Origin of the sequence: Bizionia myxarmorum (genome assembly GCF_008086205.1) — a bacterium.
Lineage (GTDB): Bacteria > Bacteroidota > Bacteroidia > Flavobacteriales > Flavobacteriaceae > Algorimicrobium > Algorimicrobium myxarmorum.
The window spans coordinates 865,071-922,741 of the sequence record NZ_VSKK01000001.1 but is presented as its reverse complement, the minus strand read 5'-3'; the positions used below and the strand labels follow the sequence as shown (position 1 = coordinate 922,741).

43 protein-coding genes (2 of these 43 cut by a window edge) are annotated in these 57,671 nt (G+C 34.8%); 25 read left to right on the top strand and 18 right to left on the bottom strand.

Annotated elements, in window-relative coordinates:
- The 5 genes from ES674_RS04095 to ES674_RS04075 all read right to left on the bottom strand — a co-directional run.
- On the bottom strand, positions 1-93 hold the 5' end (the start) of the coding sequence (locus ES674_RS04095) for a PorP/SprF family type IX secretion system membrane protein (RefSeq protein WP_317132032.1). The gene continues 825 nt to the left of window position 1, outside the view; only the first 93 of its 918 coding nucleotides appear in the window; it begins with the start codon at positions 91-93; the stop codon falls past the left edge of the window.
- 20 nt (positions 94-113) lie between these two features.
- Positions 114-6,314 carry a T9SS type B sorting domain-containing protein gene (locus tag ES674_RS04090; protein ID WP_148402701.1) on the bottom strand — a complete coding sequence of 2,067 codons (6,201 nt, stop codon included), beginning with the start codon at positions 6,312-6,314 and terminating at the stop codon, positions 114-116.
- 264 nt (positions 6,315-6,578) lie between these two features.
- A complete protein-coding gene (locus tag ES674_RS04085; RefSeq protein ID WP_148402700.1) occupies positions 6,579-7,616 on the bottom strand; it encodes an aldo/keto reductase in 1,038 nt (345 codons plus the stop codon).
- Positions 7,617-7,673: 57 nt separating this feature from the next.
- Complete coding sequence (locus ES674_RS04080) at positions 7,674-8,633, bottom strand: OmpA/MotB family protein (protein WP_148402699.1); 960 nt, start codon at positions 8,631-8,633, stop codon at positions 7,674-7,676.
- A 25-nt stretch (positions 8,634-8,658) separates the two neighbouring features.
- Positions 8,659-9,420: an exodeoxyribonuclease III gene (locus tag ES674_RS04075; protein WP_148402698.1), complete on the bottom strand. Its 762-nt coding sequence runs from the start codon at positions 9,418-9,420 to the stop codon at positions 8,659-8,661.
- Between the two features lie 168 nt (positions 9,421-9,588).
- On the opposite strand from ES674_RS04075, the gene ES674_RS04070 reads away from it, so the two are divergent.
- From ES674_RS04070 to ES674_RS04045, 6 genes are all read left to right on the top strand, one after another.
- Positions 9,589-13,047 carry a hypothetical protein gene (locus ES674_RS04070; protein ID WP_148402697.1) on the top strand — a complete coding sequence of 1,153 codons (3,459 nt, stop codon included), beginning with the start codon at positions 9,589-9,591 and terminating at the stop codon, positions 13,045-13,047.
- A 54-nt stretch (positions 13,048-13,101) separates the two neighbouring features.
- A complete protein-coding gene (locus ES674_RS04065; RefSeq protein WP_148402696.1) occupies positions 13,102-13,491 on the top strand; it encodes a hypothetical protein in 390 nt (129 codons plus the stop codon).
- A gap of 72 nt (positions 13,492-13,563) precedes the next feature.
- On the top strand, positions 13,564-17,868 hold the full coding sequence (locus tag ES674_RS04060) for a CusA/CzcA family heavy metal efflux RND transporter (RefSeq protein ID WP_148402695.1): 4,305 nt from the start codon (positions 13,564-13,566) through the stop codon (positions 17,866-17,868).
- Positions 17,869-17,879: 11 nt separating this feature from the next.
- Positions 17,880-19,025, top strand: coding sequence for an efflux RND transporter periplasmic adaptor subunit (locus tag ES674_RS04055; RefSeq protein ID WP_148402694.1), 1,146 nt, complete (start codon positions 17,880-17,882; stop codon positions 19,023-19,025).
- Between the two features lie 11 nt (positions 19,026-19,036).
- Entirely contained in the window at positions 19,037-20,995 is a 1,959-nt protein-coding gene (locus ES674_RS04050; protein ID WP_148402693.1) for a heavy metal translocating P-type ATPase, read from the top strand.
- Positions 20,996-21,115: 120 nt separating this feature from the next.
- Complete coding sequence (locus ES674_RS04045) at positions 21,116-21,772, top strand: hypothetical protein (RefSeq protein ID WP_148402692.1); 657 nt, start codon at positions 21,116-21,118, stop codon at positions 21,770-21,772.
- 107 nt (positions 21,773-21,879) lie between these two features.
- On the opposite strand, the gene ES674_RS04040 is transcribed toward ES674_RS04045, so the two are convergent.
- Both ES674_RS04040 and ES674_RS04035 read right to left on the bottom strand, forming a co-directional pair.
- On the bottom strand, positions 21,880-23,421 hold the full coding sequence (locus ES674_RS04040) for a glycine--tRNA ligase (RefSeq protein ID WP_148402691.1): 1,542 nt from the start codon (positions 23,419-23,421) through the stop codon (positions 21,880-21,882).
- Between the two features lie 63 nt (positions 23,422-23,484).
- Positions 23,485-24,369: a hypothetical protein gene (locus ES674_RS04035; protein WP_148402690.1), complete on the bottom strand. Its 885-nt coding sequence runs from the start codon at positions 24,367-24,369 to the stop codon at positions 23,485-23,487.
- A 154-nt stretch (positions 24,370-24,523) separates the two neighbouring features.
- Here ES674_RS04035 and ES674_RS04030 point away from each other — a divergent pair, with 154 nt between their 5' ends.
- Both ES674_RS04030 and ES674_RS04025 read left to right on the top strand, forming a co-directional pair.
- Positions 24,524-25,201 carry a ComF family protein gene (locus ES674_RS04030; RefSeq protein WP_148402689.1) on the top strand — a complete coding sequence of 226 codons (678 nt, stop codon included), beginning with the start codon at positions 24,524-24,526 and terminating at the stop codon, positions 25,199-25,201.
- Between the two features lie 56 nt (positions 25,202-25,257).
- Complete coding sequence (locus ES674_RS04025) at positions 25,258-26,868, top strand: Ig-like domain-containing protein (protein ID WP_148402688.1); 1,611 nt, start codon at positions 25,258-25,260, stop codon at positions 26,866-26,868.
- On the opposite strand, the gene ES674_RS04020 is transcribed toward ES674_RS04025, so the two are convergent.
- From ES674_RS04020 to ES674_RS04010, 3 genes are all read right to left on the bottom strand, one after another.
- Positions 26,855-27,634, bottom strand: coding sequence for a nitrilase family protein (locus ES674_RS04020; RefSeq protein WP_148402687.1), 780 nt, complete (start codon positions 27,632-27,634; stop codon positions 26,855-26,857). The two genes, ES674_RS04025 and ES674_RS04020, sit on opposite strands and share 14 nt — an antisense overlap.
- A 4-nt stretch (positions 27,635-27,638) precedes the next feature.
- Entirely contained in the window at positions 27,639-28,160 is a 522-nt protein-coding gene (locus tag ES674_RS04015; RefSeq protein WP_148402686.1) for a hypothetical protein, read from the bottom strand.
- Between the two features lie 77 nt (positions 28,161-28,237).
- On the bottom strand, positions 28,238-29,383 hold the full coding sequence (locus tag ES674_RS04010; RefSeq protein WP_148402685.1) for a methionine aminotransferase: 1,146 nt from the start codon (positions 29,381-29,383) through the stop codon (positions 28,238-28,240).
- A 79-nt stretch (positions 29,384-29,462) separates the two neighbouring features.
- Here ES674_RS04010 and ES674_RS04005 point away from each other — a divergent pair, with 79 nt between their 5' ends.
- Positions 29,463-31,598, top strand: coding sequence for a S46 family peptidase (locus ES674_RS04005; protein WP_148402684.1), 2,136 nt, complete (start codon positions 29,463-29,465; stop codon positions 31,596-31,598).
- A 77-nt stretch (positions 31,599-31,675) separates the two neighbouring features.
- On the opposite strand, the gene ES674_RS04000 is transcribed toward ES674_RS04005, so the two are convergent.
- Positions 31,676-32,239, bottom strand: a complete 564-nt coding sequence (locus ES674_RS04000; RefSeq protein ID WP_148402683.1) for a hypothetical protein — start codon at positions 32,237-32,239, stop codon at positions 31,676-31,678.
- Positions 32,240-32,503: 264 nt separating this feature from the next.
- Here ES674_RS04000 and ES674_RS03995 point away from each other — a divergent pair, with 264 nt between their 5' ends.
- A complete protein-coding gene (locus ES674_RS03995) occupies positions 32,504-34,261 on the top strand; it encodes a hypothetical protein (protein WP_148402682.1) in 1,758 nt (585 codons plus the stop codon).
- 301 nt (positions 34,262-34,562) lie between these two features.
- Here the strand turns inward: ES674_RS03995 and ES674_RS03990 are convergent, their stop codons facing one another.
- From ES674_RS03990 to ES674_RS03970, 5 genes are all read right to left on the bottom strand, one after another.
- Entirely contained in the window at positions 34,563-36,335 is a 1,773-nt protein-coding gene (locus tag ES674_RS03990) for a MutS-related protein (RefSeq protein ID WP_148402681.1), read from the bottom strand.
- Between the two features lie 15 nt (positions 36,336-36,350).
- Positions 36,351-37,265 carry a M28 family peptidase gene (locus ES674_RS03985; RefSeq protein WP_148402680.1) on the bottom strand — a complete coding sequence of 305 codons (915 nt, stop codon included), beginning with the start codon at positions 37,263-37,265 and terminating at the stop codon, positions 36,351-36,353.
- A 77-nt stretch (positions 37,266-37,342) separates the two neighbouring features.
- Positions 37,343-38,089 (bottom strand): succinate dehydrogenase/fumarate reductase iron-sulfur subunit, encoded by a 747-nt coding sequence (locus ES674_RS03980; RefSeq protein WP_148402679.1) that lies wholly within the window; start codon positions 38,087-38,089, stop codon positions 37,343-37,345.
- Positions 38,090-38,098: 9 nt separating this feature from the next.
- Positions 38,099-40,096: a fumarate reductase/succinate dehydrogenase flavoprotein subunit gene (locus tag ES674_RS03975; RefSeq protein ID WP_148402678.1), complete on the bottom strand. Its 1,998-nt coding sequence runs from the start codon at positions 40,094-40,096 to the stop codon at positions 38,099-38,101.
- Positions 40,097-40,110: 14 nt separating this feature from the next.
- Positions 40,111-40,788 carry a succinate dehydrogenase cytochrome b subunit gene (locus ES674_RS03970; protein WP_148402677.1) on the bottom strand — a complete coding sequence of 226 codons (678 nt, stop codon included), beginning with the start codon at positions 40,786-40,788 and terminating at the stop codon, positions 40,111-40,113.
- A gap of 441 nt (positions 40,789-41,229) precedes the next feature.
- Here ES674_RS03970 and ES674_RS03965 point away from each other — a divergent pair, with 441 nt between their 5' ends.
- Positions 41,230-42,522, top strand: a complete 1,293-nt coding sequence (locus ES674_RS03965; protein ID WP_148402676.1) for an aminopeptidase P family protein — start codon at positions 41,230-41,232, stop codon at positions 42,520-42,522.
- A 43-nt stretch (positions 42,523-42,565) separates the two neighbouring features.
- Here the strand turns inward: ES674_RS03965 and ES674_RS03960 are convergent, their stop codons facing one another.
- On the bottom strand, positions 42,566-43,849 hold the full coding sequence (locus ES674_RS03960) for a branched-chain amino acid transport system II carrier protein (RefSeq protein WP_148402675.1): 1,284 nt from the start codon (positions 43,847-43,849) through the stop codon (positions 42,566-42,568).
- A 75-nt stretch (positions 43,850-43,924) separates the two neighbouring features.
- Here ES674_RS03960 and ES674_RS03955 point away from each other — a divergent pair, with 75 nt between their 5' ends.
- Complete coding sequence (locus ES674_RS03955) at positions 43,925-44,698, top strand: alpha/beta fold hydrolase (RefSeq protein WP_148402674.1); 774 nt, start codon at positions 43,925-43,927, stop codon at positions 44,696-44,698.
- A gap of 62 nt (positions 44,699-44,760) precedes the next feature.
- Positions 44,761-45,042, top strand: a complete 282-nt coding sequence (locus ES674_RS03950) for a hypothetical protein (protein ID WP_148402673.1) — start codon at positions 44,761-44,763, stop codon at positions 45,040-45,042.
- Here ES674_RS03950 and thiL read toward each other — a convergent pair.
- Positions 45,039-46,085 (bottom strand): thiamine-phosphate kinase, encoded by a 1,047-nt coding sequence (gene thiL / locus ES674_RS03945; RefSeq protein WP_148402672.1) that lies wholly within the window; start codon positions 46,083-46,085, stop codon positions 45,039-45,041. The genes ES674_RS03950 and thiL overlap by 4 nt on opposite strands.
- Positions 46,086-46,392: 307 nt before the next feature.
- Here thiL and ES674_RS03940 point away from each other — a divergent pair, with 307 nt between their 5' ends.
- From ES674_RS03940 to ES674_RS03885, 12 genes are all read left to right on the top strand, one after another.
- Positions 46,393-47,766, top strand: coding sequence for a choice-of-anchor B family protein (locus ES674_RS03940; protein ID WP_148402671.1), 1,374 nt, complete (start codon positions 46,393-46,395; stop codon positions 47,764-47,766).
- 7 nt (positions 47,767-47,773) lie between these two features.
- Positions 47,774-49,102: a hypothetical protein gene (locus ES674_RS03935; RefSeq protein WP_246125970.1), complete on the top strand. Its 1,329-nt coding sequence runs from the start codon at positions 47,774-47,776 to the stop codon at positions 49,100-49,102.
- On the top strand, positions 49,099-49,869 hold the full coding sequence (locus ES674_RS03930) for an MbnP family protein (protein ID WP_148402670.1): 771 nt from the start codon (positions 49,099-49,101) through the stop codon (positions 49,867-49,869). The genes ES674_RS03935 and ES674_RS03930 overlap by 4 nt, the downstream gene beginning before the upstream one ends.
- Before the next feature lie 7 nt (positions 49,870-49,876).
- Positions 49,877-50,947 carry a cytochrome-c peroxidase gene (locus tag ES674_RS03925; RefSeq protein ID WP_148402669.1) on the top strand — a complete coding sequence of 357 codons (1,071 nt, stop codon included), beginning with the start codon at positions 49,877-49,879 and terminating at the stop codon, positions 50,945-50,947.
- A gap of 193 nt (positions 50,948-51,140) precedes the next feature.
- Positions 51,141-51,470: a HesB/IscA family protein gene (locus ES674_RS03920; RefSeq protein WP_148402668.1), complete on the top strand. Its 330-nt coding sequence runs from the start codon at positions 51,141-51,143 to the stop codon at positions 51,468-51,470.
- A gap of 38 nt (positions 51,471-51,508) precedes the next feature.
- Entirely contained in the window at positions 51,509-51,901 is a 393-nt protein-coding gene (locus ES674_RS03915; RefSeq protein WP_148402667.1) for a four helix bundle protein, read from the top strand.
- A gap of 39 nt (positions 51,902-51,940) precedes the next feature.
- Positions 51,941-53,386 carry a Fe-S cluster assembly protein SufB gene (sufB, locus tag ES674_RS03910; RefSeq protein WP_148402666.1) on the top strand — a complete coding sequence of 482 codons (1,446 nt, stop codon included), beginning with the start codon at positions 51,941-51,943 and terminating at the stop codon, positions 53,384-53,386.
- Positions 53,387-53,417: 31 nt separating this feature from the next.
- Positions 53,418-53,849: a hypothetical protein gene (locus ES674_RS03905; RefSeq protein WP_148402665.1), complete on the top strand. Its 432-nt coding sequence runs from the start codon at positions 53,418-53,420 to the stop codon at positions 53,847-53,849.
- A gap of 1 nt (position 53,850) precedes the next feature.
- Positions 53,851-54,603 (top strand): Fe-S cluster assembly ATPase SufC, encoded by a 753-nt coding sequence (gene sufC, locus ES674_RS03900; RefSeq protein WP_148402664.1) that lies wholly within the window; start codon positions 53,851-53,853, stop codon positions 54,601-54,603.
- Between the two features lie 79 nt (positions 54,604-54,682).
- Positions 54,683-55,996, top strand: coding sequence for a Fe-S cluster assembly protein SufD (gene sufD / locus ES674_RS03895; protein ID WP_148402663.1), 1,314 nt, complete (start codon positions 54,683-54,685; stop codon positions 55,994-55,996).
- 143 nt (positions 55,997-56,139) lie between these two features.
- The gene (locus ES674_RS03890) at positions 56,140-57,354 is read left to right on the top strand and encodes an aminotransferase class V-fold PLP-dependent enzyme (RefSeq protein WP_148402662.1); all 1,215 of its coding nucleotides are present in this window, start codon (positions 56,140-56,142) and stop codon (positions 57,352-57,354) included.
- Between the two features lie 69 nt (positions 57,355-57,423).
- Positions 57,424-57,671, top strand: the beginning of a protein-coding gene (locus tag ES674_RS03885; protein WP_148402661.1) for an META domain-containing protein. It continues 550 nt past the right edge of the window; 248 of the gene's 798 nt are visible here — the first part of the coding sequence; it begins with the start codon at positions 57,424-57,426; the stop codon falls past the right edge of the window.

The following is a 57,671-nucleotide window of genomic DNA, read 5'->3' as shown; positions in this document are numbered from 1 at the left end:
ATACATATACTGCGTGTACTGCGGATCTTGTTGTGCCTGCACAAAGGATGCCGACAACACGAATGCGAAAATTATATATAGTTTTTTCATCATTAAATTTTGGTTGTTTTCGTTTACTTGTTGATATATACCCATGCCGTTCTCACTTTACCTCCTTGATATTTCATAACATAGAAATAAGTTCCTACAGGCAATTCATCACCATTGTCGGCAATACCTTTAAACTCATTTGTATAACCATTTGTTTTACTAAATACTTTTACACCATGGCGGTTAAATACTTCGAAACTCGACACATCATAACCATCTAAATCAAATGAGTCGTTATAACCATCATCATTAGGGGTAATTACTTCTGGAATAATTTTAAGAATACATTCGTCAGTTGTAAACGTTTTACTTGACATTTCTGAACAAGGTCCTGAAGTATTATATTCTATAGTATACGTTGTATTTGGTACAGCATTAGCAACGACTCCTGAAGTAGGATTAATTGTAGCGCCATCTGTTGGTACAGGATTAAAAGTAAATGTTCCACCAGTATCTCCAGTTATAGTAACTGTAGTTCCGTAGCATGAAATGGTTGCTACATCAAATGAAGCATCTTCTTCTGCTGGAATATTAACTGTTTGGGCAGTTGTGTTAGAGCAAACGCCAACCGTTGTGTATTCAACTGTGTAGGCCGTTCCTGAAACAACGTTCATAACTTCACCTGTAATAGGGTCTATTGTTGCACCATCTGCAGGAACCGGATTGAAACTAAACGCGCCACCAGTGTCTCCTGTAATAGTTGCTAAAGCACCATCACAATTTGCTGTCATAGTAAATGAAGCATTTCCTCCTGAAAGTACTGTTACTGTTTGTGTATCTGATTCGGCACAAACTCCTGAAGTTGTATAAACAACAGTATACATAGTTCCACCGACACCATTTGTAATTTCTCCAGTTGTAGCATCAATTGTTGCACCATCTGTAGGAATTGGGTTCAATGTGAAAACACCACCAGTATCACCATCTATGGTTGCTACTGCACCGTCGCAATTGGCTGTCAACGTAAACGAGGCATCACCAACAGTTGGTAACGTAATTGATACTGTAGTTACACCTACACAATTAGAAGGTCCAACAGTATATTCAACTGTGTATGTAGCTCCTGGAACACCATTGGTGATTTCTCCAGTAGCAGCATCTATAACCGCTCCATCTGAGGGAACAGGGTTAAATGTAAATACACCTCCCATATCTCCAGTTATAGTTGCAGTTGCACCTGTACAAGACGTTGTCATTGTAAATGTTGCATCTGATTGACTTGGAATAGTTATAGTTTCAGAGGTAGTTTCAGGACAAGGACCTACCGTGGTATATTCTACCGTATAAGTTGAACCTTGAACGAAATTAATTATTTCACCCGTTGCCGGATTAATAGTAGCACCATCTGTTGGTAAAGGATTTAAAGTAAATACACCACCAATATCTCCTGTAATAGTTGCAACAGCACCATTACAGTCTGCAGTAATAGTAAATGAAGCATCGCTTCCAGCTAAAACAATTACCGTTTGCGTCTCCGTTATTGGACAGGTACCATCAATTGAATATTCCACTGTATAGGATGTTCCACCTATTCCATTAGATATTTCACCAGTTGTAGCATCTATTGTTGCTCCATCAGTTGGCACTGGGTTTAGCGTAAATACGCCACCAGCATCTCCAGTTAGGTCAGCCGTAGCGCCGTCACAAGTAGCAATCAAGCTAAAAGAAGGATTTCCAGCTGCAGGTATGGTTATATCTTGTGTTACAATGGCAGGACAAGTACCTGAACCAACCGTATACTGAACGCTATACTCTGTGCCAGCAATGGCATTTGTAATATCTCCAGTTACCGGGTCAATAATGGCGCCATCAGCAGGATCTGGACTAAAAGCAAATACACCGCCAGTATCTCCATCAATTACTGTTGTTATGTTTACACAATCCACAACTGTCATGGTAAATGAACCATCGAAAGTAGATGTATTTATATACTCAACATTTACTACATCTGAAACAGTAGCTTGACCACCTGTACATAAATCATAAGTTACAGAGAAGGTATAATCTGTTGTTTGGGTTGGTGATACGGTTACCGTATCATCTGTTCCAATAACGTTACCTTGATCATCTGTCCATTCTAAAGCATAGTTTGGTGCTCCAGCAGGCGAAAATCTATAAGATTCAGGACTACCTGGCGCTACACTCCAAACGCCTGTATTGCGTCCAACAGGTGTAGTTGCAAATTGGTCATTCACACTTTGAATACCAATAACTGCAAGACCGTCATTCCAGTTAGAACACGTTGGCTTGCTTAATACATGAACATCAATATTGTTTGAAGACTCATGAAGTATTATTTGACTTGTAGTTCTTAAACTGTTACAGCTAAAGTGACAAACATCATTAAAGTTAACTACAAATTGTCTATAAGGTGCAGAACCAAGAACTACATAATCTATACTTCCACAAACGGAAGGATCGATATCATGACCAACTCCAAAAATATTGGCTTCGGTAATAGTTGTATTTGTAGAGTTAGGTAGAGTTGATACCCCACCACTAAAAGGAAATAAATCCCATTCGTTATAGGTTCCGGCATGTTGGGTTTCAAAACTTACAACCCCATTAGAACCAATAATTACTTTATCATAAACTCCACCGTAAAAACAAAATTCGAATCCAAGGTCTAAAACGCTAGACCATCTATCATCAATATCCACACTTGTAGGTGTTGCTCCATCTACTGGAGGTGTTGGACACGTATCAATTGAATTAACCAAGTAGCTTGTTGTGTCTTGACCGTAAATATGGAAATTACCTGAAAGCGTTGTATCAGGCGTAATACAATCTACAGAATTATCCGCACCAGCGTACACAATAGAACATGGGTTTGGTGGTGGTGGACATAAGAATGCCAACGGGTTACTTATAACAATACAGTTAGGATCGTTTGTATTCGCAACAGTCACTATAATATTTGAATTCGCAGTATAAGGACCTAAAATTACTGGACCAACAACACTTACTTCAACTGGTGCACTTCCTTGGTTATCTGTAATTGTTAAACTTGTTGCATCTCCAAGATCTGCAATATCCACTTCAACATTAAAAACTGGGTTATCTGGATCTGTAGTACAGTCTCCATTAACAATGTCAAAACTTACAGATTGTGGCATACAAGTTTGGCAATACACATCAAAATCCCAAGGTGTATAGTTACTATTAGAACAACTTGTAACACCATCTGATTGGATAATAACTGTAATAGTTGAACCAGAACTAGTAAATGTTAAACCTGCCAAGTTTCCGTTATTACCGTAACCATTGTATAATTCAGCACCATTAGAATCTAAAACAATTAATTCATCCCAGTTATTTTCAACCTGACCTGCATTAAACTCTAATACTAACGGGAAACCTGTTGAACTTACAAAGTTAAATTGTGTGTTATCGTTATTTGTGTAACAGTAGGTTGTATTTAATGCTCCCCCACTACAATCAACTATTTGATTTGGATCTGCTTTGGTTGTAAAATTATATTCTGTACATCCTGTTGCTGCACCGTTATCATTATAAGGCACAATAGTTACATAAAATGTAGTACCGTAAGCTAAAGTTCCAGGGTCGTAAGTTAAAACGTTTCCAACGTCAACACCATTTAATACATCTGTTCCTCCAGGTGTGGTTCCCATATAAAGTGTGTAGCCAGTAACTAATACTGAAGCAGAGCTCCATGTTAGATCCACGTTTTCACTCATATCAACAGAACCGTTTACTGGTGTAGTTAATACGGCATTACAATTAGGTATTGCTGTAGTATCAATACAGGATACATCAAAGTTCCATGGTGTTCTAGAACCACTTTCACAACTTATTGATCCATCGGATTCATAAAACATAACTAATGAATCTCCTGTGGAGTTAATTGATAATCCGGCTAAATCGCCGCCGTTATTTCCTTCAAAAATGATAGTCCCATCTGCCTCTTCTATTCTAATGTTATCACAACAAGATTCAAGAGTTCCAGAATTAAAGAACATATTTAATGGATTTCCATTAGAGCTTTGGAAACTATATAATTCTATAAATGTATTGTTTCCATTTTCATAACAAAAAACGGTATTAATTATTTGATTTGTATCACAATCAACAATTTGAAAAGGATCATTTTTAACGGTAAAGCTTTCTTCTGTACAACCTATTGCTGGACCGTTATCATTATAAGGTATGATAGTAACGTAGTAAGTTGTCTCATATGTTAGTGTGCCAGGTTCGTAAGTTAAAACATTTCCAACATCCACACCATCCAAAACATCTGTTCCTCCTGGCGTAATTCCCATATTTATGGTGTATCCCGTAACAAAAATAGAGGCTGCACTCCAAAATAAATCCTGATCTTCATCTACACCAACTGCGCCATTTAATGGAGCTGTAAGTAATGCGTTACAGTTTGGAACTACCGTTGTATCAACGCAGGACACATCAAAATCCCATGGTGTTCTACTACCGCTTGAACAACTTAAAGAGCCATCAGCTTCATAAAACATGACTAATCTATCTGTAATAGAAACAATAGATAAACCAGCTAAATCACCTCCATTATTACCTTGATAAAGAACAGTTCCATTGCCATCTTCTATTCTAATATTGTCACAACACGTTTCAATAGTTCCAGAATTAAAGAACATATTTAGTGGACTTCCATCTGAACTTTGGAAACTATAAATTTCTTGAAAGGCATTATTTCCATTTTCATAACAGAAAACGGTATTTAATATTTGATTAGCTGCACAATCAATGATTTGATTTGGATCGGATCTTACTGTAAAGCTAGCTTCGTTACAATTTTCCGCGGGACCATTATCGTTATAAGGAATGATTGTTACATAATAGGTTTGATCATAGATTAGTGTACCTGGATCCAATGTTCTCACGTTGCCAACATCTATACCATTTGCAATATCTGTTCCACCAGGTGTAGTACCCATATTTACGGTATAACCTGTAACAAAAATAGTGGCTGCGCTCCATGTTAAATCAACATTTTCGCTCACATCAACTTCACCATTTGTTGGAGTTGTTAGTACAGAATTACAATTTGGAATGGCTGTAGTATCTACACATGCCACATCAAAATTCCAAGGATTAGCCGTACAGCTATTTCCTGAACCATCTGAAGTCACACCAATAGTAATAGTATCACCTGTTGATGTAAAAATTAATCCCGCTAAATTACCGGCATTTCCGTAACCCGTATAAAGGTTGCTTCCGTCTGAATCTGTAACAATTAGTTCATCCCAGTTATTTTCGGTGCTTCCCGAATTAAAAACCACCACTAATGGCGAGCCATCGCTACTTACAAAACTAAATGTTGTATTATCATTAGCGCCATAACAGAAAATAGTATTAATAGGAACTCCTGAACCACAATCTACTGGTGCATTTGGATCTGCTCCTGTAGTAAATGAAAACTCTGGACAATCAAGTGCCGGACCATTAGTATTGTATGGCGTAATGTTTACATAATACGTTGTAGCATAATCTAAATTTGGCAAATCATAAGTTGTAGAAAGACCTACATCTAAATTATCAACTAATTCAGTTCCACCTGAAGTTGTACCCACTGAAAGCGTGTAGCCTTGCGGGATTCCAGTAGCTGCTTGCCAGCTTAAATTTTGTGTTATTGGAACACCTGTTGCGCCATTTAGTGGCGCTATAATTGGAGAACAAGAAGGTGGATCAACAACCACTTGATATGCTCTTACATTATCTATGTAAAAATAGTAATTACCCGAGTAATAGGTGTTTTCAAACTTTAACTTAACGTTAGACGCAGTGGGAACATCTGCAGCAGGCACCACGAAACTCATGGTTGCACAGGTATTAGATGCTTGATGATTAATATCATTAACCGCACCCATAGATACCCAAGTAGCACCATTATTTGTAGAATATTGCACATTGAGTTCTCCCCAACCCGGACCTGTAGGATCTACAGCTGCCGACCAGTCAACAATTTTATAATCGAAAGTAACCGTCAAATCTGTTCCGTTTGATTGGCCAACAATATTTGGCGAAATCAAATCATCCGACATATTGGAATTACTTAAATTGGCTCTTAACGAAACAACGCTACAAGGTTGGAATACGGATCCTGAATAACCATTTCCAGTCCATCCTGGAGGTAAAGTTAAGCCCGCGTCGAAGTTTTCAACTAATCCAATTTGGGAAAATCCCAAAAAGGATATAATTCCAAAAAGAATTGAAAGGGTAATTTTTTTCATTGTTTAAATCTAAGTTAGTTAATACCGACTATCAACATAATGATTAAAAATGGTTAATTTTCTTAAAAGAAACCTGAACAGAATGTCCAAAAACCATGTTTTAAAAGTTGAATACTATTTAATTAATCCCTAAAACTATAAAAAAACTATGTTAAGAAACATTTAACATAAGCTTAATAGATTAAATACTTATTTTATCGATGAATTGAAAAAAGATTCGATGAAAGGCCTATCCTTTTTGTGGATTTTGGGGAAATTTAGATTTTAAGGCGCAGGATTCGGGAAAACTTGATGCACGTTATTCAATGAATCTAATAAAGCGTCATTTATTTCCAAATTGATACTTGAAATGTTTTCTTTAAGCTGTTCCAAGTTGGTTGCTCCAATAATGGTACTTGTAACAAATGGCTGCTGCGTTACAAACGCTAAAGATAATTGTGCTAAACTAACGTTGTTTTCCTCTGCTATTTTCAAATACAGTTTTGTAGCTTCTGTAGCTTGATCATTACTATAACGTGAAAATCTTGAAAAGAGGTTTAATCGGGAATTTTTGGCATCTAGTTTTTTTAAGTATTTTCCTGAAAGCACGCCAAATGCCATTGGTGAATAGGCCAATAAACCTATATTTTCGCGAATGGCTATTTCCGCCATATCACCTTCAAATACGCGGTTTAATAAGGAGTAAGCATTTTGAATAGTGCTTATACGAGGTAAATTATGCGCTCTAGATTCTTCCAAAAAGCGCATGGTTCCCCAAGCTTTTTCATTGGAAATACCAATGTGTCTTATTTTACCCGATTTAATAAGGCTCTGAAATGTATGAAGTATCTCTTGAAAATTATCTTCCCATTTATCATCTAAATGTTGCTTATAATCTCGAATACCAAAGGTGTTAGTTTGGCGTTCTGGCCAATGTAATTGGTATAAATCAATATAGTCTGTTTGAAGACGTTTTAAACTTTGATTGACGCCATCCACTAATGCGGCTGGACTGAACCCATTAGTTCTAATATGGGCGGTATAGTCCCCTGGGCCGGCAATTTTTGATGCCAAAATGACTTTATCCCGATTACCTGTTTTTTGAAACCAATTTCCAATAATCCGTTCTGTTTCAGCATAGGTTTTTTCTTCGGCAGGAACAGGATATAATTCGGCTGTATCAAAAAAATTAATGCCTTGATCCAAGGCGTAATCCATTTGTTCATGCCCTTCCGATTCCGTATTTTGATTACCCCAAGTCATGGTGCCTAAACAATGTTTACTCACTTTAATATCAGTTTGTGGTAATATGGTGTATTTCATAATTAGCGAACTATTTAAAGTCTATTTTCAAAAATAAAGTAATCAAAAGATAATCAGTTAAATATCATTTAAAAGTTTTGAAATTTCATCTAATTTAGGCGTTAAAATAACTTCAATACGTCTGTTTTTAGCTTTTCCTTCTGCTGATTCATTTGTAGCAACTGGCGCAAATTCACCACGTCCTGCAGCCGTTAAATTTTCAGGCTTGATAGCGGCGTTTTCACGAAGAATATTAACAATTGCCGTAGAACGTTTGGTGGATAAATCCCAGTTTCCACTAATTTGACCACTTCCAGCATAAGGTACTTTATCAGTATGACCTTCAATTAAAATAGCGATTTCAGGATTTACAGCTAATACAGCTCCTAATTGGTTAACCGCTTGCTTCCCTTGGGTTCCGACAGCCCAACTACCCGATTGAAAAAGTAATTTATTTTCCATAGAAACATATACTTTTCCGTTGCGTTGCTCTACAGTTAAACCTTTACCTTCAAAATCCGTTAGCGCGCTGGAAATAGCATCTTTTAAGCGTCTCATATCTGCATCTTTAGCAGCAATCATACTTTCTAATTCTGCAACACGATTGGAACGTTCCTCGAGTTCTTTCTTCAGCTTTTCTAATCGTGCATTTTCAGCGGCAAGCGCTTGTTCTTTAGCTTCTAATCGTGCTAATAGTTCACGGTTTTTATTAGAATTTTTAGCTATTTCAGCTGAACTGTTAGACTCAAGAGCGTTGTATGACGATTTTAATACCTCTAATTTAGATGCCAATCCATCGTAATCTTGTTGCAGTTTATTGCGTTCAGCAAGTGTTTTATCATAGGCATCCTGTAAAGCCTCCAATTCATTCAAAGCTTTGTTTTTGGCTGATGTTAAGTCGTCATTTTCGGAAGATAGTTCGCTGTTTTGTTGTTTCAGCGTATTGTATTTACTTTCTAAATCTTTATACACTTTTGGCGACACGCAAGCTGAAGTGAGCGCTAACAATAATACCGATGCAATTATATAGTGTTTCATTTATATGATTTTTTTTATTTGGGGATTAATTCTCTATTTCTAATAATATCGGACAATGATCACTATGAACTGCGTCCGTAAGTATAACGGCTCTTTGTATCTTTTCTTGCAATGGTTTTGAAACCATAGCATAATCTAAACGCCAACCTTTATTATTTGCTCTAGAATTGGCACGGTAACTCCACCAACTAAATACTTGTTTTTCAGGATGTAAATAACGGAAAGAATCTATAAAACCAGCTTCAATAAACATACCTAGCCATTGGCGTTCTTCAGGTAAAAAACCGGAAACACCTTTCATTTTAGGATTGTGAATATCTATTTCTTCATGACAAATATTATAATCGCCACAAATAACCAAGTTTGGAATTTCAGCACGTAACCTATCAATATAATCATGAAACATATCCATAAAATCAAACTTATGCTGCAAACGCGCATCATTAGTTCCCGATGGCAAGTATAAACTCATTACCGAAACGCCCGGAAAATCAGCGCGAATATTTCGCCCTTCAAAATCCATAGATTCTATTCCCGTTCCATATTCCACATGCAAAGGTTCGGTTTTACTTAAAATAGCTACGCCACTATATCCTTTTTTCTGTGCGGAATACCAATAGTTATATTTATAGCCAGCCTCTTCAAAAAGCTCCAAATTTAATTGTTCTTTCATGGCTTTAATTTCCTGCAGACAAATAACATCTGGATCTGCAGCGATAAGCCAATCAATAAATCCTTTATTTAGTGCGGCACGAATACCATTTACGTTATAAGAAATAATTTTCATGAAGTTTTTTTTCTGCGCTAGAAAACGCGTTAATCGATACTTTTTAGGGCTTACCGAAATAATTTTAGCTAAATTAAATAATGCGTTACTTTTACGCTACTAATTTAATGTCCTTTTAACAAAATCTATTAACAAAATAAATTCTCAATTACACAGTTTTAGAACTACATGAAGTACTGCTTTACTTGTTTCGTATTTTTTATCTGTTTTTGTGCATTTGCGCAAGAGTCAGATTCTAATTATAAATCAAAAAGGGTTGCCGTTTCCGATTCTATTATTATTGATAGTGTTAGTATTAATTCCCGTTTCTTTTCGCTTAAAAACCTAGATGCTACTTTTATTGATGAATCTTATTATGAAGTGAATTTTGCTAAATCCATTTTAAGGTTGAAAAAACCCATTGAAGCCGATTCTGTAGTTATTAACTATTTAGCCTATCCTGAATTTTTAACGAAAACGTATAAGCAACTTGACGAAAAAATTATTCTTGCCAATACCGATAAGCAGCAGCAGCTATATAAATTATCACAACCTAGTGAAAAATCAAATTTCAAACCTTTTGATGGTTTAACCACAACGGGAAGTATTTCTCGTGGTGTGGTAATTGGAAATAATCAAAATTCGGTTTTAAATAGCGAATTGGATTTGCAAATAACCGGGAAATTAAGTGAAACTGTTTCACTTCGCGCGTCCATTCAAGATGCGAATGTGCCTTTGCAAGAAGCAGGATATTCGCAGCGTTTAGATGAATTTGATCAAGTTTTTATTGAATTATTTAGCGATAATTGGAAAATTCGTGCTGGTGATGTGGATTTGGAAAATACCACCTCCTATTTTGGGAATTTTAGTAAACGGGTTCAAGGTTTATCCATGAATGCCAAATTAAATCACGAGGAATCTACTACCAATCTTTTTGCCACTGGCGCTTTGGTGCGTGGGCAATTTACAACCAGTCAGTTTACTGCTCAAGAAGGTAATCAAGGACCTTATAAATTAAAAGGTCCCAATGCGGAATTGTACGTACTTATTGTTTCTGGCAGTGAAACCGTTTATGTAAATGGGATTGCTTTGGAACGCGGTGAAAACAAAGATTATATTATTAATTATAATGCAGGTGAAATTGTGTTCAACCCCACATTTCCTATTACTTCAGAAATGCGCATTACGGTAGATTATCAATACAGCGAACGTAATTATTCACGATTAGTGGTTTTTGGCGGCGGAAATTATGACAGTGAAAAATTAAAACTCGGCATTTCTATTTATAGTGAAAACGATTCAAAAAATAGTCCGCTGCAGCAAAACCTTTCCGAAGATCAAGTTCAAATTTTGGCTAATGCTGGTGATGATAGAAGTTTAATGGTGGCACCGTCCAGTACGCCAGAAGCTTATAATGAAAACAGAATTCTATATAGAAAAGACATAATAAGTGGTGTGGAAGCTTTTGTGTTTTCTAATAACCCGAATGATGAATTGTTTAGCGTTCGTTTTACCCTGGTTGGTACCAATCAAGGAAATTATAGTATTAATGATGAATTTAATGGCGAGCAAATTAATGCTATTTCAACCATATTCAAATACGTAGAACCTATAGCGGGAATACCTCAAGGTAATTACGAACCTATAATTCAATTAATCGCGCCAACTAAATTACAAATGGCCATTGTAAACGGTCGTTATACGCCAACTGAAAAAACAAATGTAGCTTTTGAAGTGGCCGGGAGTAAAAATGACCTCAACTTATTTTCGAATATAGACAATGAAAACAATGACGGTTTTGCCGGGAAAGTAATTGTAGATCAAGCCATCATAAAAAAAGACAGTCTATGGAATTTAAGCGCCATGGTGGATACGGATTTTATTCAGGAGAATTTTCGTTCGGTGCAACGTATTTATAACGCTGAATTTACTAGAGATTGGAATTTAGAGCAACCTATAATTGGAAATCAAACCGCTGTTCCACAATTGGGAAATCAGCTATTTGTAAAAACCGGTTTACGCACATTTCACGCCAAAAAAGGCTTGGCCAGTTATCAATTTGAACATCTTAATTACTCTGAAAACTTCAATGGAAATAGACATATAACTTTTGCCGATTTACATTTAAATAAGTGGCAAATTTTATCCAGCTCCAGTTATTTAACCGCAAACTCCATTAGTTCTACTTCTCAATTTCTACGATCTTATAACCGAGTTACCTACAGTTTAAATAAAGCATGGGTTGGAACCCGATTAGCTTTGGAAGATAATGAACAAAAAGATAAAATAACAAATGATTATACTTTATTAAGCCAGCGCTTTAAATCGTATGAAGTGTTTTCGGGAATTGGAGACAGCACCAAAGTTTTTGCCGAAATAGGTTATAAATATCGCGTGAATGATAGTGTTAGAAATGGAAACTTACAAAAAGTAAATACGTCCAATACCTTTTATATAGATTCGCGAATTATTCAAAACTCAAAAACCAATTTATCTATTTATGCCAATTACCGGACTTTAAAAGATGCCGAAAAAGAAGTCAATGATGAAAATTCTCTTAATTCGCGAATCATTTTTAGTCAACGTTTTTTTGAACAACTTATCTTTTGGAATACCATTTTCGAAACCAATTCTGGAACCTTACCGCAACAAGAATTTACCTATGTAGAAGTAGAATCAGGACAAGGCGTTTACACCTGGATTGATTATAATAGCAATGGTATTCAAGAGTTGGAAGAGTTTGAAATTTCGCAATTCCAGGATCAAGCCGATTATATTCGGGTGCTTTTACCCAATCAAGTTTTTATAAAAACGCATCAAAACCGATTGAGTCAGATACTAACGCTTAATCCACAGCAATGGATTAATAGTGATGCAGGATTTAAAAAAGTACTAGCGCGTTTTAATAATCAAACCTCTTATTTAGTGGACAGAAAGGAAAAACGTTCGGGAAATAATTTCAATTTAAACCCTTTTCAAGGCAATGAAGCAGACCAATTAGCTTTACAACTCAACTTTAGAAATGTCCTTTTTTTTAATCGTGGGAAACAGCATTATACAACGTCATACACGTTTTTAAGTAATAAATCGCAAAACACCTTGTCTTTTGGTTTTATTGAGAATAACCTGCAAAGTCATAAGTTACAATTCACCCATAAATTTGCAACAAGTTGGTTAGCTAATTTAGAATCGAGTTTCAATAATAACATCAGTGTTAGTGAAAATTATTCGAGTAAAAATTTCGATATAGATGAAGCCAATATCAACCCAAAAATTTCTTATTTATTAAATGACAATACCCGCTTTGATGTCTTTTATCAATTCACGAGCAAAGAAAATACCATCAGCAATTTTGAAACCTTAAAACAACAAAAATATGGCGCTGCCTTTACATTTGCCAACTTTCAACAAGCTGCTATTAGTGGTGAATTTAATTATTTTAATAACGATTTTGCGGGAAGCGCCAATACAGCTGTAGCTTACCAAATGATGGAAGGTTTGCAACCCGGAAAAAACTTTACTTGGAGTGTTTTGGCACAAAAAAAACTGACCAGCTTTCTAGATTTAAATTTAACCTATTACGGCAGAAAAAGTGAAACGAGCAAAGTTATTCACACGGGAAACGTCCAATTAAAAGCTTATTTTTAGACTTGGTAACACAAGTTACATTAAAGCTCAAAAAAATGTGTACTTTTGTATAGTATGCCAAAATCAGTATCCATAGCATTCTCTTTCTTGATTCTATTTCAAAGTTTTAATATAACCTTTGAAGATTTTTCACGCTTTGGTGTGCTTTTAGATCATGCCGAATATCACCAAGAACAATATGGCGATTCATTTTTTGAATTTATAGCCGAACATTATGGTGATGCTACTTTTCATCCTTCTAGTGAGCATACTGAACATGAGGATTTACCCTTTAAGGAACATCATCAAACCTGCGCTCACGGCGCTACAGTTTTTACACTAGCAGCTCAAGATTATCACATTTCTTATCAATCTTTTATAGAAATTCCAGTTAATTTCTACTATCAAGATTCTATCTCCTTATTTGAAAAGCAATCCGTTTTTCAACCACCCCAACACGCGTAATTCAAATTTATCTTTATTAATACCTAGTTCTGCAGCTTTTGCATAGCTAGTAATCTTTATTTAAAATGAATTATGTTAGAAAATATCATAAAATTCAGCTTAAAGAATAAGCTAATTATTCTATTGGGCGCAGCTGCCATTGTTGGTTTTGGCGTGATTTCCTTAACTCAAATATCTATTGGAGCCGTTCCAGATATTACCAACAACCAAGTACAAGTTATAACAACATCTCGAAATTTGGCCACCCAAGATGTAGAGCAATTTATTACCTATCCGGTGGAATTGGAAATGGCGAATTTACCCGGCGTTCAAGAAATTCGTTCGGTTTCAAAATTCGGACTTTCTGTGGTTACCATCGTTTTTGATGATGATTTAGGAACCTATTTACCACGACAGCTTATTGCTGAAAAAATAAAATCAGCTTCCGAGAAAATTCCTGAAGGTTTTGGCTCACCCGAAATGGGTCCCATAACAACAGGTTTAGGTGAAATTTATCAATACATTCTGGATGTTAAACCAGAATTTATTGATCAATATACTATTACCGATTTACGAACCATTCAAGATTGGATCGTTAAGCGTCAATTATCTGGAATTCCAGGCGTAGTTGAAGTAAATACCTGGGGCGGTTATTTAAAACAATATGAAGTGGCTATTAATCCACAGAAATTGTCAGCCATGCAAATTTCAATTTCATCTATTTACGAAGCACTCGAAAAAAACAATAGCGTTGCTGGTGGCGGGTATATTGAAAAAACCAATAAAGCCTATTTTATTCGTGGTGAAGGTTTGGTTACCTCCTTGAAAGACATTGAAAACATCGTTGTTAAAAATGATGGTACACCAATTTACATAAAAGACGTGGCCACTGTTGGTTTTGGTCATGCTACACGTTTTGGCGCTATTACTGGAAACGGTGAAGGCGAAAAAGTGCTGGGTCAAATTATGATGCTGAAAGGCGGAAATTCTAAAAAAATTATTGATGCCGTAAAAGAACGTGTTGCAAGCATTGACAAAACATTACCAGAAGGCGTTTACATAAATGGATTTCTAGAACGAAGTGAACTGATTGACAAAACAACTTTTACTGTTGCCGAAAATCTCATCTTAGGATCGTTAATTGTAATTTTTGTGGTGGTTTTATTACTCGGAAATTGGCGTTCTGGATTGGTGGTAGCATCGGTTATTCCCTTGAGTTTACTATTCGCCATTTCATTAATGAATGTTTTTGGTGTAGATGCCAATTTAATGAGTTTAGGTGCTATTGATTTTGGAATTATCATTGACGGTGCGGTAATTATCGTGGAATTTATAGCCTTTCAAATAACAGCCCAAAGTGCCAAATTAAAAACCGTATCCAAAGAAGCCATTGATAGTATTACGTTGAAAAGTGCTTCAAAAATGATGAATTCGGCTATTTTTGGCCAGCTTATTATTTTAATTGTTTTTATTCCAATTCTATCCTTAAGTGGCATTGAGGGCAAAATGTTTAAACCAATGGCCATGACGTTCAGCTTTGCATTAATTGGCGCCATGATTCTTTGTTTAACGTATGTGCCTGTTGTTTCAGCCATGTTTTTGAAACCTTCCAGCCAATCGCCTAAAAATATTTCCGTTAGATTAATGAAACGCTTAACGGCTTGGTATGAACCTGTGATTAATTGGGCTTTGCATAGCAAACGTTTGGTTATTGGTTTAGCTGTGGCGCTTTTGGTTTTCAGTGCTGTTATTTTTAATAGTATGGGTGGCGAATTTGTACCGACTTTAGATGAAGGTGATTTTGTTATCCAACCGGTTTTAAAAACGGGTACGTCTCTTGGAAAAACGATAGAGATAACTACTAAAATTGAAAGTATACTTCTTGAAAATTTCCCAGAAGTAGATCAAGTTGTCAGTCGTATTGGCGCCGCTGAAGTCCCAACGGATCCGATGTCTATGGAAGAAAGTGATGTCATCATTAAACTGCACCCAATAAAAACATGGGTTTCTGCAAGTTCTAAAAATGAATTGGCTGAAAAATTTAAAGAAGCATTAGCTATAATCCCAAATTTGGAAATTGAATTTACCCAACCTATTGAAATGCGTTTCAATGAACTAATTACTGGTGTTCGTGCAGATGTAGCCATCAAAATTTTTGGTGATGATTTATCTGTTTTGGCATCTAAAGGTGAAGAAATAAAAAACAGTATCGCCAACATTAAAGGTGCTTCAGATATTATTGTTGAAAAAGTAGAAGGACTTCCGCAAATGAGTGTGGATTATGATCGAAATAAAATTGCACGCTACGGCATCAATATTTCCGATTTAAACCGTGTGGTGACGATGGGATTTGCTGGTGATGTGGTTGGTCAAGTTTTTGAAGGTGAAAAACGCTTCGATTTAGCCATTCGTCTCGATGAAAAAAACAGAAAAAATATTACCGATTTGCAGAATCTGTATGTGGATTTACCCAATGGCGAAAAAATTCCTTTAAGCGAATTAGCCGATATAACCTATACAACGGGTCCCGCACAAATTTCAAGAGATGACACGAAACGCCGCATTGTTATTGGTGTAAATGTTAGAGATAGAGATTTACAGTCTGTGGTAACTGATATTCAACAACGCATTAAGGCAGATATAAAATTGCCAGTTGGTTACAGTATAACCTATGGCGGTCAATTTGAAAATTTACAAAGCGCTAAAGATCGTTTACTAATTGCCGTTCCGGTAGCGCTTGTACTTATTTTTTTCCTACTCTACTTTGCTTTTAATTCTGTGAAAGATGCCTTAATGGTGTATTCAGCAATTCCGCTTGCCGCTGTTGGTGGTGTTCTATTATTATGGATGCGCGATTTACCTTTTAGTATTTCAGCAGGTGTTGGCTTCATTGCCTTATTTGGTATTGCCGTATTAAATGGTATCGTTCTTATTGAACATTTTAAAGAACTAAAATCTCAAGGTATAATAGACATCGAAACGCGAATTAAACGCGGTACGACGGAACGGTTGCGCCCTGTTTTATTAACAGCTTCAGCAGCAGCGCTCGGATTTTTACCTATGGCTATTTCAACAAATGCGGGTGCCGAGGTTCAAAGACCATTGGCAACTGTAGTAATTGGTGGTTTGGTAACGGCAACTATTTTAACACTTGTAGTGCTTCCCGTGTTATACGCTTGGTTTGAAGAAAGAAAAACATTAAAAATGAAGAAAAATCATATAACCACCTTGGTAATCCTATTGATTTCTTGGTCCGGGTTTTCACAACAAAACCCGATAAATGTTGATGAAACCTTTCAATTAGCATTAAAAAATAATTCGCAATTAAAAGCGTCTGGTTTGCAACTTAATGAAGTTAACACCAGAATTCAAAGTGCTTTCACTTTCGATAAGACCCATATTTTTTACGCTTATGATCAAAGCAATTTAGCCATAAATAACGAGCCATTGGAAATATATGGCGTGTCGCAAGACTTTATGTTTCCCACCCGTTATTTTGCAGAAAAGCGTTTGAATCAAGCTGCTTATAAATTAAAAGCATCGGAAAATACGATTCAAATTTTACAACTCAAACGTGATGTGTATTCAAATTATTACGGATTAAGTTACGCTAAAAACAAAGCTAAAACCTATCAGTATTTAGATAGCTTATATTCCAAATTTGCCGAAAATGCCAAAAGACGCTTTGAATTAGGTGAAAGCAATTATCTGGAAATGATTACGGCCAAGTCTAAAGAAAAACAAATGGAAATGCGTTTTTTACAAGCTCAACAGGAAGTGCTTGTTCAAAAAGAACAATTAAAAAAAATTGTTCAAATGGATTCCTTGGAAACAACTAATGAGCAACTCGAAAAATTGACGTTAACAGGATTAACGGTTTCCGAAGAAAATCCGGGTCTATTGTATTTTGAAGAATCTAAAAATTACTATCAAGCTTTAAAAAACAAAGAAAAACAGGCGTTGTTACCAGATATTTCAGCAGAGTATTTTGTCGGGACCAATAGCACGTTGAATTCCAATATTCAAGGTTATCAAATTGGTTTAAAAATTCCCTTATTTTTCTCTGGAAATGCATCACGCATTAAAGCGTCAAAAATTGCAGAAGATGTGGTAATTATGCAACAATCCGATTACAAAACTAAATTGAAGGGTGAACATCAGAGTCTTTTAGCGCAATTAGAGCAACATCAGGAGGCTATTTCTTATTATGAAACACAAGGCAAAAGCCTTCAGGAAGAAATTTTAAAAACAGCTAATCGGTCTTATCAGGAAGGCGAAATAGATTTCTTTCAATATGTGCAAAGTATTGAAATGGCAAAAGATATGGAACTGGAATATTTAAGCCAATTAAACGATTACAACCAGACAATTATTACATTAAATTATTTAACTTTATAATCATTCACATTATGAAATCATTATATATACTTATATTTTTATCACTTTTCATGTCTTGTGGCAATAGCGAAAGTGATACCACAGAAGTCACCGAATCCGAAACACACAGCGATGAACTTACTTTATCTACGGCACAATTTGAAAGTGAAGGTATGGTTTTAGGAAGCCTATCTGAACATAGTTTTAATGAAACTGTAATTGTAAACGGGATGATAGATGTTCCGCCTCATAACAAATCTCGTGTAAGCACGTATATGGCTGGATATATTACCAAAACGCCATTGCTAATTGGAGATCAAGTTAAAAAAGGTCAATTATTAGTTACACTGGAAAACACGGAATTTATAGAAATTCAGCAGCAATATTTGGAAGTTGCAGAACAATTAAGTTATTTAAAAAATGAATACACGCGTCAAAAAACACTTTTTGATGAAAAAATAACCTCTGAAAAAAATTATTTAAAAGCAGAAAGCACCTATAAAAGTAATTTGGCTTTTTACAAAGGGTTGGAGAAAAAACTGCAAATGCTGAATATTAATCCGAAGTCAGTTTTAGCTGGAAATATGAGCTCTACCATTAATATCTATGCGCCAATAGATGGTTACGTTACCAAGGTAAATGTGAGTAATGGCGCCTATGTTTCCGCAAGCGACGACATCATGGAATTGGTAGATATAGATCATATTCATTTGGAACTTTCCGTATTTGAAAAGGATATAATGAAAATTAAAAAAGGTCAAAAAATAAGTTTTAAAATTCCCGAAGCTTCTCAAAAAACCTTCACAGCAGAAGTACATTTAGTTGGAACTACCATTAATGAAAACACCAGACGCGTTCAAGTTCATGGCCATATTGATGATGTGGAAGATAACTTTATTGTTGGTATGTTTGTAGAAGCGCAAATTGCTATTAGCGAAGTAAAAGGTATGGCTTTGCCACATGAAGCGGTTATTCAATCTGGAGATGAATATTATGTTTTAGTGTTAGACCAAAAAACTCCAGAAAACTATACATTTAGTAGAATTAAAGTCGAAATTGGCAAAGAAACCGAAGATTTTACAGAGATTTTAAATCATGGAAACTTAAGCAACAAACAATTAATAATTAAAGGAACCACCATGCTTCTAAACGAAGGTGAAGGCGGTCACGGTCATTAAAAAAACAAAATATGTCAGAAAATCATAATCATTCTCATGGTATTTTTGGAAAACGGACGGAATTGTATTTTTCATTTTTGTCCGGTCTTTTTCTAGCTCTAGGTTTTGGCCTGGACAAATTGGGAGATTTTGAAAGTTATTATCAGTTAATCCCTTATATAATTTCATATGGTTTTGGCGCTTATTTTATAAGTCAAGAAGCTTTTCAAAAATTGCGTAAGGGATTGTTTGAAATCGATTTTTTAATGATTGCCGCTGCCATTGGCGCAGCTTATATTGGAAGTTGGGCGGAAGGTGCTTTGCTACTATTCTTATTTAGTTTAGGCCATGCTTTAGAACATTACGCCATGAATAAGGCCGAAAAATCTATTAAAGCTTTAGGTAATTTATCACCTAAAACGGCTTTACTTCAAGAGGGAAATACCCTAACAGAAATTCCTATAGCCGATTTAAAAATAGGCGATATTATTGTGGTAAAACCGCACACCAAGATTGCGGCAGATGGTGTTATTATTTCTGGTGAAAGTAGCATAAACCAAGCGCCCATAACTGGCGAAAGTATGCCAGTTGATAAAATTCCTTTTCCTAAAAATCAGGCTATTCCTAGTTTTTCAGATATTGATAAAGATCATACCGTTTTCTCGGGCACCATTAACGGCGACAGTGCTTTAGAAATTCAGGTGCTTAAATTAACAAAAGACTCCACCGTTTCTAGGTTGATTAAATTGGTTAATGACGTGGAAACTCAAAAATCACCCACCCAAAGATTAACTAAAAAATTCGAAATAGTTTACGTTCCCATTGTAATAGCATTAGTCATCTTATTATGTTTTGCCTTTCTTGTTGTTGATGAAGTATTTGACGAAAGTTTATATCGCGCCATAACTGTTTTGGTAGCGGCTAGTCCATGTGCATTAGCTATATCAACCCCAAGTGCCGTATTGAGTGGGATAGCTCGTGCTGCACAACGTGGCGTTTTAATTAAAGGTGGAAAAGCTTTAGAGGATTTGGGCAGTATTACCACCATTGCATTTGATAAAACAGGAACCTTAACCGAAGGGAAACCGAGTTTAAAACAAGTTCTAGCTTTTAATGATTTTAACAAAACAGAACTGTTGCAATTATTATATGAAGTAGAACGCTTAAGCAACCATCCGTTGGCAAGAGCTATTGCCAAATCCATTAAAGAGCAAGAACAATTAGAAGATGCTAATTTGGCTTCCAATGTGCAAGCAATTCAAGGTAAAGGTATTGAAGCGCTTTATAAAAATGAACCGGTTTATATAGGAAATCAAAGATTGATGACAGATAGTAACCTTGTTGTTTCTGATGCCATTGAAACCCAAGTGAATGAACTATTAGGGGTTGGCGAAACGGTTATGCTAGTTGGCTATCAAGGACAGATTATTGGTTTAGTTAGCGTTATGGATATTCCAAGAAAAACGGCCATTGAAACGCTCAAAAAATTAAAAAGTATTGGCGTTAAAAACATGATTATGCTAACCGGCGATCATGAACGTGTTGGTCAAGCTATAGCCAAACAGATTGGTTTAACTGAAAGTCGCGGGAATTTATTACCCGAAGATAAAGTAAATGCTATTCGTTTATTAAAAGAGCGCGATGGTAAAGTAGCCATGGTTGGCGATGGTGTAAATGACGCGCCAGCAATGGCTTTAAGCACGGTAAGCGTTGCTATGGGTGCGGCAGGAAGTGATGTCGCTTTAGAAACTGCTGATGTAGCCTTGATGTCTGATAAATTAGAAATGTTACCTTTTGTTATTGGCTTAAGTCGCGCGTCCAAACGCATTATTAAACAAAATATTTTTATTAGTTTGGGTGTGGTTGCTATTCTCGTTCCAGTCACCATTTTAGGATTGACTAATATTGGTTTGGCTGTACTATTTCATGAAGGTTCTACCATTGTTGTTGTGATAAATGCTTTGAGGTTGTTGGCTTATAAGGAGGAGTAGATAATTCACTTTGATTTTATTGTGATACAAATTAGATTGTTGTAATTTGAATAACTTATATATGCGAAAAATCGATATTCCGGTCTAATTTACACGGAACAACAAATTCCAATTAATTTGATGAAAACAACCATCTATATCTTGTTTTTTATTTTTAATGTGAACGCTTACGGACAGGAAGCATCACATGTAAATCAAAATAATATTATTGAAGAAAAAATGGGAGATTTAGATAATGATGGAATTGATGAAAAAGTGATCATATCGGAAACAAATAGTTTAACTGATTTTGGTAATGTAAGAGAAATTCGAATTCTTAAAAATGAAGAAGGAAAATGGGTCGAATGGGTTAAAACACAAAATGCAATTCTCAAAAGTGAAGAAGGAGGCATGATGGGTGACCCTTTTCAAGGAATTGAAATTTTAGACGGAGTTTTAAATATAAGTTTCTTTGGTGGAAGTAGTTGGAAATGGTCATACACAGATAAATATAGATTCCAAAACAACCAATTTGAATTAATTGGATATACGAGCACGTATTTTAAACTCTGTGAACATTGGAGTTCAGTTGACTTTAATTTAATAACAGGCAAATTGATTTGTAAAAAGGAATATGAAGCCTGTGAAAATCAAGAATCAGAAATCTATAAAAAAGAGAATGAAACCTTTTATAAAAAAGGTGTTTATCTAACTTTAGAAAACAGACAAGAAAAAGAAATTAAAATTGTGACGCCAATATATGGTCGTGAAATATATATTGCAAATGGCATGCAATAGAACCATCCCAAGAAAACACCGATTTTTGGATGCTTGAAATAAAAATCCCAAGTAGTTATACTTGGGATTCTTTTATAAAATAGACACCTGTTTTCACTGGTGTTGGGTTACATTTTCATTAACCACTCTTTCACATCCACTTCTTTTTTAATAATATCTCGTAAATCAGTAATCTTAACACGACTTTGTTCCATTGTGTCACGATGACGAATGGTTACGGTCTGATCTTCTAAAGTGTCATGATCCACTGTAATACAAAATGGTGTTCCGTTTGCATCTTGGCGTCTGTAACGTCTTCCTACGGCATCTTTCTCATCATAATCTACATTGAAATCCCATTTCAACTCATCAAATATTTGACGTGCAACTTCTGGTAAACCATCTTTTTTAACCAATGGTAAAATAGCGGCTTTAACCGGCGCTAAAACTGCTGGTAATTTTAAAACGGTTCTGGTTGTATTGTTTTCAAGTTCTTCTTCAACTAAAGCATTTGAGAAAACAGCTAAAAACATACGGTCTAAACCAATAGATGTTTCTAAAACATACGGTGTATAACTCGCGTTATCTTCATGGTCAAAATACTGTAGTTTTTTACCTGAAAATTCTTCGTGTTGCTTTAAATCGAAATCGGTACGGGAATGAATTCCTTCCAGTTCTTTAAATCCGAATGGGAATTTAAATTCAATATCGGTTGCTGCATCCGCATAATGTGCTAATTTTTCATGATCGTGGAAACGGTAATTATCCGCACCCATACCTAATGATAAATGCCACTTCATTCTATATTCTTTCCAATATTCAAACCATTCCATTTGCGTTCCTGGCTTGATAAAGAATTGCATTTCCATTTGTTCAAACTCGCGCATTCTAAAAATAAATTGTCTTGCTACAATTTCATTTCTAAAGGCTTTTCCAGTTTGGGCAATTCCAAAAGGAATCTTCATACGTCCTGTTTTCTGAACGTTTAAAAAGTTTACAAATATACCTTGTGCTGTTTCTGGACGTAAATATAAATCCATGGCATGTTCTGCAGAAGCGCCAATTTTAGTACCAAACATTAAGTTAAATTGCTTCACTTCCGTCCAATTTCTAGAACCTGTTAGTGGACACGCAATTTCTAATTCTTCGATAAGCGCTTTAACATCGGCTAGATCTTCAGTCCCTAAAGATTTACCCATTCGGGTTAAAATCTCTTGAATCTTTTCATAATAACCAACAACTCGCGGATTCGTGCTTATAAATTCTTCTTTATTGAAAGCATCACCAAAGCGTTTTTCAGCTTTTGCGACTTCCTTATCAATTTTTGCTTCGATTTTCGCACAATAATCTTCTATTAAAACATCAGCACGGTAGCGTTTTTTTGAATCCTTATTATCAATTAAAGGATCATTAAACGCATCTACGTGGCCAGAAGCCTTCCAGGTAGTTGGATGCATAAAAATAGAGGCATCAATACCTACAATGTTTTCATGCATTTGCACCATAGCTTTCCACCAATAGTCGCGAATGTTCTTTTTAAGCTCTGCGCCATTTTGTGCATAATCATAAACTGCACTTAATCCGTCGTAGATTTCACTACTCTGGAATACGTAACCATACTCCTTTGCGTGAGAGATTACTTTCTTGAATTGATCATCATTATTTGCCATAGTGCAAAAATAGAAAACCGCTACAACTTAATGAGCGGTTTTATGAAAATAATAATGGGTTAATTAATTAAGTATAATTTTTGAAGTTCCTAACATGGTTTTATCATGAAATACCATCACGGAATAGTCACCCTTTTTAAGTGGTTTCTCTTTGTTAATGTTTATTTTAGTACAAACATCTAAATCATCATTTCTATAATTTATAGAAGTTTTGCCACTGTAATTTAGAGATTCCTTGCCAATGGTAGTAGAACCACGACTAGAAACAATAGTATTATCTGGACCTAAAATTTGAACAAAAATATCTTTAGTACCAGAGGGTGTGAAATTATTTTTTAAGACGGTAAAACAAATTTCCATATTATCTAAATCACGTGCTTTTGTAGTTTGAATATCGTCGGCATTTCTGCTAGCTATAATGGCTTTTACTTCTAAATTATCTAAAGATAGTTCTTTAACGTTTTCAAGTGCTGAAGATAACTCGATATTTAATTGTGCTAATTTGGCTAAATTAATTTCTTGCGCCGCTACAATTTGCTCTTTAGATTCAGCTTCCTCTTCTAAAAGCGTGTTTTTTACTAAAATACTTTTTAGTTTATTAGACAAGCCATTGCGTTCCTTGAGTAAAGAAGCAATTTGATGGGTATACTTGCTAATTAAAGGAACATGTGTTTTTACCAAATCCAGAGAATCCAAAATAGTGGACATTTCAGATTTAACCTGTTGCATTTGTATAGCTAAATCTTGAGCATTAATACGCGAATCATCATAAAGTGCCAAAATACTTGACATTTCATCTTGAACAAGTTTAACTTCTTGTTCTATGACTTCTTTTTGATTTTTAAGCGTACTGTAACTCGTTGTGCTATATAAACCTAATACAACAATGGCGATTACCAGTGATCCAATAATTAATTTGTAGCTAAATATTTGAGGGTTAACTATCATTTTAATTAATTTAAAGCACAAACTTAAAACGAAAGATTATAAAACAACTTTTTAATCGTTAAAGGGAAAAAAAACTTGTTAAAGTTCTACTTTAAATAACAAATCGTTATGTGTTGAAAAAAAGTTATAATATATTTAGTATTAAATATTTACTTTGTTAGAATCACTTATTAATTTATTTTTTCCAAAAGTTTGTTACGTATGTAATGGTCTCTTGCACGATAATGAACGCTATGTTTGCACAACTTGCAGACATAAGCTTCCCGTTACTAATTTTCATTTAAATAAAGATGAATCTGTTTTAAAAGTATTTTACGGTCGAGTTCCTATTGAAGCTGCCACGGCATTACTTCGCTTTGAGAAAAAAGGTATTACACAAAGCTTAATGCACAATTTGAAATATAAAGGTTTTGAAGATATTGGCATTTTTCTAGGTGCTTGGTTAGGAGCAGAATTGAAAACGATTCCCGAATATCAAACTATTGACATGGTAATTCCGGTTCCACTTCATAAAAATAAACTTCGGAAACGCGGTTATAATCAAGTGGCTAAATTTGCTCAAGAATTAGCAAAAAGTCTCGACGCTGAATATGTAGATGATGTCCTTATAAAAGTAAGCAACACAAGTTCCCAAGTCACCAAAAGCAGATTAACGCGTTGGCTTTCTAATGTGGAGATTTTCAAGGTTATTAATTCAGAAAAGATTCAGAATAAGCATATTTTGCTTGTAGACGATATAATTACAACTGGCGCTACTTTGGAAGCTTGTGGAACCGTTTTATTAAAAAATAATAAAGTAAAAATCAGCATTGCCACAATGGCAATAGCCTAAAGGATGTTTCGATAATGATAAATATGTTGTTTATTTGCAAAAAAAGAAGAGTCCATATGCGTCAAGCGCTTTCAAATATATTTTTGGTTATTTTAATAGTTTTAGCAATTGCTAGTTGTGCAAACCGCGGCACACCAAGTGGTGGTATTAAGGATATTATTCCACCAAAAATCACCAAATCTGAACCTAAAAATTACACGACCAACTTTACTGGAAACGAAATACGAATTTATTTTGATGAATATATCAAAATTAAAAACATTTCTAAACAGCTCATTATTTCGCCACCAATGGATCCGACGCCAGATATTACGCCACTTTCCGCAGCTAGTAAATATATTCGTATTAAAATTACCGACACCTTATCTCCCAATACAACCTATGCCTTTAATTTTGGAAATAGTATTGTAGATAATAATGAGGAAAACCCTTTTCCATACTATAAATATGTGTTTTCTACTGGTAATTATATTGATTCTTTATCCGTGAAAGGTATAACAGTTGATGCGACTATGCAGAAACCAGACGACTATATTTCCGTGATGCTATACGAAGTAGATTCAACCTATTCAGATTCTATAGTTTATAAAAAGAACCCGAGATATGTTACCAATACATTGGATAGCACCACGACGTTTTCTTTAGAAAATTTACGGGCTGGAACCTACAAATTGGTTGCTTTAAAAGATAATAACCAAGATTACAAATTTCAACCAAAGTCCGATAAAATAGCATTTCAGGAAGGTTTTATAACCGTTCCGGTGGATTCTTCAAAATCCTTCACCTTAAAATTATTTAAAGAAGAATTAGATCCTAACGTTATAAGACCGCGTTTGGTTTCTGGTGAAAAAATTGCTTTTGCTTTTGAAGGCGATTATAAAAATTTGTTTATTAAAACAACCTCATCCGTTCCCAACGATTTTCAATCACGCGTAACTAAAGACGTTAAAACCGACACTTTATATTATTGGTATAAACCGAGATTGGAAGTTGATTCCTTATTATTTAATACCGTAAACAAAAATTACGATCAGAATTTTACGATTAAAATCAGCGAGCAGAAACGTGACACTATGAATATTAAAGCGGAACCTGCCGGAATTCTAAACTTTAATGATGAGTTTAAATTAACCAACACCGTGCCTTTTACCAATTTTGATAAAAGCAAAGTCACCATCATAACTAAAGATTCGTTAGCAGTTCCTTATGAAGTTACATTAGATTCTTTAAGCAATGCTTATAGTTTGAAATTTGATAAAAAGGAAAGTGAAACGTATAGAATAAAATTATTACCAGAAGCTTTAACCGATTTTTTCGATAATAAAAATGACACCCTAAATTACCAATTAACAACTAAAACATTTTCTGATTATGGTGATGCTCGGGTAATACTTCAAAATGCGACTTATCCAATTATTGCTCAAATAACGGATGAAAAAGGCAAAGTTATCGCGGAAAAATATAGCACCAAACCAGAACCTATAGATTTTAGGCATCTTAAAACGGGCAAATTTTATTTACGGGTAATTTTTGATGCCAATGAAAATGGCAAATATGATACTGGAAGTTTTCTAAAAAACCAACAACCCGAACGCGTGAGTTATTATAAGGATTTATTGGATATTCGCGCGAATTTTGATAGCGTTTATGAATTTACTCTATTCTAAATTGGTCCCGATCGTCTAAAAATTTAAGTTTTTCACGATAGCGTGCAATATGCTTTTTATCCAATGCTATTATTTCAATATGATCCTTATGCGGTCTAATTGGCGTGATATTGTTTCCTAAAACATCATAAACTGCCGAATGTCCAGAATATTCATTATCAGCATAGTCATCACCTATTCGATTCACACCAACACAATAACACATATTTTCAATAGCACGTGCTTTTAGTAAGGCATCCCAAGCAGCAATACGTGGTTTTGGCCAACTGGCAACATAAATCAGCGCATCATATCCACTCGTATTTCTAGCCCAAACGGGGAAGCGCAAATCATAACAGATTTGCAAGCAAAGGTTCCAATCTTTATAATTTACAATAACATTTTCTTTTCCAGAAGTGAACACTTTATCTTCACCTGCCAAGGAAAAAGTATGGCGTTTATCATATGTTTTCAAGCTTCCATCAGGAAATGCAAATAACATTCTATTATAAAACCGATTGTTCTCCGAAATAATAACACTCCCAGTTATAGCGGCGTCCCGTTCCACGGCCAAATTTTTTATCCACCGCACCGTTTCACCATCCATAGTTTCGGCAACAGCTTCCGCATTCATGGTGAAACCCGTGGTAAACATTTCTGGCAGAACAATTACATCTACTGATTTTTTAATACTATCAATTTTAGTTTTAAAATGTAAACGATTGGCTTCCGGATTTTCCCAAACCAAACCCGTTTGAATAATTGCTAGATTTAATTGTTCTGCCATAAAATTATAATTTGTTTAGTTGCTTTTGTGTTTTGTCATAATCACTCGACAATTTCTTTAACTTTTTAGCCCATTTGTCTTCATCTTTAGGTGATAATTTACCTCTATCATGCAGTCTCTTATATTTAGATTGTGCCTTATTTAATTTGTTTCGTGACTTAACATATTTATCGCGCGCTTTCTTTTCCGTTTTTAGCTGTTTCTGCAAAGCTTCCGATTCCTTTTTAGCTTTTTTCTGGGCCTTTTTAGCGTCTTTCTGGATTTGTTCAGACTGTTCGCGTGCTTGATCCAATGCGGCTTTTTGAGCGGCAACCTCGGCATCCACTTCTAACTTTTTATTTAAGGTGCTAACGATGTTGTCTTTTTGTTCTTCCGAAATTGATTTAGTCACCTCTTTACCTTGACTGAAGAATTTATCGCCTTGAACCTGATAAATCTCACCCGAATCTGTAATTACTTGATGTTTAGTAGCGCAGGAGGCGACCAAAACTAACAAAGCAACCGATAATAATTTTAAAAATTTCATAGTTTTTTGTGTATTTAGATTATACTTAAAATACGCATTAAAGTTAGTGAAATCAAGAAATTTATTATAAAAATATCTTAATTTAATGCTTGTAAAATATCTGCAGCACGCTTCAGTGTTTCGTTCTTTTTAGCAAAACAAAAGCGTAGAACTTTATCGTCAGTATGGTCTACATTAAAAACAGACATGGGTATGGCAGCAAGCCCTTTTTCCATGGTTAATCTTTTAGCAAAATCTACATCTTTTTCTGGGGTTATTTGTTCAAATCCCAATACTTGAAAATAAGTGCCTTGAGCTGGTTTAAAAGTGAATTTTGAATCTTTTATAAGGCTTAAAAAATAATCGCGCTTTTCTTGGTAGAAATTGGCCAACTCCAAATAATGTTTAGGCTCTTGTAAATAGTCTGCTAATCCCTTTTGCATGGCACTATTAACCGAAAACAAGTTAAACTGATGGACTTTTTGAAACTCCACCATTAATTCTTTTGGTGCGCAACAATAGCCCATTTTCCAACCGGTGTTATGAAAAGTTTTCCCAAAGGACGCTACTATAAAACTGCGTTCTTTTAATCCTGAAAATAAACAAACACTTTGATGTTTTAAACCATCAAAAATCATGTGTTCATAAACCTCATCACTTAAAATAATAATATCCGTGTCTTCAGTTAAAGACTGCAGTTTCAACATATCTTTTTCTGATAAAACCGTACCGGTTGGATTATGAGGCGTATTTATAATGATCATTTTCGTTTTTGTCGAAATTTTACTGGCAACGTCACCCCAGTCTACACCGTAGTTTGGCGCTTCCATTTGAATAGCAACGGGTTTTCCACCGTTAATTTTAATAGCAGGCTCATAACAATCATAAGCTGGTTTAAAAAGAATGACTTCATCATCAGCGTGTATAAAAGCCGAAATAATAGTATAAATGGCCTGTGTGGCGCCTGCCGTAACCGTTATCTCGCTTTCTGGATGGTAACTGGAATTATAAAGCAATTCAAATTTACTAGCAATGGCTTTACGCAACTCCAAATTCCCAGCCATTGGCGCATATTGATTATAGCCAGAATTCATAGCACTACTAACTAAATCAATCAATTCCTGATCACTTTTAAAATCTGGAAATCCTTGCGATAAATTAATGGCTTCATGTTTATGAGCTAAAGCACTCATTACTGAAAAAATACTGGGTTCTACCTGCGGAAGTTTGGAAATATGTCTCATACTTGTAAAGGTAATAAGTTCTAAATACAATAATGTTGAAAGAACTCTTTATCTTTGGATGATTCAAAACTATTTTACTATGAAATTATTTAGATTATTAGTGCTTTTTATTGCCTTTCAGGCTACGGCGCAGCAAGGCGGTATGTGGATTCCGTCACTTTTAGAAGGCATGAATGAAAACGAAATGACTGCTTTAGGCAGCAAACTAACCGCTAAAGACATTTATGATGTTAACAACTCCAGCTTAAAAGACGCTATTGGGCATTTTAATGGCGGTTGTACAAGTGAAGTTATTTCCGATAAGGGTTTAATTCTTACCAACCATCATTGTGGATTTGGTGAAATTCAATCACATTCGTCATTAGAAAACGATTATTTAAAAGATGGTTTTTGGGCCATGAATTTGGAAGATGAATTACCAAATGACGGACTTTACATTGAATTTATTGTCCGCATTGAAGACGTTACTGAACAAGCTTTAAATGGCGTAACGGATTCCATGACGGAAAAAGAAAGACAATCTGCTGTTGATAAAAACTCCAATAAACTACAAACTACCGTTTCAAAAGAAGCGTGGCAAGAAACCAAGGTAAAATCATTTTTTAAAGGGAATCAGTATTTCCTTTTTGTAACCGAACGTTTCAATGATGTTCGCTTAGTAGGGGCACCACCAACAAGTATTGGTAAATTTGGTAGCGACACAGATAATTGGGTGTTTCCTAGACATACAGGCGATTTTGCCTTGTTCAGAATTTACGCAGATAAAAACAACCGACCTGCAGCTTACAGTAAAGACAACGTGCCTTACAAACCAAAACACCACTTACCTATTTCTTTAGATGGTGTGGAAGAAGGAGATTTCACTATGGTTTTTGGATTTCCAGGAACAACAGATGAGTATTTGCCAGCTGTAGCTATCGAGCATATTACGGAAGAATTTAACCCTAGCAATATTGCCATTCGTGCAGCTGCACTAAAAGTGATTGATGCTGAAATGAAAGTGAATGATGATGTTCGTATTAAATATGCATCTAAACAAGCCCGAATTGCAAATGCTTGGAAAAAATGGATTGGCGAAAATTTAGGTATTAAGAAAAGTAATGCCGTTGCAGAACGACGCGCTTTTGAAGCGAATTTCACCAAAGCTTTAAAGGAAAAAGGACTAGAAGATAAATACGGACATATTTTACCGGAATTTGATACATTATATAAAGATTTCGCTGAAGTAAACATTAAGCGTCGAAACTTTATTGAAGTCTTTTTAGTGACTAATGAATTGATGACTATGACTTTTAGAGCTTATCAAGTAGAGCAGTCTCTTCATAAAGATCCAGAAAGCATGGAAAAAAGTCGTGCTTATATAACAGGCGTTTTAGAAGGTATTCATAAAAACTACGATGTTAAAGTGGATAGAGGTGTTTTTGAAAACGTGATGCCTTTTTACAGTAAGAACAATGTAGATCCGACTATTTACGATAAAACAGCCTTTGTCAATTTAAATTCGGCTTTAGATTTATTTAATGGTTCTGCAGACGATGTTATTAAAAAATTAAATAACGATGCCGCTTACAAATATGCCAAGCCTTTTATTGAAGATTTCTACACTAATTTAGATGCAGAATTTCAAATAAAAAATGACTTAATTACAGCGCTGCAAACGGAATACATGACAGCCCTTATGAAAGCTTTACCAGACGAGCGTTATTTTCCAGATGCTAACGGAACTTTACGTGTAACTTATGGTCAAGTTCATGGTTATTCGCCAAGTGATGCTGTTTATTACAATCCTGTGAGTTATTTAGATGGTGTAATTGAAAAATATATTCCAGGTGATTATGAGTTTGATGTACCTCAAAAATTAATTGATTTATACGAAGCTAAAGATTTCGGTCAATATGCAGATACCAACGGAAAAGTTCCAGTTTGTTTTTTAGGAACTAACCATACTACAGGTGGAAACTCCGGAAGTCCAGCAATTGATGCTCACGGAAATTTAGTGGGATTAAACTTTGATCGTGTTTGGGAAGGCACCATGAGTGACATGAATTATGATCCAGAAATTTGCCGAAACATTATGGTAGATTTACGTTATGTATTATTTATTGTTGATAAATATGCCGGCGCTCAACACCTTATTGATGAAATGACTTTAGTACATCCAAAAACAGGAAAAAGCAAAAAAAGTTCAAAAAAGAAGAAAAGTAAAAAGAACTAATTAGGATTTCTTCTATAAAAAAACCTCACAGAATTTAATATCTGTGAGGTTTTTTTATGCTTAAATGCGAATAATAATTATGGCATTTCCTTTATCTTAAAAGTCGCAATCATTTGAATTACTTCTGGCAAATAGGTTTCAAAATCTTTTTCTAAAGCATTATAACTGATAATATAATCTTGATTTTTATAATTAAAAAGTGCTCTCAAGTTTAAAAATAAGTCGCCATTTAAAATGAATCTTCTTTTTATAAGATAATATTTTCCATATATAGCATGTTCTTCAAAGTCAATAACAGGCTTTAACATATTATCTAAATCTAAACCAACCACATGGGCTTTTAAAGCGGTTTCTATATCGTTACTATGAAAAGAGTCGGTATCATAAGAATAGACTTTAACCTCACTTTTGTAATAATTCTCTTTTAAAATTGATGACTTATTTGGGGAATGAGATAACATGTCATGAAACCCAAAATAGGAGTACCAATTTTTAGGAACTTCCAGCATATAATTGGTCATTAATGCAGCCGTTTGATCTGCATCTAAAATAACATAGGATTCGGTTTTTTCTTTGGTAGCACCACATGCCAAAACTAAAAATGCCATTCCTATTATCAAAAGATTCTTTTTTATGCTCATAGACTTTTCGTCACTTCTAAATTATTTGTCAATTTAAATAAATTTATTTAAAGCCGTGAAATAGAAATGACTAATCATATTAAAAATTAAACATTAACTATTTGATATTCAGCATACTATATTTTTATGACAGATGTTCTATTGGGCAAAGGCCAATTACTCGCATAAAACTACCTATTTCCAACAATCACAGCTAACTATATCTTGCGCTTTCTTTTAAAATATTCGTTCTTTGCGGACATTTTAAATTATACAAAATCATTTATGAAACTACCCATTTTAAAGACATTAAGTATTCTAATAATTCTATCTAGTAGTACTACTCTATTTAGTCAAACCCAACCAGGAATAAAAGACTCGGTGTTATTAAACATCCCTAATATTGGCAAAATAGGTGGTGCCCACTTATTAAATTGGTCTTTCAATACCGATAAAAGTGAGATTTTTTTATATGCTTATAGCCATATTAATGGATCTCAAATTATAAGTAGTAAGGAAGAAATAGAAGCTGCAAAAAAAGAAAATGATGAGAAAAGCTTTTTTGGAAAAATGGTTTCAACATCTGGCCCAAGTTCTCAAGACATTATTATACCTGTTGTACTAGAAGGAAGTATTATGTCATCAGACATGTCCATTATTGCAACTAAAAAGTATTTATTTCATAAAACGGAAGGTTTACCGGAAGGAAAAAATGTCTTTTTTAAACCCGCTTCGGGTATGGTAAGCCTTGATGGGTTTGCACCAGGAACACTTTTAGATTATAATTATAGTGATATAAATACCGTATTTAAATACGCGCCAACTCTTGACAAAGAGTTACTTTCCCTTACAGAACTGAAGGTTAAAGGCGAAGGTTTTTTAGGTACTAAAAATATGTCTCCATGGATTACCAAAAAGAAAGCATTTTTTAAATATGTGGATAATAAAGGCTATGTAAGCGATGTTGAAACAAAGGACATCATTAATCTTAAAGATAATCCAGAACTTACAGATTATGAATTTTTAAGAGAAAGTGATAATTCTGCAGGTTCAAATTATATTTCTTGGTTTGTAAAGGAGAAAGACGACGCTGATTACAAAACGGTTACCTATAATGAAGAAACTCAAAAAATGACGGTGCAATCATTTAAGTTTGATACACCTAGAAATCCAAAGACACTTACTAAAACCGTTTATAATAAAGAATTAGAGCCGGTTGGTTTTGCAACTATTTTTGGATATCACAAAAAAGGAAAGAAGTCTGAAACGTATGTGACTACAGATTTTGATATTATATATACAGATCTTGCAGGTACTGTTAAATTTCAAACGAAATTTTCTTACGGCAGCGAAAAAACATATAAAAATGTGGTCTCTCCAATACTTATAATCAATGAAGGGAATGATGTTTTACAATTTGTAAACCACAATCAGCAATCATTAATGAAGAGTGACTTTGAAGTGTTCACTTTGGATGCTTCCGGAAAAACAAATCTTGTATTTTCTGATATATTTTCGGCAAAACAAGGTGAAACATATATCAGATATTTTGACTATTTAGTAGATTATGATGCCATAACTAAAATGGGAACACACTACATACTTCGTAAAAATAATACTAAAAAATCAACAGAAAGCATTCCTAATAGTACTTTACAAAAGGAAGTTATTTTAAATGAAGGCTTTAATTACACCGTTTTAGATAGTAATTTTAAACCCGTTCGTTTTGATTCTTACAATCCAGGAACGCCACAAAAAGACGGTTTTGGTTACCAGTATATTGACGTAACAGATAACCAATTTACGTCTTTATCTGAACGCGCAGGTAGATATTACTTAACAACGATTACACCAAATAGCATCAATACAATTTCTTTGAAAACAGATCTTGGTAAAAATTCATCTCAAATGCTATATTTTGGAAGTTATATGAGCGATTTCGCATTGGTAAACAAAGAAAATAAAGAATTCTTTATCTTACATCAATACTACACTGCCGACAAAGTTTTAGATAAAGTTGCCATTATTAAAGTAGGCTACTAGTTTATACCAATTATAAAAACAAAGTTCAGACCTCACAGATTCCAAGACCTGTGAGGTCTTTTTTATTCAATACGATTAACCGTGGTACATCTTCGGTTTTTAACTTGAGGAACTGTTAGGTTTCGCTTAGTTTATACCTAAAGTTAGGTAGTTCAAATGTATAAAAAATACCGAATTATAATACGTGATAGCTTTCTATGGAAGTTTAAAAAAATGTGAGATGGTTTTAAACTAGATGTTGTGATTTTGCATCTAGGACATGCGCTTCGCTGATGCTTCGATTTCCTAACTACGCTGGAAGTTATATAATTTCCATTTTTTTCAATAAGAAACTGGCATTCATATTCTGGCAAACACCTTTCTTGAATTTATAATCGAAAAAGAGCTCATCATTAATTATTTGCGCGTCAAAATAGTAGTTTTTAACGGGTTCTAACTCGGTTTCAATCACACACAAGCTTAAATCGTGCGTAGCAATAATACCTGTAGCGTGGGAAGCCACTAATTTCTCAACAAACTTTTTGGAACCAATAGCTTTATCTGTTGAATTGGTTCCTTTTAAAATTTCATCTAGAATAATAAAATAAGGTTCTGTTTGAATGGCGTCTACAATGAATTTTAAGCGCGTTAATTCCGAAAAGAAGTAACTACTATCATCCGTCAGCGAATCGCTGGTACGCATACTAGTAATTAATTTTATAGGCTGATAGTTGCTGGTTGCTGCACAAACTGGCAATCCAACATTGGCCATAACAATATGCAAAGAAACGGTTCTTAAAAATGTACTTTTCCCAGCCATATTGGCACCTGTAACAATAAAAAACTCGTGATTGTTTATGGTTAAATCACTAGTAACACGTTTTGCTGCATTTAACAACGGATGTCCTAACTGCTTAGCATCAATAGTTGTTTTATCTTTAGTGATATTTGGAAAAGTATATTCTGGATGGTTAAAAGCATAGTTCCCTAAACTATTGTAAGCATCAAAAAAGGAAACCACTTCAAACCAATTGGCAACGGTTTCATGGTATTGTGAAATCCATTGTTCCACTTTATAACTATTTTTCAAATCCGTAAGCAAAAAGCCATTCCCTAAAATGGCAGAAATCAAATTATTACGATTATCAAGCGCATCTAAATGTTTTGAAAACTTGGCAAAAATAGCAGACGCTTTTTGATGTTCTAATTGAATTTGTGACTGCTTTTCTTTTAATAAATTACAGGTGAAATTTTCCTGTTCAATTTGGTCCAAAAGCGTGGCATATTGTCTAAAGGTATCTTTAACCTTATCCGTGTTAGCTGATAAATCATTAATTCTCTTCAGATAGATTCCTGTAATAATTAAACCTACAAACAACCATAAAAACGCAAAAATAGGTGCTATAATTTCGAATGAAGAAAGTACAATTATAACCATTGAAAGAATACTGAAAACTAAAGGCAACCACCTCATAACTTTCGGCAAGAATAACTGATGACTTTTAAGCCATTCAATAATTTTCACAGCAGGAGTTTCCACTTTTATTAGGGTGGCAACAGCTGAAAAATGCTGACGCCAATTGGCTTTACTTGCTAATTCTTTAATTACTTCTTGTCGTGCTTCCACGTCATGAATATCATTCGCATTTAAGGCATTGGCCAATTTTGTGGTGCCTTCAAGAATAGACGTTCTATTTATAAATTGAAAGAAAGAACCTTTCCCAAACAAATCAATATCCAAGCTATAAAAATGAGTAGGATTTTGAAATTCCAAACCTGTTGGTCGTTCATGAAAATTTCCAGAAGCAATAGCTATTTCATCTTCATTGATACTTACCAAAGCCTTGTGAAGATTGCGTTGGTATTTGATATCAGTATATTTTGAAAGCGTAAAAATAAAGACAATAATTCCTAAAACACCAATACCTACAGCAAACTTCCAATTATTAATGGTTAAAACAATTCCAATAACCGCAGCTAAAAAAATACTTAAGCGCAGCATGCTGAATTTAAAAAGTGCTTTGTTATACTTTTTTACAGCAGTTTGATGCGTTTCTAATTGATCTTTATAATAGGTATTTGGATTATTTTCCATAAAAAATAGTGACTTCTAAAATTTCAACTTATCAATTTCACTGAAAAACATGATGATACTTTGAACAGCATTCTTGTAAAATTCTGGTTGAATATTTTCAAAATCATCCGTTGGTTTGTGATAATCTTTATGATCTTCTACTCCAAAATAGACATAAGGTATTTTTTTTCTAGCAAAAGAACCATGATCTGAAGAATAGGTCCAGTTTTGTTTTTTATCGGAACCATCATGTCCTGCAATAATAGTTATGTTTTCTGAAGGTTTAATATTCTCATAAACCGTTTGTAAATTTGGATGTGTTTTAACGCCTGTGGCGTACAACTCCTTATTTACATTACGGGAAACCATGTCCATGTTGATGTTTAAAACAATAGAATCTAATGACACAATTGGATTGTCTACATAATATCTAGAACCTTGAAGCCCTAATTCCTCGGCATCAAAAAAGGCAAGTATTACGGAATGAACGGGTGGGTTTTCTTTAAAGTACTCAGCAAAGGCAAACAAAGCACTGACGCCGGAAGCATCATCATCTGCTCCGTTATAAATTTTCCCATTTTTTATGCCCTCATGATCATAATGTGCACTTAAAACAATATACTTTTGTGAATTTTCAGTTCCTTTTATGAAGCCTAAAACATTAACACCATTGTATTTTATTCTACCTGAATCAAAATTAAATGCTTGTTCAAATTCTCCATTTAAAGGGGCAACTTCTAAATTTTTTAAGCATTCAATAATATAGGTTTTTGCCTTCTCGGCTCCAGGCGTTCCGGTTCGTCTTCCTTCGTAGGAATCTGAAGATAATTCCTTTACGTGTTCTAATAAATCATCAGCATCAAAACTATAAGTTTGTGCTATTTGACCATAAAAATGGTTCGAAAACAAGCCTAGTACGGCTATTACAATAATATATTTCCAGTTTTTCATTGTATAAAAATAAGCATTCAAAGAAACAAAAAAATCCCAAGTAACACTTGGGATTTGTATAGATTTAACAAAGAAAATTAACCTTTTAGAACGGCTTTCATATACTCACGATTAACACGAGCAATATTTTCTAATGAAATGCCTTTAGGACATTCCACTTCACAAGCTCCAGTATTGGTACAACTACCAAAACCTTCTTCGTCCATTTGTTTTATCATGTTTAAAACACGGTCTGTTGCTTCAATTTGACCTTGCGGTAATAAGGCATATTGGGAAACTTTAGCACCAACAAATAACATAGCTGAAGAGTTTTTACAACTGGCTACACAAGCGCCACAACCAATACAAGTTGCAGAATCAAAAGCGGTATCAGCATCATGTTTATTAATTGGAATGGTATTCGCATCAATAGTATTTCCAGACGTATTTACCGAAATAAATCCACCAGCTTGCTGGATACGGTCAAAAGAACTTCTATCTACCACTAAATCTTTAATTACAGGGAAAGCAGCTGCTCTAAATGGTTCGATAACAATAGTATCGCCGTCTTTAAACATACGCATGTGCAATTGACACGTTGTTACGCCACGATCCGGACCATGTGCTTCACCATTAATATATAAGGAACACATACCGCAAATACCTTCACGACAATCGTGATCAAACTCTACCGGCTCTTCACCTTTATTAATTAGACCTTCATTTAAAACGTCTAACATTTCAAGGAAAGACATATCTGGAGAGATATCACTTATAGGATATTCAACCAATTTTCCTTTATCGTTAGCGTTTTTCTGACGCCATATTTTTAACGTTAAATTCATAGCTTCCTTTTATTTATAACTTCTTTCTTTAACTTCAATATTTTCGTACGTCAATTCTTCTTTATGCAAAACAGCATCTTTTGGCTCACCTTTGTATTCCCAAGCAGATACATACTGGAATTCTGTTCTACGTTGTGCTTCACCATCTTCTGTTTGGTATTCTTCTCTAAAATGTCCACCAGCAGATTCTTCACGCAATAAGGCATCTTTTGCAAATAATTCTCCTAATTCTAGGAAATCGGCTACACGTAATGCTTTTGCAAGCTCTTCGTTAAATTCTTCATTTGTTCCAGGAACGCGAACATCTTTCCAGAACTCTTTACGCAATTCAGCAATTTCTACAATAGCAGATTCTAAATCTTTAGCGTTACGAGCCATGCCACATTTATCCCACATAATTTTACCTAAACGTTTGTGGAAATGATCTACAGAATGTGTTCCGTTATTATTAATTAAATGGGCAATATTATCTTTAACACTCTTCTCTGCTTCATCAAAAGCTGGAGAATTTGTTGGGATAGCGCCTGTTCTAATATCATCAGCTAAATAATCACCAATAGTATAAGGCAATACAAAATAACCATCGGCTAGACCTTGCATTAAGGCGGAAGCACCTAATCTATTTGCACCATGATCCGAGAAGTTTGCTTCCCCAATAGCGTATAAACCAGGAACGGTTGTTTGTAAGTTATAATCTACCCAAATTCCGCCCATAGTATAGTGAACAGCTGGATAAATCATCATAGGAGTTTCATACGGATTTTGATCTACAATTTTCTCATACATCTGGAACAAGTTACCATACTTGTTTTTCACCACTTCTTGACCTAACTGTCTAACTACAGCAGCATCATCTTCATTCAGACCTTTAATGTGAGCTTGCTCTTTTCCGTAGCGTACAAATGCCGCAGAAAAATCTAAATAAACAGCTTCTCCTGTTGCGTTTACACCAAAACCAGCATCACAACGTTCTTTAGCGGCACGTGATGCGACATCACGAGGCACTAAATTTCCGAAGGCTGGATAACGACGCTCTAAATAATAATCGCGGTCTGCTTCTTCTAATTGCGTTGGCTTTAATGAACCAGCACGAATAGCTTCCACGTCTTTTTTATGTTTTGGAACCCAAATACGACCATCGTTACGTAACGATTCGGACATTAAGGTTAATTTTGATTGATGATCTCCTGAAACAGGAATACAGGTTGGGTGAATTTGTGTGTAACAAGGGTTTGCAAAATAAGCACCACGTTTGTGTGCTTTCCATGCAGCTGTTACATTAGATCCCATAGCATTGGTTGATAAAAAGAAAACGTTTCCATATCCACCAGTTCCTAGAACAACAGCGTGAGCTGAATGACGTTCTATTTCACCTGTTACTAAATTTCGGGCAATAATTCCACGTGCTTTTCCGTCTACAATGACAACATCTAACATTTCATGGCGACTGTACATTTTCACTTTACCACGACCTATTTGACGATTTAATGCCGAATAAGCACCTAATAAAAGCTGCTGACCAGTTTGTCCAGCTGCGTAAAATGTTCTGGAAACGAGTACACCACCAAAAGAACGGTTATCTAATAAGCCACCGTATTCACGAGCAAAAGGAACACCTTGCGCCACACATTGGTCAATAATATTAGCCGATACTTCTGCTAAACGGTATACGTTAGCTTCACGAGAACGGTAATCGCCACCTTTAACCGTATCGTAAAATAAACGGTAGGTTGAATCGCCATCACCTTGATAATTTTTTGCTGCATTAATTCCACCTTGAGCTGCAATAGAGTGCGCGCGTCTGGCAGAATCCTGAAAACAAAATGCTTTTACGTTATAACCCAATTCTGCTAACGTTGCCGCTGCAGAACCACCTGCTAAACCAGTACCAACAACAATAACATCAATTTGACGTTTGTTGGCTGGATTAACCAGATTAATTGAGTTTTTATGATTAGTCCATTTATCTTCAAGTGGACCTGCTGGTATTTTAGAATCTAAAGCCATATTAGATATATTTTTTAGTTATTAAGATGATGGAATAATGCAATGAAAATAAACCCTAAAGGAATACCAATAGCGTAAACTTTCGCAAAACCCATTAATCCTTTTGTGTATTTGTTGTTTGCTCCAACAGATTGGAAAGCAGACATAAAACCATGCAATAAATGCAAAGCTAAAAATACAAATGCTAAACAGTAAGCTGCAACACGCAGAGGATTCTGAAATTTATGAACCAACTCTTCGTAGTAACGAAAGCCTTCGCCATTTGCTAATACGCCCGACATATCACCTTGGATATATTTGGTATTAATCTCAGGAAACCAGAAATCGATAAAGTGAAGCACAATAAATGCTAAAATAGCTGCACCACTCCAAATCATGTTTCTACTCATCCATGTGGAATTGGCGTTACCATTGTTTCTAGCATAACTGATTTTTCTAGCACCTTTGTTTTTAATTTCGAGTACAAAGCCCATAATAAAATGGAAAAGCACCCCTAAAATTAAAATAGGTTGAAAAATATATTGCACTAACCAGAAAGTTCCCATAAAATGAGAGACTTCATTAAAGGTATCCGGACTGAACACCGATAACATGTTAATAGCAAAATGCTGTAGTAAAAAAATCATTAGGAAGAATGCCGAAAGTGCCATGGCAAATTTTCTTCCAATCGAAGAATTCAAAATTCCGCTCATTGTTGAAGTTTAATATTTATCAAGCAAAGATACGCTTCCAATCAGTTTTAGACAAAATACAGACATTATTATACATTATTTAGAATCATTTTAAACAGAAACATCAGGATTAGAGATGAAACAAATCTTTTAATCTGAAATTTTAACGATAAAAACATCAAAAACAGTAATTTTTAAAGTGAAGAATTACATTACAAAGAAAAATAAAGAACAACCACTTTTTAAACCCTACAGCATAAAATGTGGGTGTTAAAGTTTAGCAAAAGTGCCGCTTTATTTTTCTAAACCATGCCGAAATATGTAGCTTTGAGGAAATTAGTTTTTATTCTTTTGAAACGCGCGTGATAAAAGCTTTATCCATTTAAGAAATAATTAGTTTACCGATCGGAAGAGTACTTGGCGAACAGCGTGTCACAATTAAAAAACAAAAAATACAAATACATGAAATACCATCTTATAGACAATCAACTCTTTATTAAAAATAGAAAAAACTTTATGGCTCAAATGAAGTCCAATAGTTTGGCCGTTTTTAATTCTAATGACATTTATCCAATTGGCGCCGATAGCTCCATGCCTTTTGAGCAAGATCGAAATATCTTTTATTTAAGTGGTGTAGATCAAGAAGATAGTATTTTAGTTCTTTTTCCAGATTCTCCAAATCCAAAACATCGTGAAATTTTATTCTTAACGGAAACCAATGATCATATTGCTGTTTGGGAAGGCGAAAAATTAACCAAAGAAAAAGCTTTGGGAACATCCGGTATAAAAACTGTTTATTGGCTTGAAGATTTTGATAAAATTTTTAAAGAAGTTATGGCGCAATGTGAAACCATATATATTAATACCAATGAACATTATCGGGCAAATACGGCGACAGAAACTCGGGAAATGCGTTTCAATAAAAAAATAAAGGATCAATATCCAGCTCATAGTGTAGCAAAAAGCAATCCTATTTTACAGCGTTTGCGCTCTGTAAAAAATGAGATTGAATTGGATATCATGCAACAAGCTTGTCATATTACCGAGAAAGGGTTTAGACGTATTTTAAATTTCGTTAAGCCTGGGGTTATGGAATATGAAATTGAAGCCGAATTTATGCATGAGTTTTTAAGAAACCGTTCTAAAGGCTTTGCATACACCCCAATTATTGCATCTGGAAATAACGCAAATGTGTTACATTATATTGAAAACAATCAAGAATGTAAAGCTGGCGAATTAATACTTTTAGATGTTGGCGCAGAATATGCCAACTACTCGAGTGATATGACGAGAACGGTTCCGGTTTCAGGGAAATTTACAGACCGACAAAAAGACGTTTACAATGCGGTTAATCATGTGAAAAAAGAAGCTGAAAAAATGCTGATTCCAGGAACTATTTGGGCAGATTATCATGTGGAAGTTGGAAAACTAATGACTTCTGAACTTTTAAAATTAGGGTTGTTGGATAAAGCTGATGTACAAAATGAGAACCCAGATTGGCCAGCTTACAAAAAATACTTTATGCACGGAACGTCTCACCATATTGGTTTAGATACGCATGATTATGGTTTACTTCATGAACCGATGCAAGCAAATATGGTTTTTACTGTTGAGCCAGGAATCTATATTCCGAAAGAAGGTTTTGGAATTCGTTTGGAAGATGATTTAGTCATTCAAAAATCTGGCGAACCTTTAAATTTAATGAGTAATATTCCTATTGAAGTTGAAGAAATTGAAGACCTTATGAATTCTTAAATAAATAAACATCAAATTTATATAAAAAGCCTCTCTAATATAATTATTGAGGCTTTTTTAATGCCAATATGATAGCAATAACAAAAGTTATAAGAGCTGGCAATACCCATCCTAAACTATAATTGGCCAAAGGAATCAAATCTATGGTTGGTTGTATGGAATCCAGCGGTACCAAAAACTTTAAAAAATCGGGAATACTAAATATAAAGGTTACCAGAACAACCGATCTGAAAACTAATTTTGTAGCAAATTTCTCTGGAATGGCATTTAATAAAATCAATACAATAGTAATTGGATAAATAAACATCAAAACTGGTAAGGCTATATCAATAATGAAAGTTACATCATAACCACCAATTAAAGCACCTAAAAAAGCCCCCAGACCCGCTGTAATGGTGAATGCTCTTTTAGAACCCTTAAACAAACTGCTAACATAATCTGATGCACCCGTTAAAAGTCCAACTGCTGTTGAAAAGCAGGCTAATGCCACCAAAACACTTAAGAAAACAGACCCAATAGAACCTAAAGTCAACTGACTTAAACCTATTAAAATTTCGGTTCTAGGTGCATTTTCAGGAAAACTAGATTGCAACAAATAACCACTAGCAATAAGACCCGTGTAAATTACAACAAGACCAAAACCAGCCATTAAACCAGATTGGGTTATTAATTTCTTGTTTTCAGCATAATTTCTTCCACTATTATTATTTAAGGATACAACAATTACAGCACCAACAATAACACCTGCAATAGCATCAAAAGTTTGATATCCTTCTAAAATTCCTGAAGTTAATAAAGCAAAAGGTGAATTAAAGTCTGTAGAAATAGCATCAGCGGAGCCAACATAAATACCTAGACTAATAATAAGTAATAATATGAGAACAATTAACGGCGTTAAATATTTTCCCATTAAATCTAAAAGGCGAGAACGGTTCATAACCAGGATAAAGGCCAAACCAAAATAAACCGAACTAGTTAACAAAGCCGGTGTATTAAAAAATGGCGCAATTGCCATTTCATGCGTTACCGATGCTGTTCTTGAACCGGGCAAGGTTATAGCAATAACGTACATTAAAAAACAATAAATAGAACTAAAAAGTGGGGATACTTTTTTTCCAAAATCAAACATAGTGCCTTGCAATTTGGCATGAGCAAAAATACCTAAAATAGGAATAAACACGGCTGTTATGACAAAACCTAAAGCTACTAAATACCAGTTTGCTCCAAATTGTACACCTAAAAATGGCGGTAAAATTAAATTGCCTGCACCAAAAAACAGCGAAAACATAGTGAAGGCTACAATGAGAGTTTGCTTGGTTTTATTCATATAATTTCAAAAAACAAAATTGGATTTATCTAATAGCTATCAAACTCCATTATCTTTGTGTAAGAAATTTCAAAAATGATATTAGACTACAAAGGTACTTCTGTTTTTTATACCGACCAAGGCCAAGGCACACCTATTGTGCTTCTGCACGGATTTTTGGAAAATAGTAGTATGTGGAATAGCCTTATCCCTGAACTTATTAAAACAAATCGTGTCATTAACATGGATTTATTAGGACATGGACAAACGGGATGTTTGGGCTACATTCATAGTATGGAACTGATGGCAGAAACAGTTCAAGCAGTTTTAAGTGAACTTAATATTTCCAAAAGTATTTTTATAGGCCATTCCATGGGTGGTTATGTTGCTTTGGCCTTTGCTGAAAAATTCCAAGAACAGATTATAAAATTATGTTTAGCCAATTCTACCGTTCAAAATGATAGTCCAGAGCGGAAACTAAATAGAGATCGCGCCATTTTAGCCGTTAAAAAGAATTACACCATTTTTGTGCGCATGGCTGTTACCAATTTATTTACTATTGAAAACCAATCGCTTCTTAAAGCGGAAATTTCAACAGTAAAAAAGGAAGCTTTAAAAACACCACTTCAAGGTATTATTGCTGCTTTGGAAGGCATGAAAATAAGAAAGAATAGAACGGAAGTTCTAAAAAAGGCCATTTTTCCCAAATTAATGATTATTGGGCGTAAGGATTCTGTTATTGAATACAATAGCCTTTTAAAGGAAGCGGAAGAGACTAACACGGAATATGCAGTTTTTCCGGATGGACATATGAGTTATATTGAAAATGCAGAACTTTTCCTACAACAAATTAGGCATTTCATCGAATAATTAGTGATTTTGACGGTTTAAGTCTTTTTTTTTATAGTTTTATCATTCCCAAAATTATAAACATGAAAACTACTACCCAAAAAATCGCCTTCATCCCTAAAGTATATTGTAATATTTTCGGGCATGATTTTAAAGTATCTCGAAATGTGACACTTCACGTGAAAGAATACCAGTGCAAATGTTGTAAAAAGCAAGCTACCACCAATGGAAATGGCGCCTTAACAGAACTCACCCCAAAATTTAAAGAAATTAACAGTATTTTAGAACGCATTCACACCCGCCGAGAGATCCGTTTAGCTTCCGAACGTTATAATGAAGACAATCTAGTGCATATTATTGCTTAACCTTTAAAACTTTTCCAACCTTGCGCTTTTATTGGAATTCTAGATTCATCTCTAGTAACTAAATGTATACCAGAACTTGCTTCTTGCATATAACCAATAACGCTAAAGTTAGGATTGGCTTGGATTTTCGGAAAGTCTTCTTGTGAAATTGTGAATAATAATTCATAATCCTCCCCACCATTTAAGGCCACAGTTGTACTGTCTATATTAAATTCTTCGCAGGTTGAAATAACTTGTGGATCTAATGGAATTTTATCTTCGTATAAATCACAACCTACAGCACTATTTTTACATAAATGAAGAATTTCAGATGATAAACCATCACTAATGTCAATCATTGAAGTTGGTTTTACATCTAAATCTTTCAATAAAGTCACAATATCTTTTCGTGCTTCAGGCTTCAATTGTCTTTCAACAATATACGTGTATTGATCTAAATCTGGCTGACTATTTGGATTCACTTTAAAAACCGCTTTTTCGCGTTCTAATATTTGTAATCCCATATAAGCGCCGCCTAAATCGCCCGTTACTACTAACAAATCATTAGGTTTTGCTCCGCTTCTGCAAACAGCTTCACCTTTTGCAACTTCGCCAATGGCCGTAATAGAAATAAGTAAACCAGAAGTAGATGATGTTGTATCACCGCCTATCAAATCCACTTCATAAAAGTTGGCGGCTGTATAAATACCTTCGTAAAGTTCTTCCAAAGCTTCCAATGGAAATCTATTAGAAACGGCAATAGAAACCGTAACCTGCGTGGCCATGGCATTCATAGCATAAATATCAGATAAATTCACCATCATCGCCTTATAGCCTAAATGCTTTAATGGCACATAGCTTAAATCGAAATGGACACCTTCCACTAACAAATCCGTGGAAACAACCACTTGCTTTTTACCAAAATCTAAAATGGCAGCATCGTCTCCGATACCTTTAATGGTAGATTTTTTCGAAATTTTAAAATTAGAGGTCAAATGATCAATTAAGGCAAATTCACCTAGATCTTCCAATTTCGTGCGCTGTTGATTTTTATCTTCTATCATGCTGCAAAAATAAGAAGCTTCTCGCTATTTGTAAGCATTGAAATCTAATAAATTGTATTTCCATTCTAATAGCTCACATTTTTATTATAAAAAAGATGATAAACCACCAATTTTTTATTTGAAATCCGCTAATTTTGTTTGGCTTCCAATGAAAATAATTTGGAATAATTCAATTAAAATTAAGCGAGTAATGTTTATTAAATTCATGATTATCAAACATTGAAGCAACAATATAACTTTAAAATTGGCGTTATTTAAAAACTATAATATAATCACATCACACACTAAATACTAGCAGTCAAAATCTATGAAAAAAACGTTTAAACGCCCACAATTTACCAAAATATTACTGCTTTGTGCTGTTGTATTGTCACTAACCACTTCTTGCAGTGATGATGAAACTGTTAATCCCGTATCAACTAGTATTGATACAGATAATGATGGCGTCCCAGATAATGAAGATAATTGTCCAAATACACCCAATCCAAATCAAGAAGATGACGATAATAATGGAATAGGAAATGCATGCGAACCTGCAGATGGCACGGCTGCATTATACGAATGTATTAACGGAATGGCGGGACCTTACCCTTGCAGTGGCTATGATTTAATGAGCCATATTCCAGTTTCTAAGTTAGGGCAACCAAACGCAGAAGGCAATGATTCTTGGGGATGGACAGATAGTTTAACTGGCAATGAATATGCATTAGTTGGCACCACACAAGGTACCGCGTTTGTAAACGTAACGGATCCTATAAACCCAGTTTTATTAGGCCGTTTGGCATCAGCTAGCCCTGGTGGAAGTGGCAATATTTGGCGTGATATGAAAGTGTATAATAATTACGTTTTTATAGTTAGTGAAGCAACTGGTCATGGTATGCAGGTTTTTGATTTAACCAGATTGCGTGATGTCATTACAGCACCAGAAATCTTTACAGCAGATTTTCATTATACTGGATTTGGTAGTGCTCATAATATTGTAATTAACGAAGACTCCGGATACGCTTATATTGTTGGAACTAGCCGCAGTGCTACCTATGCTGGAGGACCTTTATTTATTAATATTCAAAATCCTTTAAGTCCTATTATGGAGGGTGGTTTTTTTGGGTATTCTCATGATGCACAGGTTCTAAATTATAATGGTCCTGATGCTGATTATAGCGGTCAAGAAATTTTAATTGGTAGCAATGAAAATGAAGTTGTTATAGTAAATGTAACAGACAAAGGAAATCCTACAGTTATTTCCACAATTGCCTACAACAACATTGGATATACACACCAAGGATGGTTTACTGACAATTTAAAATATTTTATTTTAGGTGATGAAACCGATGAACAATCCTACGGTAATAATACACGAACTATTGTTTTTGATTTCACTGATTTAGACGCGCCTTTATATCATATGGATTATACAGGCCCAACTGCCGCTATAGACCATAATGGGTATGTAAAAGGCAATACCTTCTATTTAGCTAATTATGCAGCTGGTATTCGCTTTATTGATATTTCAACAATAGGTTCTGGAACCATGACAGAAGTTGGCTATTTCGATTCCTATCCTACAAATAACAGTACCAGTTTTCATGGCGCTTGGAATGTGTATCCTTATTTTGCTAGTGGAAATATTATTGTTAGCGATATTGAAGGCGGACTATTTATTGTAAGAAAGCAAAATTAAAATCACCTTGAAACTAAAAATTTGTAGTCTCATTATTTTAGTTGTTTTGATGGCTTGCTCATCAGATAATGGCATCGTAGATTCCACGAATCCTGATACATCCATCACAACGGTTTTAACGCTTGGTGGATCAAAAAATGAAAGTGGACAATCCGTTGTAAAAACTACGGATGGCGGCTATGCTATTTTAGGTTTTAGTCAAAGTGCAGATGGTGACATAACGGATAAACTAAATGAAAGTTATGATTTCTGGGTGCTTAAATATTCGGCAACGCACAGTTTGCAATGGTCTAAAACCTATGGCGGATCTGGTGATGATCGTGGTGAAAAGATAATTCAAACTCAAGATGGTGGATTTGTCATTTTAGGTTATAGCGACAGTGCAGATGGTGATTTAACAGACAATGCTGGAGCGCAAGATTATTGGTTAGCTAAACTAGATTCAAATGGTAATTTACTTTGGCAAAAATCTTTTGGTTACTTGGGTGCCGATCGTGGAAAATCAGTTTTAGAAACTACTGATGGCGGTTATTTTTTAACGGGCATTTTAGATGTTACAGCTTCAGGTGGCGCCGGAAATACCAGAGATGCGAGTTCCAGACATGCCGGTGGTGATTATTGGGCTTTAAAATTAGACAGCCAAGGCACTATTGACTGGAGTAAATATTACGGTGGCAGCTTTACAGACACGCCTTTTGACGCCATTGAAACAGCCGATTCGGGATACATAATTGTAGGTTCGTCCGACAGTGATGATGTAGATATTGCGAATAATATTGGTGATTATGATTTTTGGGTTGTGAAAATTTCTAACTCCGGAGCAATTATCTGGGAGAAAAATTTTGGCGGAACTCAAATTGATGAAGCACGCGGGATTATAAATTCTGCTGATGGCAATTTCCTTATAATTGGTGATACGCGAAGTAATGATATTCAGGTATCCAACAATTTAGGTGCAGCAGATTTGTGGCTCATAAAAATATCTTCAGAAGGAAATTTGCTTTGGGAGAAAACTTATGGTGGCAGCAATTTTGATGTGGGTCGTTCTATTTCAAAAGGAAATAAAAATACCTTTATTTTATCCGGAAGCTCTAGAAGTGCTAACGGTAATTTAAACTCCAACAAAGGTCAAAATGATGCTTGGTTTCTAAAAATAGATGCCAATGGAACAGTTATTAAACAAAAATCGGTAGGCGGATCTGCAATTGACTATTGCTACAACGCTATCGAATTAAATGATGACACGATTATTGCTGTTGGCGAATCCAGCAGTTCTGATGGTGATATTTTAGAAAATAAAGGATTCTCAGATCTACTAATTATTAAAACAAAATGAAAAAAATAATATCCATATTCGTATTAGCACTTGTTATTTTTTCCTGTGGAAAAGATAACGATGATAATTTAACGCCGGCACAACCTCAAGTTGCCGTAACCTTTAAATTCACCCATAATTGGGATGGAACAACTGTAAACAGTAGCAACCTACAAACCGAAGTTGTTACCAATGCAAACGGTGAAATTATGAACATGACCAGATTACGCTATTTGGTTTCCCGGTTTATATTAACAAATGAAAATGGAGACTCCTTCAATTTCGACGGTTATAAATTCACCAATTTAGCGGATGAGTCTACGTATAATTTTGTTCCAGAAAATAATGGTATTCCAGCAGGAACCTATAGTTTAAAATTTATTTGGGGTTTCAATGAATTAGATAATATAGATGGAGCGCATCCTGATTTAAATAGCGCATCTTGGAACTGGCCCGCCATGTTAGGCGGCGGGTATCACTTTTTGCAATTTGACGGGATGTATAATGTAAATACCACGCCACTACCCTACAATTTTCATAATGGAACGGCTCTTGTTAGTGCCGATGTTTTCGAACAGAATTTTGCACAAATTACGTTACCATCTAGTTTAGAAATTACAAACAATGCGACTATCGAAGTGAAAATGAATATTGCCGAGTTTTTTAAAAATCCAAACACATGGGATTTGAATGTTTTAGACACTTCATTGATGCCTAATTACGATGCCCAAAAAATGATTCAAGCTAATGTTCAAAGCGTTTTTTCTTTAGGAACCATTACCCAATAAAAAAAAGATGACTAAACTATTAACCTATTCCTTTTTACTTTTCTGCTTTCTTTTAACAGCTTGTTCTGATGAAGGCACTGAGGAATATGTTAATAAACCAACGGCGCAACCATTAGAGATTCCGCCGCTTTTCGCACAACTTATTATCAATCCCGTCATTCCTTTTGATAATCCACAAACGATTGAAGGCATCGCGCTTGGAAAAAAATTATTTTTCGACCCTATTCTTTCGGCTAATAATACACAAGCATGTGCCACGTGCCACAATCCACAAAACGCGTTTACAGATAGCTCGCAGTTCAGCGTCGGTATTGATGGTAATTTGGGTATTCGGAATTCTATGCCCCTTTTCAATTTAGCATGGAATTATGACGAGCAATTTTTTTGGGATGGTCGTTCTTTTAGTTTAGAACATCAAGCTTTAGTGCCTGTTGAAGATCCCGTAGAAATGCATAACACTTGGGAAACCGTTATTTCTAGATTACAACAACATCCTGAATATCCCAATTTATTTTCTGCAGCTTTTGGCGATGGCATAATTAATAAAGAGAAAGCGACTAAAGCTATTGCGCAGTTTGAACGTACACTAATATCAGCAAATTCTAAATTCGATAATTATTTATTAGGTCTAGTTGAGCTGTCGCCTCAAGAAACTAATGGATTAAATATTTTTATGGATGAAGATCGCGGTGACTGTTTTCACTGCCATGGGAATCCAAATAATCCTTTATGGACTGATAATATGTTTCATAATAATGGTTTGGATGCTACAATTACCGACATTGGACTTGGCGCATTTACCGGTGATCCTGCAGACAACGGAAAATTTAAATCGCCTTCACTTCGGAATTTAAAATACACAGCTCCTTTTATGCATGATGGCCGTTTTGCATCTTTAGATGACGTAATTAATCATTACAGCGAAGGATTAAAAAACTCACCAACTATTGATCCGTTGATGAAAAAAGTGGCACAAGGTGGCGTTCAACTTACCAATCAAGATAAAGCCGATTTAAAAGCTTTTTTACTATCATTATCGGATGCTTCATTTGTAAATAATCCGGATTTCAGGAATTAATTACAGACCTTCAAAAGTACCAAAACTTTAATTATAGCCTGTATTTATGGGGCTTTTCACTTGAAAAAATGTTCTAAATAATAGGATAAGAATAATCTATTCAACTATCTCTTAATATCATGTTAGGTTTCATGGTAATCCATGACTTATATTGTATATTTGCATACTATTTAGAGTTAATCTAATTAAGAATATGATAAAAGTATCTGAAACAGCAAAGAAGAAAGTCGTAGAGTTAATGACGGATGACGGCTACAACGCAAGCACCGACTATGTTCGTGTTGGTGTAAAAAGTGGTGGCTGCTCTGGTTTATCTTACGATTTGAAATTTGATAAAGAACAAGTAGAAGGTGATAAGGTTTTTGAAGATAATGGCGTTAAAATCATTGTTGACAAAAAAAGCTTTTTGTACCTCATTGGAACGACTCTAGAATATTCTGGAGGATTAAATGGCGCTGGTTTTGTTTTTAACAATCCTAATGCCAATAGAACGTGTGGTTGTGGTGAAAGTTTTTCGCTATAAACTTTAAGTTCAACATTGAAAATTCAAAGTTTAAAGTTATGGCAACGATTAAAAATTTTGAAGATTTAGAAATTTGGCAATTAGCGAGAGTGCTTTGCAAAGACATTAATGCAGTTACTCAAAAAACAGAATTAAGAAAAGATTACAAATTATACAGTCAAATTGATGGTTCTTCAGGCTCCGTTATGGATAACATAGCTGAAGGATTTGAAAGAAATGGAAATAGAGAATTTATTCAATTTCTTTCAATAGCAAAAGCATCATGTGGCGAAACACGATCTCAATTATATCGCATTTTCGATAGAGATTATGTAACATTAGAAGAATTTGAAAAACTGAAAACACAAACTTTAGATTTAAGTAAAATGATTTCAGGTTTTATGAATTATTTAATTAAAAGTGATTTCAAAGGAAGCAAGTATAAAAGTTAGCAACTTGCCATTTTGAATTTTGAATAAGAAACTTTGAATATGAAGTATACTGAAGACGATTTAAGAGAAGAATTAAAAACCAAAGAATACGAATATGGTTTTTACACCGATATTGAATCGGATACATTTCCTGCTGGTTTAAATGAAGATGTTGTTCGTGGTATTTCTAAAAAGAAAGAAGAACCAGAATGGATGACGGAATGGCGATTAGAAGCGTTTCGTGCTTGGCAAGAAATGGAAGAACCAGAATGGGCCAACGTAAACTATGAAAAACCCGATTTTCAAGCCATCTCCTATTATTCTGCACCAAATAGCAAACCAAAATACGACAGTTTAGACGAGGTAGATCCCGAATTATTGGAAACCTTTAAAAAGCTAGGTATTTCAATGGACGAGCAAAAAATGTTAGCAGGTGTGGCCATGGATGTGGTTATTGATTCCGTTTCTGTAGCAACAACCTTCAAAAAAACATTAGGTGAAAAAGGGATTATTTTTATGAGTATTTCCCAAGCCATTAAAGAACACCCAGAATTAGTTAGAAAATATTTAGGAACCGTTGTTCCACAGAAAGATAATTTCTATGCGGCTTTAAACTCCGCCGTATTTAGCGATGGATCGTTCTGTTATATTCCAAAAGGCGTTAAATGCCCTATGGAATTATCAACGTATTTCAGAATTAACCAAGCCGGAACAGGTCAGTTTGAAAGAACACTTCTTATTGCGGATGAAGGTAGTTATGTAAGTTACCTAGAAGGTTGTACAGCACCAAGTCGTGATGAAAACCAATTGCACGCTGCCGTAGTAGAACTTATTGCTATGGATGATGCCGAAATTAAATACTCAACTGTTCAAAACTGGTATCCTGGAAATTCTGAAGGAAAAGGTGGTGTTTTCAACTTTGTAACCAAACGTGGTATTTGTGAAAAGAACGCTAAAATTTCTTGGACACAAGTGGAAACAGGTTCCGCTGTAACCTGGAAGTATCCAAGTTGTATATTAAAAGGTGATAATTCAGTTGGTGAATTTTATTCTATTGCTGTAACTAATAATTATCAGCAAGCCGATACGGGGACCAAAATGATTCATTTAGGAAAAAATACCAAATCCACTATTATTTCAAAAGGTATATCTGCAGGAAAATCTCAAAACTCGTATAGAGGATTGGTTCAAATTGCTGCACGTGCTGAAAACGCCCGTAACTTTTCACAATGTGATAGTTTATTAATGGGTAATGAATGTGGTGCACATACCTTCCCTTATATTGAAGCTAATAACAAGACGGCTATTATAGAACATGAAGCCACGACTAGTAAAATTGGTGAAGATCAAATATTTTATTGCAACCAACGTGGTATTGATACCGAGAAAGCCATTGCACTTATTGTAAACGGTTTTAGTAAAGAAGTATTGAATAAATTACCAATGGAATTTGCTGTAGAAGCTCAAAAATTACTAGAAATTAGTTTAGAAGGATCTGTAGGATAAATAAATAAACCATTTTATTTAGTTAGTTTTTATGAAAAAATTAGTCGCACTTTTAGTTATCACTCTCGCTTTTGCAAGTTGCAAAAATGATAGTAAAATGGACGAAGCAACAACAAATTCGGAAAGCATGGATTTAAATGATCCAAACCGGACGGACAAGCAAAATGACGGATTAACTTTATTACAAGGTGAATTTGTTTATTATGCAGATGCAGCTGTTTTACAAACGCAACAGGAAGTATACGGCGTTGTTTTAGATGATAAAATGACAGAGCTAAATAAATTGGCGCAAGAATATAAAAAAGAAGCAACAGATTATGCAACGGTAACCATTCGTGGCAAAGTAATACCAAAACCAGAAAACGAAGAAGGCTGGCCTTTTCGTATAGAAATAAAAGAAATTTTAAATGTTTCAGCATCTAATCCTGAAACCAATAATGTAGTAAAACTGGAATCCAAATAACATGTTAAAAATAAATAATTTACACGCAAGTGTTGACGACAAAGCCATATTAAGAGGCATAAATTTAGAAGTAAAAGCAGGAGAAGTTCACGCTATCATGGGTCCTAACGGATCTGGAAAAAGTACGCTAGCTTCAGTAATTGCTGGAAAAGAGGAATACGAAGTAACAGAAGGTAGCATCACTTTAGATGATGAAAGTATTGATGAGATGTCTGCTGAAGAGCGCGCTCACAAAGGTGTTTTCTTATCCTTTCAATATCCTGTAGAAATTCCAGGTGTTTCTGTAACCAACTTCATTAAAACAGCTATTAACGAAACGCGCAAAGCTAAAGGTCTTCCAAATATGCCAGCTAATGAGATGCTGAAAATGATTCGTGAGAAATCTGAAATGTTAGAAATTGATAGAAAGTTTTTATCACGTTCTTTAAATGAAGGTTTTTCAGGTGGTGAAAAGAAACGTAACGAAATTTTCCAATTAGCGATGTTAGAGCCTAAACTTGCTATTTTAGATGAAACCGATTCAGGACTTGATATTGATGCCTTGCGTATTGTAGCTAATGGCGTTAATAAGCTTAAAAGTGAAGATAACGCGGTTATCGTAATTACCCATTACCAACGTTTATTAGATCATATTGTTCCCGATTTTGTTCACGTATTACACAATGGACGTATTGTGAAAACAGGCGGAAAAGAATTAGCCCATGAGCTTGAAGAAAAAGGCTACGATTGGATTAAAGAAGAAGCAAACGCGTAGTACAATTCAAAGTTTAATATTCCAAATTCAAGGTTGCAGAACCCATTTTATCGAATTGGAAAACTTTAAAGATTAGAACATGGAATTAAAAGAAAAATTAGTATCCTCATTTATGGCTTTCGAAGATCGTATTGATATCGATTCGCCTGTTCATGATATTAGAAGTGAAGCAATGAAAACCTTTGAAACTGACGGTTTCCCTGGTAAGAAAAATGAAGATTGGAAATACACCTCTTTAAAAAGTGTATTAAAGCACGACTATAGCGTGTTTCCAAAACAGGAAAATCACATAGATTATCAGCAGGTTAAAAAATACTTTATCCACGATATCGATACTTATAAAATTGTTTTTGTAGACGGAAAATATTCGTCTTATTTATCAGAAACAACGCACGAAGGAATTGATGTATGCTTGATGTCATCGGCATTAAACAAACCAAAATACCGTTTAATTATTGAAAATTATTTCAATAAAATAGCAGGAAAAGATAGCATCACATCTTTGAATACTGCCTTTTCTCAAGAAGGTGCTTATATTCATATTCCTAAAAATAAATTGGTTGCAAAGCCTATTCAAATTATACATTTTGCAACTGGAAACGAATCGGCTTTAATGTTGCAACCACGAAATTTAATTGTGGTAGATGAGAATTCGCATGTGCAAATTGTCGAGCGTCATCAAAGTTTAACGGAAAATCCGGTTCTAACTAATAGTGTCACCGAAATTTATGCAAATAAACGTGCCATTGTGGATTATTATAAAATTCAAAATGACAACGAACATGCCTCTTTAATTGATAATACCTTTATTAACCAAAGACAAGAAAGTTTCGCATCACTACATACCTTCTCGTTTGGCGGGAAGTTAACGCGTAACAATTTAAGTTTCTTTCAAAATGGCGAACGCGTAGATTCTACGCTAAAAGGTGTAACCATTATTGGTGGAAAACAACATGTAGATCACAACACATTAGTACATCATATTGAGCCAAATTGCGAAAGCCACCAAGATTATAAAGGTATTTTTGCCGATAGTTCTACAGGAGTTTTTAATGGTAAAGTTCTAGTAAACAAGGAAGCACAAAAAACCAACGCTTTCCAAGCTAACAACAATATTTTAGTTAGTGATAAAGCGAGTATTAATACTAAACCACAATTAGAAATTTTTGCTGATGACGTAAAATGTTCTCACGGTTGTACTATTGGTCAATTGGATGAAACCGCTATGTTTTACATGCGTTCACGTGGTATTCCTGAAAAAGAAGCTAAAGCCTTGCTTATGTTTGCCTTTAGTAACAATGTATTAAGCTCCGTAAAAATTCCAGAAATTAAGGAGCGTATCACCAAAATTATTGCTCATAAATTGGGCGTAAATATTGGTTTCGATTTGTAGATAAACAATGAGTAAAAATATATGTAGCGGGAAATAAACTATTTTTTATTGTAGCTATTTCCCGCTATTCGTTTCACCAACTTGCCTTTTTTGAAAAGGCAAAAAGGATATAACTACAATCGGAACTATTTTAAAACAAAACAATGTTCAACGTAGATAAAATAAGACAAGATTTCCCTATTCTGCAAAGACAAGTTAACGGCAAACCGTTAATATACCTTGATAATGCAGCCACATCACAAACGCCGCAACAGGTTATAGATGTTATTGTAGATTATTATAGTCATTACAATTCCAACATTCATAGAGGTGTTCATACCTTGAGTCAAGAAGCTACGGATAAATACGAAGCTGCCAGAAATACCATTCAAAAACATTTTAATGCCAAACATGCCTACGAGATTATCTTGACAGCAGGCACAACCCATGGTATTAATTTAATTGCTAGTGGATTTTCTTCCCTATTGAAAAAAGATGATGAAATTTTAGTTTCCGCTTTGGAACATCACAGTAATATTGTGCCTTGGCAAATGTTATGTGAAAAAACAGGCGCAACCTTAAAGGTTATTCCTATGAATATGGATGGCGAATTGGTAATGTCTGTTTATGACAAATTACTATCCAAAAACACAAAACTTGTTTTTGTTAATCACATTTCCAACGCATTAGGAACCATTAATCCTATTGAAGAAATTATTAGCAAAGCACATGAAGTTGGCGCTGCTGTTTTAGTGGATGGCGCTCAAGCCTGTCCACATTTAAAACCAGATATGCAGGCTTTAGATGTCGATTTCTACGTAGCGTCAGCACACAAAATGTGCGGACCAACCGGAGTTGGCATGTTATACGGAAAAGAAGCGTGGCTTAAAAAGCTTCCGCCTTATCAAGGTGGTGGTGAAATGATTGCTGAAGTAAGTTTTGAAAAAACGACCTATGCAGATTTACCGCATAAATTTGAAGCCGGAACACCTAACATTTGTGGTGGAATAGCATTTGGAGCAGCTGTAGATTATATGAATGCTATTGGTTTTGAAGCCATAGCCAAATATGAGCATGAGCTTTTAGATTATGCAACCGCCGAATTATTAAAAATAGAAGGCCTGAAAATTTTTGGCACCGCTAAAGAGAAAACCTCGGTAATTTCATTTAATTTAGAAGGCATTCATCCTTATGATGTGGGAACACTATTAGATAAAATGGGAATTGCGGTTAGAACTGGTCATCATTGTGCACAACCAATTATGAATTTCTTTAATATTCCAGGCACGGTGAGAGCTTCTTTCGCGTTCTATAATACCAAAGCTGAAGTGGATACTTTAGTTTCTGGCGTTAAGAAAGCAAAAATGATGTTGTCTTAAAACATGCATAAAATTTGGCCTTTCAATTGTTTGGCTTTCTTTTTGCATAAGGACTAAAAAACAAAGATTATGAAATATATAAGTATACTTTTTATCAGCCTTTACATGGTTTCCTGTGGAAATTCTAAAGACGCTACAGCTATGAATAAACTAACGCAATTAAACGGCGACTATAAAATATCAATGGTTGGAGCGGATTCATCTTTTAATGAAGATGTCACCATCCAATTCAACAGCGATGAAAAAACGGTTTCAGGAAATTCTGGCTGTAATCTTTTTAATGGAAGTTATACTTCTGAAGGTTCAAAATTAGAATT

Excerpts from the sequence above, each read along its gene's own strand:
- ES674_RS04090 (WP_148402701.1), bottom strand. The coding sequence starts at position 6,314 with ATGAAAAAAATTACCCTTTCAATTCTTTTTGGAATTATATCCTTTTTG.
- ES674_RS04085 (WP_148402700.1), bottom strand. The coding sequence starts at position 7,616 with ATGAAATACACCATATTACCACAAACTGATATTAAAGTGAGTAAACAT.
- ES674_RS04080 (WP_148402699.1), bottom strand. The coding sequence starts at position 8,633 with ATGAAACACTATATAATTGCATCGGTATTATTGTTAGCGCTCACTTCA.
- ES674_RS04075 (WP_148402698.1), bottom strand. The coding sequence starts at position 9,420 with ATGAAAATTATTTCTTATAACGTAAATGGTATTCGTGCCGCACTAAAT.
- ES674_RS04070 (WP_148402697.1), top strand. The coding sequence starts at position 9,589 with ATGAAGTACTGCTTTACTTGTTTCGTATTTTTTATCTGTTTTTGTGCA.
- ES674_RS04065 (WP_148402696.1), top strand. The coding sequence starts at position 13,102 with ATGCCAAAATCAGTATCCATAGCATTCTCTTTCTTGATTCTATTTCAA.
- ES674_RS04060 (WP_148402695.1), top strand. The coding sequence starts at position 13,564 with ATGTTAGAAAATATCATAAAATTCAGCTTAAAGAATAAGCTAATTATT.
- ES674_RS04055 (WP_148402694.1), top strand. The coding sequence starts at position 17,880 with ATGAAATCATTATATATACTTATATTTTTATCACTTTTCATGTCTTGT.
- ES674_RS04050 (WP_148402693.1), top strand. The coding sequence starts at position 19,037 with ATGTCAGAAAATCATAATCATTCTCATGGTATTTTTGGAAAACGGACG.
- ES674_RS04045 (WP_148402692.1), top strand. The coding sequence starts at position 21,116 with ATGAAAACAACCATCTATATCTTGTTTTTTATTTTTAATGTGAACGCT.
- ES674_RS04040 (WP_148402691.1), bottom strand. The coding sequence starts at position 23,421 with ATGGCAAATAATGATGATCAATTCAAGAAAGTAATCTCTCACGCAAAG.
- ES674_RS04035 (WP_148402690.1), bottom strand. The coding sequence starts at position 24,369 with ATGATAGTTAACCCTCAAATATTTAGCTACAAATTAATTATTGGATCA.
- ES674_RS04025 (WP_148402688.1), top strand. The coding sequence starts at position 25,258 with ATGCGTCAAGCGCTTTCAAATATATTTTTGGTTATTTTAATAGTTTTA.
- ES674_RS04020 (WP_148402687.1), bottom strand. The coding sequence starts at position 27,634 with ATGGCAGAACAATTAAATCTAGCAATTATTCAAACGGGTTTGGTTTGG.
- ES674_RS04015 (WP_148402686.1), bottom strand. The coding sequence starts at position 28,160 with ATGAAATTTTTAAAATTATTATCGGTTGCTTTGTTAGTTTTGGTCGCC.
- ES674_RS04010 (WP_148402685.1), bottom strand. The coding sequence starts at position 29,383 with ATGAGACATATTTCCAAACTTCCGCAGGTAGAACCCAGTATTTTTTCA.
- ES674_RS04005 (WP_148402684.1), top strand. The coding sequence starts at position 29,463 with ATGAAATTATTTAGATTATTAGTGCTTTTTATTGCCTTTCAGGCTACG.
- ES674_RS04000 (WP_148402683.1), bottom strand. The coding sequence starts at position 32,239 with ATGAGCATAAAAAAGAATCTTTTGATAATAGGAATGGCATTTTTAGTT.
- ES674_RS03995 (WP_148402682.1), top strand. The coding sequence starts at position 32,504 with ATGAAACTACCCATTTTAAAGACATTAAGTATTCTAATAATTCTATCT.
- ES674_RS03990 (WP_148402681.1), bottom strand. The coding sequence starts at position 36,335 with ATGGAAAATAATCCAAATACCTATTATAAAGATCAATTAGAAACGCAT.
- ES674_RS03985 (WP_148402680.1), bottom strand. The coding sequence starts at position 37,265 with ATGAAAAACTGGAAATATATTATTGTAATAGCCGTACTAGGCTTGTTT.
- ES674_RS03980 (WP_148402679.1), bottom strand. The coding sequence starts at position 38,089 with ATGAATTTAACGTTAAAAATATGGCGTCAGAAAAACGCTAACGATAAA.
- ES674_RS03975 (WP_148402678.1), bottom strand. The coding sequence starts at position 40,096 with ATGGCTTTAGATTCTAAAATACCAGCAGGTCCACTTGAAGATAAATGG.
- ES674_RS03970 (WP_148402677.1), bottom strand. The coding sequence starts at position 40,788 with ATGAGCGGAATTTTGAATTCTTCGATTGGAAGAAAATTTGCCATGGCA.
- ES674_RS03965 (WP_148402676.1), top strand. The coding sequence starts at position 41,230 with ATGAAATACCATCTTATAGACAATCAACTCTTTATTAAAAATAGAAAA.
- ES674_RS03960 (WP_148402675.1), bottom strand. The coding sequence starts at position 43,849 with ATGAATAAAACCAAGCAAACTCTCATTGTAGCCTTCACTATGTTTTCG.
- ES674_RS03955 (WP_148402674.1), top strand. The coding sequence starts at position 43,925 with ATGATATTAGACTACAAAGGTACTTCTGTTTTTTATACCGACCAAGGC.
- ES674_RS03950 (WP_148402673.1), top strand. The coding sequence starts at position 44,761 with ATGAAAACTACTACCCAAAAAATCGCCTTCATCCCTAAAGTATATTGT.
- thiL (WP_148402672.1), bottom strand. The coding sequence starts at position 46,085 with ATGATAGAAGATAAAAATCAACAGCGCACGAAATTGGAAGATCTAGGT.
- ES674_RS03940 (WP_148402671.1), top strand. The coding sequence starts at position 46,393 with ATGAAAAAAACGTTTAAACGCCCACAATTTACCAAAATATTACTGCTT.
- ES674_RS03930 (WP_148402670.1), top strand. The coding sequence starts at position 49,099 with ATGAAAAAAATAATATCCATATTCGTATTAGCACTTGTTATTTTTTCC.
- ES674_RS03925 (WP_148402669.1), top strand. The coding sequence starts at position 49,877 with ATGACTAAACTATTAACCTATTCCTTTTTACTTTTCTGCTTTCTTTTA.
- ES674_RS03920 (WP_148402668.1), top strand. The coding sequence starts at position 51,141 with ATGATAAAAGTATCTGAAACAGCAAAGAAGAAAGTCGTAGAGTTAATG.
- ES674_RS03915 (WP_148402667.1), top strand. The coding sequence starts at position 51,509 with ATGGCAACGATTAAAAATTTTGAAGATTTAGAAATTTGGCAATTAGCG.
- sufB (WP_148402666.1), top strand. The coding sequence starts at position 51,941 with ATGAAGTATACTGAAGACGATTTAAGAGAAGAATTAAAAACCAAAGAA.
- ES674_RS03905 (WP_148402665.1), top strand. The coding sequence starts at position 53,418 with ATGAAAAAATTAGTCGCACTTTTAGTTATCACTCTCGCTTTTGCAAGT.
- sufC (WP_148402664.1), top strand. The coding sequence starts at position 53,851 with ATGTTAAAAATAAATAATTTACACGCAAGTGTTGACGACAAAGCCATA.
- sufD (WP_148402663.1), top strand. The coding sequence starts at position 54,683 with ATGGAATTAAAAGAAAAATTAGTATCCTCATTTATGGCTTTCGAAGAT.
- ES674_RS03890 (WP_148402662.1), top strand. The coding sequence starts at position 56,140 with ATGTTCAACGTAGATAAAATAAGACAAGATTTCCCTATTCTGCAAAGA.